The following is a 57,540-nucleotide window of genomic DNA, read 5'->3' as shown; positions in this document are numbered from 1 at the left end:
GGTCCTGTTCTTCCTGCTGCTTACGAATGAATACCAGCGCTTCTAAATCGTAATCAAATACCTGACCTTTTTTATCCGCCAGTTTCAGGAAGGCAGCATACAAATCGTCCAGAGAGTAATCATTTTCGCTATAACCCATGGCTTCCATACGGTGTTTCACTGCTGCGCGACCGGAGCGGGAGGTCAGGTTCAGTTGCACCTGACTGAAGCCAATAGATTCCGGCGTCATGATTTCATAGGTTTCGCGGTTTTTCAGCACGCCATCCTGATGAATACCGGAGGAGTGAGCGTAGGCATTAGAACCAACCACCGCCTTATTGGCCGGAACAGGCATATTACACAACTGGCTAACCAGCTGGCTGGTGCGATAAATTTCCTGATGGTTGATGTTGGTGTGTACGCCCATGATGTCCTGACGTACTTTAATCGCCATAATGACTTCTTCCAGTGCACAGTTACCCGCACGTTCACCAATACCATTGATGGTTCCTTCCACCTGACGGGCACCCGCCTGAACGGCAGTAATCGAGTTAGCTACCGACATGCCTAAATCATCGTGGCAGTGAACGGACAGGATTGCTTTATCAATATTAGGTACGCGCTGATACAGGGTTTCGATAATGTTGCCAAACTGGCGAGGTACGGTATAACCCACGGTGTCCGGAATATTAATGGTGGTAGCACCGGCGTTAATGGCGGCTTCTACCACGCGACACAGGTTATCAATTGGGGTACGGCCAGCATCTTCACAGGAGAATTCAACGTCATCGGTGTAGTTACGGGCTCTTTTAACGGAACGAACGGCCATTTCCATGACATCTTCAAAAGAGCGCTTCAGTTTGGATTCGATATGCAGGGTGGAGGTGGCTAAAAAGACGTGAATACGGAAAGCTTCGGCTACGCGCAATGCTTCTGCTGCAACATCGATATCTTTATCGACGCAGCGCGCTAATGCACACACCCGGCTATTTTTGATCTGTCGGGCAATGCTTTGCACCGATTCAAAATCACCAGGAGAAGAGACCGGAAAGCCAACTTCCATTACGTCTACGCCCATACGCTCTAACGCCATGGCGATTTGCATTTTTTCTTTTACGCTCAGGCTTGCCTGTAAAGCCTGTTCGCCGTCTCGCAGGGTGGTATCAAAGATAATTACTTGCTGGCTCATATTCCGTACCTTCTGTTTTGAAATCGTTTAATCGGGTTAAAACTTCCTGCGAGGCCAAAAAAAAACCCGCGCAGGTAGCGCGGGTTTCTTGTGTTTTTTCTGAATCTAATCAGTTCGTCTTCCACAAGCCAGCCGCGCAACAAGATGCGAGGAGGAGGAGGCTGAGAAAACGAATAGATGCAAACATGCGATTCAGTACTCTTTATAAAAAATTAAGTAGTGGGGTAAATTGATACTGGATTGCTGAGTTGTTGTCAACGGTTGTTTTGTGTTTTAACTAAAAAAATGTTCGATAGCGGTAAGCAAAAAAAACGATGTGATGATTAACAGATTCTTTTTCCCCTCTGATTACCCCTTTCTCTTTACAGCAACTACACTTACTAAAGTTGTGTGATTTATTGAACTTTCTTAGCGTTATTATGGGGATGTATGAGGAAATGGTTAGTTGCAGCGATGGGTCTGACGGTACTGGCAACCAGCGCTCTTGCTCAGGCGAATGACGTCGAAGATCAGATGAAGCTGATTGCCAAAAATTATCGTACCGTATTGAATACCAATTCACCCGATGAGTTTAAACAGGGTTTAGTCGCCATGAAGCAGGCGGCACAAAAAGCGCAGCAGGGTACACCTGATAAACTGGAAGGGCAGGAGAAAGACAGCGCCAGCATGAAAGATTTTCGCCACGGTCTGGACACATTAATCGGTGAGATTGATGGGGCTACCGCTTTAGCCGATTCCGGTAAGTTTGACCAAGCCAAACAGGCGGCAGAACAGTTCAAGCAAACCCGTGACCAATACCATAAGAAGTATAAGTAAATGATTCAACGTTGGGATTGGCTGGTCAGAACCACACACTGGTGTGTGGCGTTAGGTTTTTTGATCAATCGACTGCATATTACTGAGCCGGGAAAAACACTACATCAAATCGTGGGGTTGAGCGTTGCTACATTGGTAATTGTACGTTTGATATGGGGAATGACGGGCGCAAAAGGACCGGCTCGTCTTTCGGCTATTGTCCCAACCTGCACGGCAATACGTCAGCATCTGGAGGAGGTGCGTCAGCGCTCGGCTCACCGAACTCTGGGGCACAATCCTATTGGCGCTATCAGCATTTGGCTATTTTGGTTATTGCTACCATTAGTGGCGTTCACCGGATGGGCTCAGGGTACCGCTTTAATGGATCGCTGGCCGGTGGATGAATGGCACTACTGGCTGGTTAATTTAGTGACTATCTTGGTTATTTTACATATTTTGGCGGTAGTGACCCTTTCTGTTTGGCTTAAGCGCAATTTGATTGTTGCTATGTTACCGGGCAGACGTTAAACACGCCTCTGCGACACTTCCTTTTCTTCTATAAATATTCATCCTTTAGATCGCTGTTTCTAAGGGATTTTCAGCTTAAAGTTTGTAACCATTCACGCATATTTAGTTAATTCTCATTGACCCGCACTCGAGAAAATGTAGACTTCCCAACATAAAAATAGCGAACAGCTGTAAGCTGAAAATGAGAGTCATTTATGAACCAAACACTCAGGCAATTTCACCCGGTTGGGCGTGTGCAAGATCGTATCCAGCAAAACCCAGGCAGAATTGCATTCAGAGAGTGGGATCAACATCAGGAAAAGTCATTAAGCTGGCAGCAAATTGGTGAGCGTATTTCCCAAACCGCCAGAGCGTTATTAAGCACCGGTGTACAGGTTCAGGATCGTATTGCCATTTTTGCTAATAACAGTATTAACTGGGCGATTACTGATTTATCGATTCTTCATTTACGTGCTATTGCGGTCCCTATTTATTCGACTAATACACCGGTACAGTCTGCTTTTGTGATTAATGACGCACAGGTCAGAACGCTGTTTGTTGGCGCTCAGGCTCAAATGGATGCGGCATTAACTATTTGTGAGCTTTGCCCTCAGCTTGAAAGAATTATTGCGTTTGATAACAACATAGATTTACGCGGATGTGATATTGCCATTCATTTGGATGATTTTTGTCAACGAGCTGATGATAGCCACATGGCTGAATTTCAGGCACGCATTAGCGCTCGCGATATTGATGATTTGTTTACGCTGATCTACACCTCCGGCACTACCGGTGAGCCTAAAGGGGTGATGCTGGATTACCGAAATCTGGCGACTCAATTTTGCCTTCACGACGAGCGTTTAACCGTCAGTGCGGATGATATTTCTCTTAGTTTCTTGCCGTTATCTCATGTTTTTGAGCGTGCCTGGAGCCTGTATGTGATGCATGCAGGTGCTCAAAACGTCTATTTACGTGATACCGCTTTAGTACGTGAAGCCATGTCAGACGTGAAACCTACCGTGATGTGTGCGGTGCCGCGGTTTTATGAAAAAGTCTTCTCAGCGATTTATGACAAGGTCGCTCTGGCTCCATGGCATCGTCGTGCCTTATTCCATAGCGCACTGTGGTGTGGTAAGCGTAAATTTTGGTCTGCTCATCAGGGCAAAAAACTTAATCCATTGATGGCTGCGGCTCATCGTCTGGCCGATAAGTTGGTGTTGAAAAAATTACGTGGCGTATTGGGTGGAAATATTCGCTTTTTACCTGCGGCGGGTGCCAAGCTGGACGACAACATTATTCTGTTCTTCCATGCGGTAGGACTGCACATTACCTACGGTTACGGTATGACTGAAACCTGTGCCACAGTATCCTGTTGGGAAGAAACCGGTTTTCGTTTTGGCTCTATTGGTCGTCCATTACCGGGTGTTGACGTGCGCATTGGTGACGAAAATGAAATTCAGGTACGTGGCCCGATTGTTATGCGTGGTTACTATAATCGTCCGGAAGAGAGCGCCGCGGCATTCACGGCGGATGGCTGGTTAAAAACTGGTGACGCCGGTACGCTGGATGAGTCTGGCAATCTGTTTATTACCGAACGTATTAAAGATTTAATGAAGACTTCGTGCGGCAAATATATTGCCCCACAGGTGATTGAAGGAGCATTAGGTCAGGATCGCTTTATCGATCAGATCGCAGTAGTCGCCGATGCTCGTAAATTTGTTTCTGCACTGATTGTTCCCTGTTTTGTCAGTCTGGAAGAGTACGCCCGTTCCATGAATCTGATTTATAAAGATCGGATGGAACTATTGCGCAATAGCCATATTGTAGAGCTGTTTGAACAGCGTCTGAATGAGCTGCAAAAGGAGCTGGCGCGTTTTGAGCAGGTGAAGCGTTTTACGCTGTTGCCTGATGCTTTCAGTATGGAGTTAGGTGAACTGACTCCGACGCTTAAACTGCGGCGTAAGGTGATACTTAATCGTTATCAAAATGAGATTGAGTTGATGTATAGGGAATAGCGGTAGGTATTGCCGATTTATAAAGGCGCACGTAGTGCGCCTGACACTGCTGAAAAACCAGATAAATTGGCTTCAATGAATATTCCGGCTGTAAAAACGAAGTTGTTCATATTACCGTTGTGCTCGGCCGGAAGACCATCTGTACTTTAGTTCCGATAGCTCCGGGCCTAGTCCGCCCAGGGGCACTTCGTTGGCTTACGCCAAGTAGACCCCAACGGCGGCCTCTCCCTCCGATTGGCTGCCAGACATAAACCCATCAAACTTTGTTAGCAATCTGAGGCGTACGTTGTGCGCCTTTTTTTCTGGCTTTTGCTAAATGTGTGGTTTTTAAATCGGAATAGTCAGGTGGAGAATAACCGATTATTCTGCCGGTTATCGGCTTAATGGCTTGAAAAACTTTCTTTTTAATCATGAAAGAATGCTTTTGCCAGTATGGATAGACGGCGGTATGGTAATAAGCTAACCCTTGACTATCTTTTATGTGATGTCTTTTGATAGTGCGATGATCCGAGGGCAGTGATACACAAGCAGGTCAGACAAGATCAATAACATGGGGAAAACCCTGTATTCCGCCTTATGGCTTATTATCGCCTGAGTGCACAACAACAATAACCTGGAGGAAACCCATGGAAACGTTATCCGGAGCTGAGATCGTTGTCCGATCGTTGATTGATCAGGGGGTTAAGCATGTATTTGGTTATCCGGGTGGAGCCGTGCTGGATATCTATGATGCATTGCACACGGTAGGCGGTATTGACCATGTGTTAGTGCGCCATGAACAAGCGGCTGTACATATGGCTGATGGTTTTGCTCGGGCAACTGGCGAAGTGGGGGTGGTGCTGGTGACTTCGGGGCCGGGGGCAACCAATGCCATTACCGGTATTGCTACCGCCTATATGGATTCCATTCCGCTGGTGGTACTTTCCGGTCAGGTAGCGACTACCTTGATAGGTAACGACGCCTTTCAGGAATGCGATATGGTGGGAATTTCCCGCCCAGTGGTAAAACATAGCTTTTTAGTTAAGCATGTAGAAGATATCCCTATGGTGCTGAAAAAGGCATTCTACGTTGCCAGCACCGGTCGTCCGGGTCCGGTAGTGGTTGATTTACCCAAGGATATTCTCAACCCAGCGATTAAGATCCCCTATTCTTATCCCGATCAAATCTCGATGCGTTCCTATAATCCAACGGTGCATGGACATCGGGGACAAATTAAACGCGCTCTACAAATCCTGCTGGAGGCAAAAAATCCGGTGGTATATGTGGGCGGTGGCGCCATTACTTCTGGCTGTGATGCGGAATTAAAGACACTGGTAGAAACGTTGAATCTACCGGTAGCCAGTTCATTAATGGGGCTGGGTGCTTTTCCTTCAACGAATAAACATTTTGTTGGTATGTTGGGGATGCACGGCACCTATGAAGCCAATATGACTATGCACCACTCTGACCTGATCTTTGCGGTTGGTGTGCGTTTTGATGACCGTACTACCAACAATCTGGCGAAGTATTGCCCGGGGGCAACGGTATTGCATATTGATATTGATCCCACCTCAATTTCTAAAACAGTGAATGCCGATGTACCAATCGTTGGTGATGCTAAGCAGGTGCTGACTCAGATGCTGGAGCTGCTAAAACAGCGAGATCCTGAGCAAGGGTTTGAGAATCTGGATAGCTGGTGGCAGAGCATTGAAGAATGGCGCTGTAAAAAGTCGCTGGCTTACGATCACAGCGGTGATCGCATCAAGCCACAGGCAGTGATTGAAACCCTGTACCGTTTAACTCAGGGTAATGCTTATGTAGCTTCTGACGTGGGTCAGCATCAGATGTTTGCTGCGCTGTACTATCCGTTTGATAAGCCTCGCCGCTGGATTAACTCTGGTGGTCTTGGCACCATGGGCTTTGGTCTACCCGCTGCGCTGGGCGTTAAGCTGGCATTACCAAGAGAAACTGTGGTTTGCGTAACCGGGGATGGCAGTATTCAAATGAATATTCAGGAGCTATCTACCGCGCTGCAATATGATTTGCCTGTTGTGGTGCTTAACTTGAATAACAAATTCCTCGGCATGGTAAAACAGTGGCAGGACCTGATTTATGCAGGCCGTCATTCTCATTCCTATATGGACTCGCTGCCTGACTTTGTCAAACTGGCGGAAGCCTATGGTCATGTAGGGATCTCCATCAGTAAACCGGAAGAGCTGGAAAGCAAACTGGCGGAAGCACTGGCGATTAAAAATCGTCTGGTGTTTGTTGATGTTGCCGTTGATGAAAGAGAACACGTCTACCCGATGCAAATTCGCGGCGGTGCAATGGACGAAATGTGGCTAAGCAGAACGGAGAGGAGCTGATTATGCGCCGTATATTATCAGTACTACTGGAGAATGAATCCGGCGCTCTGTCGCGGGTGATTGGCCTGTTTTCTCAACGGGGATATAACATTGAAAGCCTGACCGTCGCGCCAACGGACGATCCGACTCTTTCGCGTATGACGATTCACACTAAAGGTGATGCGAAAGTATTGGAGCAGATAGAAAAACAGCTGCATAAGTTGGTTGATGTTCTGCGGGTATCCGAACTGACCGATGGTGACTGTGTTGAACGTGAAATCATGCTGGTGAAATTGCGTACTTCCGGTGACGGTAGGGAAGAGGTTAAGCGCTGTGCAGACATTTTCCGTGGGCAGATCGTGGATGTTACATCCTCGTTGTATACTGTTCAGCTGGTAGGCACCAGCAGTAAACTGGATGCGTTTTTAGCCGCTATTCGTGAAGCCGGTGAAATTGTTGAAGTTGCCCGTTCAGGAATCGTTGGTGTTGGACGCGGTGAGCGGATTATGCGTTAACCATTTTTCAGACAAAAACAGGGGCTCTGCCGGTGGCGTAGGGCTTTTTATTTTGTATTACACTGACTGAATGGATTAAGCAGTTGCTGAATCGTCATATCTTGGGTTAGATCTACATTACTTAAAGCCATTTATATTATTATGGTTATTATGCCACCAATGACGGGGCGAATTGATACTTAAGGGGTTAACGTGAAACTGGATGAAATTGCGCGTCTCGCTGGTGTTTCACGCACGACGGCCAGCTATGTCATTAATGGCAAAGCCAAGCAATATCGTGTGAGCGATAAAACAGTTGAGAAAGTCATGGCGGTAGTCCGGGAACATAATTATCAACCTAATGCGGTTGCTGCTGGCTTACGTGCCGGTCGTACACGTTCTATCGGGCTGGTTATTCCTGATTTAGAAAACACCAGCTATACAAGAATTGCTAACTATCTTGAACGTCAGGCGCGCCAGCGGGGCTATCAGTTGCTTATAGCCTGTTCTGAAGACCAGCCGGATAATGAAATGCGCTGCGTTGAGCACTTATTGCAACGCAAAGTGGATGCCCTGATTATCTCCACCGCGTTGCCGCCGGAGCATCCGTTCTATCAGCGTTGGGTAAACAGTTCTCTACCGATTATCGCTCTGGACCGTGCGTTGGATCGTGAGCATTTTATCAGCGTTGTTGGGGCTGACTACGAAGATGCAGAAATGCTGGCGTCAGAGTTACGTAATTTTAAAGCAGATAGCGTGGCCTATCTTGGTGCATTACCTGAATTATCCGTCAGCCAGTTGCGTGAGCAGGGGTTCCGTCAGGCGTGGAAAGGGGACAAGCGTCAGGTTAGCTATATTTATGCCAACAGTTATGAGCGTGAATCAGCAGCAGAAGTGTTTAAAAACTGGCTGGAATCGAATCCGATTCCTCAGGCAATTTATACCACATCATTCTCATTGCTACAGGGTGTGATGGATGTGATCTTGCAGAAGCAAGGGCGCCTGCCTGCCGATCTGGCGATTGCCACTTTTGGTGATAACGAACTGTTGGATTTCCTTGAGTGTCCGGTATTATCCGTTGCTCAACGTCACAGAGAAGTTGCAGAACGAGTATTGGAGTTAGTACTGGCAAGTATTGATGAAACTCAGAAACCAAAACCAGGACTGACACGCATTCGACGCAGCTTGTTCCGTCGCGGCAGTTTGAGCCGCGTATAGTTTGTAAAGTATTTAAGAGTATCACTTTGATAATCTGAGAAAACCATAAGGGGCCTGCAATTGGCCCCTTATTTTTGTTGTCAGTAAGCGGTATTGAGCTTACTCCAAAGCGTTACGTTATGTTACTATTACGCGCTAAAGTATCGGTAAGATTGACGAGTAAAATAGCCAACCACATCTATTCCCTTCCATTCACATCAGATCGTGTCAGATTTATGCTGTAGTGGTTATAGAAACATTTTTTTTATATTAACGGATTTTTTATTGATTGATTGCCAACGCTGTTAACCGCCAGCTACTCTGATATTGAATTAATTAAATAATTATTATTATTCATATTGTTAGTTTGATTTCTTTAAACTTAACACGCATTTATTCTATTTTCAGAAAGCTAAATAGCCCCTCTATTTAGTGTAAAGTCGCGGTTCTTCGTCTTGACAAGCTTTTAATACCCTCCGTAAACTCTATTCAAGTGGGAATTTGTGGGGTAAAGTGGTAAAACTTGTCGCGAAGGAGTGACCCGCCCATGTTTCGTGGAGCAACAACAATAAATCTTGATAGTAAGGGGCGATTAGCTATCCCCACTCGCTATCGGGATTCACTGCTGGATGAATGTGAAGGACAATTGGTATGTACCATTGACCTCCATCAGCCGTGCCTGTTGCTTTACCCCCTCCCTGAATGGGAAAAAATTGAACAGAAGCTATCCCGGCTATCCAGCATGAATCCGGCAGAGCGCAGAGTACAGCGCCTGTTATTAGGCCATGCCAGTGAATGTCAGTTGGATAGCGCTGGTCGTGTATTGATAGCGAATACATTGCGGCAACATGCGCTTTTAGTAAAAGAAGTGATGCTGGTCGGGCAGTTCAATAAATTTGAACTGTGGAGTGAAGAGGCCTGGTATCAACAAGTTAAGGAAGACATCGAGGCTGAGCAGTCTGCTAAGTCACCTCTCTCAGAGCGGTTACAGGATTTTTCATTATAAGCTATGTTGAATAATTATCAGCACACCACGGTGCTTTTGGATGAAGCAGTTAATGCCTTAAGCATTCGACAGGATGGTATCTATATTGACGGTACTTTTGGCCGTGGTGGACACTCGCGCCTGATCCTATCCCAGTTGGGACCTCAGGGGCGTCTGATTGCAATAGACCGCGACCCTCAGGCGATTGAAGCCGCATCTGCAATTTCAGACTCTCGTTTCTCCATTATTCATGGTCCTTTTTCCGAGCTGGCCAGCTATGTCCGCGACCTTGGCTTAGAAGGCAAGATAGACGGCATTCTGCTGGATTTAGGCGTCTCTTCCCCACAGTTGGATGATGCTGAACGCGGTTTCTCATTTATGCGTGATGGGCCACTGGATATGCGTATGGACCCGACACGTGGTCTGTCAGCGGCACAGTGGCTGCTAAAAGCGGAAGAAGAAGACATTGCCTGGGTACTAAAAACCTTTGGTGAAGAGCGGTTTGCCAAGCGTATTGCCCGGGGCATCGTTGAGCGTAATCGTACCGAGCCAATGACGCGCACTCATGAGTTGGCAGAAGTTATTGCAACGGCAACCCCGATTCGTGACAAACATAAGCATCCGGCGACTCGTAGCTTTCAGGCGATCAGAATTTATATCAACAGTGAACTGGAAGAGATTGAGCGCGCGCTGGATGGTTCTCTGGAAGCATTGACGGAAGGTGGACGCCTTTCCGTTATCAGTTTTCATTCACTGGAAGACCGTATTGTTAAACGTTTTATCCGCCAACATAGCAAAGGGCCACAGGTTCCGGCGGGAATTCCGTTGACTGAAGAGCAGTTAAGACAACATGGCGCAAGAAAATTAAAAGCGCTGGGAAAAATGATGCCGTCTGAGCAGGAAGTGGCCGATAACGCACGGGCGCGTAGCTCGGTGTTGCGTATTGCCCAAAGGACCGCTGAATGATATCGAATGAGCGCCACAGTTTAGCCAGCATCATCGGTGATGATTTGCTGCGTAACGCAAAGTTACCACTGTTGCTGACTGTGTTGGTTCTGGTATCAGCGATTGCGGTGGTGTTATCCAGCCACCGGACACGTTTGCTAACCGCAGAGCGTGAACAACTGATTTTAGAACGTGAAGCGCTGGAAATTGAGTGGCGTAACCTGATTCTGGAAGAAAATGCGCTGGCTGACCATAGCCGTATTGAACGTCTGGCTAATGAAAAGCTGCAAATGCTGCATGTAACACCGGATCAGGAACAAATAGTTATCCAGAAGCAATAAAAGTACTGGTAAAACAGTCGACGTGCGGAGCACGTTACAAATTAATGGATTGATGAACTTACCATGGCTAATGAAATGAGATGAAAGCAGCACGAACCAATAAGATTAAAGTAAAACGTCCTGAAAATGAGGCCGGCTTTGTAAGCTGGCGTTTTGGTTTGCTCTGTTTGTTCATTGTATTAGCCATGTTTGGGTTAATTGCTCGCGCTGCATGGTTACAGGTTATCGAGCCAGACAAACTGGTTAAAGAAGGGGATATGCGCTCTTTACGGGTGCAGGAAGTTCCCACCGTTCGCGGCATGATCTCCGATCGCTTTGGTCGTCCATTGGCGGTTAGCGTTCCGGTAAATGCAATTTGGGCCGATCCAAAAGAGCTGAATGAGCGCGGCGGTATTTCACAAGACATGCATTGGAAAGCGCTGGCTGATGTTGTCGGTTTGCCTCTGGATAAGCTGTCAGAGAAAATTAATGCTAATCCTAAAGGACGCTTTGTCTATTTAGCGCGCCAAATCAATTCAGAAACCGCGGAGTATGTTCGTAAGCTTAAACTTCCGGGTATCTACCTAAAGCGTGAATCTCGTCGTTTCTATCCTGCAGGCCCGGTAACTGCCCACATTGTGGGTTTTACCAATATTGATGATAACGGTCTGGAAGGTATTGAAAAAAGCTTTGAAGATAAGCTGGTGGGTAAATCTGGCGAGCGTACGGTACGTAAAGATCGTTATGGTCGGGTGATTGAAGATATCTCTTCCGTGGATAGCCAGGCTGCTCACAACCTGACGCTAAGTATTGATGAGCGTCTTCAGGCGTTGGTTTACCGCGAGTTGAGTAATGCGGTTGCCGCTAACAAAGCGGAATCGGGTACCGCGGTGCTGGTAGATGTGAACACCGGCGAAATTCTGGCCATGGTTAACAGCCCTTCCTATAACCCAAATAACCGGGTTGGCTCACCGGAAGATTTCTTCCGTAATCGGGCGATAACTGACATTTTTGAACCGGGCTCAACCGTTAAACCGATGGTGGTTATGACGGCGTTAGATCGCGGCATCATCAAAGAAAATTCAGTATTGAATACCAGACCGTATCGGGTAAATGGTCATGAGATAAAAGACGTTGCGCTTTATCCTGAACTGACCGTTACCGGTATTTTACAAAAATCCAGTAACGTCGGTGTTTCTCATCTGGCGTTGGATATGCCCGCCGATGCGTTAGTTGATACTTACTCGCGCTTTGGGCTGGGACAACCTACCAATTTGGGATTGGTCGGAGAAAGCAGTGGCTTGTTTTTACAAAAAAAACGGTGGTCTGACATAGAGAGGGCCACCTTCTCATTTGGCTACGGGCTAATGGTAACGCCATTACAGTTAGCGCGAGCTTATGCAACCATGGGAAGCTTTGGCGTTTATCGTCCGCTTTCTATTACCAAAATTGACCCGCCGGTACAGGGAAAACGCATTTTTCCGGAGAGTACCGTTCGTACCGTGGTTCATATGATGGAATCAGTAGCCTTACCCGGAGGCGGTGGTACTAAAGCCGCAGTGAAAGGTTATCGTATAGCAATCAAAACCGGTACCGCGAAGAAAGTGGGGCCTAACGGTGGTTATATTAATAAATATATCGCCTATACGGCCGGTCTGGCACCAGCCAGTAAGCCGCGTTATGCGCTGGTGGTGGTCATTAACGATCCTGGTGCTGGTCAGTATTATGGTGGTGCCGTTTCTGCGCCGGTTTTTGGCGCAATTATGGGCGGGGTTTTACGGACAATGAATATCGAGCCTGATGCATTGCCCGTAACGGATAAAAACGAATTAGTGATTAATCAGAAAGGAGCTTCCGGTGGCCGATCTTAATTTAAGCGATCTGCTCGCTCCGTGGAATATTCAGGTTCCTGAGCGCAAGTTAAAAGAGATGACGCTGGATAGTCGCGTGGCGGCCTCTGGCGATCTGTTTATTGCCATTGTGGGCCATAAAGTGGATGGGCGTCGCTATATTTCTCAGGCGATTGCTCAGGGCGTGGCGGCAGTCATTGCCGAAGCGGAAGGGGAAGCACCTAACGGCACGGTTGTGATGTCTCACGGTGTTCCCGTTATCTATATTGAACATCTGAATTTACATTTGTCGGCTATTGCGGGTCGTTTTTACCAGCAGCCGTCAGAAAAAATGCGTTTAGTTGGGGTAACCGGAACCAACGGTAAAACCACCACCACTCAACTGTTAGCGCAGTGGAGCCAGCTTCTGGGAGAAAGAAGCGCGGTGATGGGTACCGTAGGAAATGGTTTGTTAGGTCATGTGGTACCAACAGAGAATACCACCGGCTCGGCAGTTGACGTACAGCGTGAGCTGAATGAACTGGTGAAAAGCGGTGCGACCTTTACCGCAATGGAAGTCTCTTCCCACGGTTTAGTTCAGGAGCGGGTTGCTGCGCTGAATTTTGCCGCTGCGGCCTTTACTAACCTGAGTCGTGACCACCTTGATTACCATGGCAGCATGGAAGGGTACGAAGCGGCTAAATGGCGACTGTTCGAACGTCATCAGGTTGGTGAAGCTATCATCAATGTGGATGACGCGGTAGGTGCTCGTCGTATAGCGGCAATGCCAAATGCAATTGCAGTCACGATGGAAGATAACCTTCCTCAGGGCTGGCAGGGACGTTGGTTAAAAGCCAGTGAGATTTCTTATCACGATAATGGCGCGACGGTGAAGTTTGACTCCAGCTGGGGCGGTGGTGTGGTGGAAAGCCGCTTGCTGGGTGCATTTAACGTTAGCAATCTACTGGTTGCTTTGACCACGCTGTTGTCACTAGGTTATTCACTGAATCATCTGGTAGAATCTGCGCCGAATTTACAGCCTGTTTGTGGTCGTATGGAAGTGTTTACTGCACCAGGTCGACCGACGGTGGTGGTTGATTATGCCCATACGCCAGATGCGCTGGAAAAAGCTCTGGAAGCGGCAAGACTGCACTGTAAGGGTGAATTGTGGTGTGTGTTCGGCTGCGGCGGGGATCGTGACCGTGGTAAGCGCCCGCTAATGGGCGGTGTTGCTGAACAGTTTGCCGATCGCGTTATTGTTACTGATGATAACCCTCGTAGTGAAGATCCTCAGGCGATTGTAGCCGATATCCTGACCGGATTTACCGATACCAAACGTGCCAATGTGATTCACGGTCGGGCAGAGGCTGTAACCAGTGTGGTTATGCAGGCCGCTCCTGATGATGTGGTGGTGATTGCCGGTAAAGGCCATGAAGATTACCAACTGATTGGCAATCGTCGATTAGATTATTCTGACCGTACCACAGTAGCGAATTTACTGGGTATGGCGGCAGGGGTATTAGTATGATTCCCATTACCCTGAAACAGCTGGCCGAGGTGGTCGGTGGTAAACTTATCGCCTCTACGGCAGATATTACCGGGCAGCAAATTGTTGATGTTGTTACTGACACCCGTAAAATTGTCGCTGGCTGTTTGTTTATTGCCCTGAAGGGCGAGCGTTTTGATGCGCATGATTTTGCCGCAGAGGCAATCAATCAGGGGGCCAGTGCTTTATTAGTTAGTCAGCACTTACCGTTGGATGTGGCTCAGGTGATTGTCGCCGATACCCGTATTGCACTGGGTAAACTGGGTGGATGGGTAAGACAACAGGTACCTGCACGGATAGTCGCATTAACCGGTTCGTCCGGCAAAACCAGCGTGAAAGAGATGACCGCTACCATTTTGCAGCAATGTGGTGAAGTCCTGTATACCGCGGGCAATTTAAATAACGATATTGGCGTTCCACTAACGTTATTACGCCTGACGAAGCGTCATCAGTTTGCCGTGGTTGAATTAGGCGCTAACCATGCTGGTGAGATTGCCTATACGACTGCGTTGACGCATCCGGAAAGCGCTCTGGTAAATAACCTGGCGGCTGCGCATCTGGAAGGATTTGGTTCACTGGCTGGCGTCGCTAAAGCTAAAGGCGAAATCTTTCAGGGTTTGCCTTCCCACGGTGTCGCTATCATCAATATGGATAGTAATGATTTGTCCGGTTGGCAAAGCTTGCTGGCCGATAAAATCGTATGGCGTTTTTCTGCCAGCCACACAGAACAGGTTGAGTTTTATGCCACGGATGTGGCGGTAAAACCACAGGGTACTCGCTTTGTCTTGCATACGCCGGTAGGAAAAACGGAAGTTTTACTTCCTCTACCGGGTAAGCACAACATTGCCAATGCGCTGGCGGCTACGGCGTTAGCCATGTCGGTGGGTGCATCTTTAGAGAATGTTGCATCAGGATTGTCGCAACTTAAAGCGGTTCCAGGGCGTTTGTTTCCGGTTCAACTGTGCGCAGAAAAACTGCTGTTGGATGATACCTATAACGCTAACGTGGGGTCGATGACAGCAGCTGCTCAGGTACTTGCTTCTATGCCTGGTTATCGGGTGATGGTTGTTGGTGATATGGGTGAGTTAGGTGATGAGGCCGAACAGTGCCATCGTCAGGTTGGTGAAGCAGCCCGCGAAGCGGGTGTGGATAAAGTATTAAGCGTTGGTCATTTAAGTGAAATGATTAGTAACGCAAGTGGCAATGGCGAGCACTTTAGGGATAAAGAGGCAGTAGCCCAACGTCTGGGCGAGTTGCTATCTGAACATGCGATCATAACAATTTTAGTTAAAGGTTCACGTAGTGCCGCGATGGAGCAGGTAGTACGCAGAGTACAGGAGATAGCACAATGTTAGTATGGCTGGCGGAACATCTGGTCTCAATTTTTTCAGGCTTTAACGTCTTTTCTTATTTGACGTTTCGCGCCATCGTCAGCCTGCTGACCGCGCTGTTTATCTCTTTGTGGATGGGACCGCGTCTGATTGCTTTCTTACAGCGTTTGCAGATTGGTCAGGTGGTTCGTAACGACGGTCCTGAGTCTCACTTCAGTAAACGTGGTACGCCAACCATGGGCGGCATCATGATTCTGGCTTCTATTACCATTTCGGTACTGCTGTGGGCTAATCTGAGCAACCCTTATATCTGGTGTTCACTGTTTGTGCTGTTGGGTTATGGCGCCGTTGGCTTTGTAGATGACTACCGTAAAGTGGTGCGTAAAGACACCAAAGGATTAATTGCCCGTTGGAAGTATTTCTGGCAATCAGTTATTGCCCTGATTGTTGCATTTAGCATGTATGCCATCGGTAAAGACACACCAGCGACTCAGCTGGTGGTGCCGTTTTTTAAAGACGTCATGCCACAGTTAGGTGTGCTTTATATTCTGCTGGCCTACTTTGTTATTGTTGGTACCAGTAACGCAGTTAACCTGACCGATGGCCTGGATGGTCTGGCCATCATGCCAACCGTCTTTGTTGCCGCTGGTTTTGGTCTGGTTGCCTGGGCAACGGGTAACGTCAATTTCGCCAGCTATCTGCATATTCCTTATATCCGCCATGCCGGTGAGTTAGTGATTTTCTGTACTGCAATTGTCGGTGCAGGATTGGGATTCCTCTGGTTTAACACTTATCCAGCTCAGGTCTTTATGGGTGATGTTGGTTCACTGGCGTTGGGTGGTACTTTAGGTGTGATTGCCGTACTGCTGCGTCAGGAGTTTTTACTGGTGATTATGGGCGGGGTGTTTGTGGTTGAAACTCTGTCGGTAATTCTGCAGGTGGGATCGTTCAAACTTCGCGGCCAACGTATTTTCCGTATGGCACCGATTCACCACCACTATGAATTGAAAGGCTGGCCGGAGCCACGCGTGATCGTGCGCTTCTGGATTATCTCATTAATGCTGGTGCTGATTGGCTTGGCAACCTTGAAGGTGCGGTAATCATGACAATCGACTATCAGGATAAACAGGTTGTTATCATTGGATTAGGTTCCACAGGGTTGTCCTGTGTCGATTATTTTATTGCCCGGGGCGTTTCCCCTAAAGTTATTGATACGCGTGCAGCCCCTCCGGGGTTGGATAAACTGCCGGAAAGCGTAGAAAGCCATACCGGTGGTTTTAACCGCGACTGGATTCTGGCTGCAGATCTATTAGTGGTTAGCCCGGGTATTGCTCTGGCAACGCCAGTTTTACAAGAAGCGGCAGCCGCAGGCATCGAAATTGTTGGTGATATTGAGTTGTTCTGTCGTGAAGCCAAAGCGCCAATTGTGGCAATCACGGGCTCCAACGGAAAAAGTACCGTTACCACGCTGGTGGGTGAAATGGGAAAAGCCGCCGGTTGGAATGTTGCCATGGGCGGTAATCTGGGACAGACAGCGCTATCACTGCTGGATCCTGAATGCCAGCTGTATGTTATGGAGCTGTCCAGTTTTCAACTGGAAACTACATCCAGCCTTCATGCCGCCGCTGCAACCATTTTGAACGTTACTGAAGATCATATGGATCGCTATCCGCAGGGGATGGAGCAGTATCGTGAAGCTAAGTTGCGTATTTATAACAATGCCAGCGTTTGTGTGGTTAATGCCGATGATGCGCTGACCATGCCACTGCAAGGGGCAGATAGCCGCTGCGTGAGCTTTGGCGTCGATGTGGGTGATTATCACCTCAGCTATCAACAGGGTGAAACCTGGCTACGAGTCCACGGCGAGAAAGTACTGAATGCCGCAGAAATGAAAATTGTTGGTCAGCATAACTACCTGAACGCACTGGCTGCATTGGCGTTGGCTGACGCAGTTTCGCTACCGCGCGCTTCCAGTCTGCAGGCGCTGACTCAGTTCACCGGTTTGGCCCATCGCTTCCAACTGGTATGGGATAATAAAGGCGTTCGTTGGATTAATGATTCTAAAGCCACTAACGTGGGCAGTACTGAAGCGGCATTAAATGGTATTCGCGTTGATGGCGTTTTACATCTGCTGCTGGGCGGTGATGGCAAATCGGCTGATTTTTCACCGCTGTCGACCTATCTGAAAGGTGACAACATTCGTCTGTACTGTTTTGGTCGTGATAAGCAGCCGCTATACGATTTGCGCCCTGACGTGGCGGAAATGACCGATACCATGGAGCAGGCAATGGTTCATATTGCACAGCGCATCAAACCCGGGGATATGGTGTTACTGTCACCGGCCTGTGCCAGTCTGGATCAGTTTAAAAATTATGAACAGCGTGGGCTGGAGTTTGCCCGTCTGGCTCAGGAGCTTGGCTGATGAGCGTATTTAGTTTAGTTAGGCCTTTCCAGTCGTTTACCCAATGGGTAACTGGATCTCGTCAAAGCAGTGAGGCGGTCGATTATGACGTTATGTACGATCGCACCTTGCTGTGGATGGCGATTGGTTTAACTATTGTTGGTTTTGTCATGGTGACATCGGCATCAATGCCGGTTGCCCAACGATATACTGACGACCCGTTTTTATTTGCTAAACGTGATGCTATTTACATTCTGTTGGCTGTCGCTGCTGCACTGGTAACGCTGCGTATTCCGATGGAAATGTGGCAACGCTATAGCCCGATTATTCTGTTGATTGCCATCGTGATGTTGTTAATTGTGTTGGCGGTTGGTAGCTCGGTTAATGGTGCATCCCGCTGGATTGCTTTTGGTCCGGTTCGTATTCAGCCAGCAGAGCTTTCTAAACTGGCGCTGTTTTTCTATCTGGCCAGCTATCTGGTACGTAAGGTCGATGAGGTTCGTAATAACTTCTGGGGCTTTTGTAAGCCGATGGGCGTTATGGTGATTCTGGCCGTTTTACTGCTGGCTCAGCCCGATTTGGGAACCGTAGTGGTACTGTTTATTACTACGCTGGGCATGCTGTTTTTAGCCGGGGCTAAACTTTGGCAATTTTTGGCGATTATCGGGTCCGGTGTATTTGCCGTAGGCTTATTGATCGTTGCAGAGCCTTATCGTTTACGCCGGGTGACTTCATTCTGGGATCCATGGGCTGATCCATTTGGCGCGGGTTATCAGCTAACGCAATCGCTGATGGCATTTGGCCGTGGAGAGCTTTGGGGACAGGGTTTAGGTAACTCAATTCAGAAACTGGAATACCTGCCTGAGGCCCATACTGACTTTATTTTTGCCATTATCGGTGAAGAATTAGGCTATTTTGGTGTGGTTTTGATCCTCTTAATGGTATTCTTCGTCGCTTTTAGAGCAATGCTGATTGGTCGCCGCGCTTTAGAAGCCGGGCAGCGTTTCTCCGGTTTTCTCGCCTGTGAGATTGGTTTGTGGTTTAGCTTCCAGACGTTAGTTAACGTTGGTGCTGCAGCTGGTATTCTACCGACCAAAGGTTTGACTCTACCGCTAATCAGCTATGGTGGTTCCAGTTTACTGGTGATGTCTACCGCGCTGGTTTTACTACTTAGAATTGACTATGAAACGCGTCAGGCCAACTGTCAGGCGCATGTAAGAGGTACCCGATGAAGCAGAAGCGTTTAATGGTGATGGCAGGTGGAACCGGAGGACACGTCTTCCCGGGGCTGGCTGTTGCCCATGACCTGATGGCGCAAGGCTGGGAAGTTCGCTGGCTGGGAACTGCGGATAGAATGGAAGCCGATTTAGTGCCGAAACACGGAATAGAAATCGATTTTATTAACATTTCCGGACTTCGTGGCAAAGGTATCATTGCGTTATTATGTGCGCCATTCAGAATTTTCCGTGCTGTACGCCAGGCTAAAGCCATCATGCGTAATTATAAACCCGATGTGGTACTGGGTATGGGCGGTTATGTTTCTGGTCCGGGTGGTCTGGCCGCCTGGATGTGTGGCATTCCGGTGGTATTACACGAACAAAATGGCATTGCAGGATTAACTAATCGCTGGTTGGCCAAAATCGCTAAACGTGTGTTGCAGGCATTTCCCGGCGCGTTTCCTAATGCCGAGGTGGTAGGTAATCCGGTTCGTACCGATGTTCTGGCGCTGCCTCTGCCGGAAGTTCGTTTATCTGAGCGCAGTGGCGCTATCCGGGTGCTGGTTGTTGGTGGCAGTCAGGGTGCGCGAATACTCAATCAGACCGTTCCGCAAGCGGCTGAACGTTTGGGGAATAAAATCATTCTCTGGCATCAGGTTGGTAAAGGTGCACTGGAAAGCGTACAGCAGGATTATCAGCAACGCGGTCTGGACGGGCACAATATCACTGAATTTATTGACGACATGGCGTCAGCCTATGCGTGGGCCGATGTGGTGGTCTGTCGTTCTGGTGCTTTGACGGTAAGCGAAATTGCTGCCGCAGGTTTACCGGCTATTTTTGTGCCATTTATGCACAAGGATCGCCAGCAATACTGGAATGCGTTGCCGTTGGAAAAAGCAGGAGCGGCCAAAATTATTGAACAACCTCAGTTTAATGCAGATTCATTAACTGAAGCGTTGGAAGAATTGAATCGATCAAAACTACTGGCAATGGCGATGGAAGCCAGAGCGACAGCCATACCGGACGCAACTGAACGCGTTTCTGCGGTAGTTAAAAGCGTCGCCCTGTAGTTTTGAAGTGAACTTTAAATATGACAAGAGCAAACAGAAAACCGTGAATGAGCATGTAGATATACAACGATTGGCGAAACTTCGCACCATGGTGCCGGAAATGCGACGCGTCCGGCATATCCACTTTGTAGGTATTGGTGGAGCAGGCATGGGAGGCATCGCTGAAGTTCTGGCTAACGAAGGTTACCAGATCAGTGGTTCCGATTTGGCGCCAAATGCTGTCACGCAACAATTAATCGCGCTGGGTGCAGAAATTTACTTCAATCACCGGGCAGAAAACGTTAAGGGAGCCAGCGTAGTTGTCGTTTCAACCGCGGTTCCTGCGGATAATGCAGAGGTGGTTGCAGCACGTGAGGCACGTATTCCGGTTATCCGTCGTGCAGAAATGCTGGCAGAGCTGATGCGTTTTCGTCATGGCATTGCTATCGCCGGTACTCATGGCAAAACTACAACTACCGCATTAGTAACCGGTATCTATGCTGCGGCAGGATTAGATCCAACGTTTGTTAATGGTGGTCTGGTTAAAGCAGCAGGAACTCATGCCGCATTGGGCTGTAGCCGTTATCTGATTGCCGAAGCTGATGAGAGCGATGCGTCGTTCCTGCATTTACAGCCAATGGTTGCCATTGTGACGAATATTGAAGCCGACCATATGGATACTTATCAGGGCGACTTCGAAAACTTAAAGCAGACGTTTATTAATTTCCTGCACAATTTGCCGTTTTATGGTCGGGCAGTGATGTGTGTTGATGATCCCGTGGTACGCGAGCTTATCCCACAGGTTGGTCGTCAGGTGATTACTTACGGTTTCAGTGAAGATGCTGATGTCCGTATTAAAGATTATGAACAAATACGCTCTCAGGGTTTCTTTACCCTTTGTCGTCATGATAAGAGCGATTTAAAGGTAATGTTGAACGCACCGGGTCGTCATAACGCACTGAATGCGGCAGCGGCAGTAGCGACCGCGACGGAAGAGGGCATTGGTGACGATGCTATTGTTCAGGCGTTGGCTAACTTCCAGGGAACCGGTCGTCGTTTTGACTTTCTGGGTAAATTTGAACGTGAAGAGGGTGGCGACATTATGCTGGTTGATGATTATGGTCATCACCCAAGTGAAGTGGATGTCACCATTAAAGCAGCCAGAGCCGGTTGGGAAGAGCGTCGTTTAGTCATGATTTTCCAACCGCATCGCTATTCACGTACCCGTGACCTGTACGATGATTTTGCTAACGTATTGTCTCAGGTTGATGTGCTGTTTATGCTGGATGTTTATCCGGCGGGAGAAGCGCCAATTCCGGGAGCAGACAGCCGTTCACTCTGTCGTACTATTCGTGGACGCGGCAAATTAGATCCAATTTTTGTGTCAGATGTAGATGCGCTACCGGATATGTTGCAGCAGGTGTTGCAGAGTGGCGATCTGGTTCTGACTCAGGGGGCCGGTAATATTGGGCGCGTAGCCCGTCGGTTAGCTGAATTAAAATTACAAACAATAAATACAAACGAGGGAAATCATGACTGAGAAAGTGGCAGTCCTTCTTGGCGGGACATCAGCAGAGCGTGATGTATCACTGAACTCTGGTGCTGCTGTGTTAGCAGGCTTACGCGAGGCGGGCGTTGACGCTCATCCGATTGACCCAAAAACTTATCCTGTCGCCCAGTTAAAGGCTGATGGATTCGATAAAGTATTTATTGCGTTACATGGTCGTGGCGGTGAAGACGGTACCTTGCAAGGGCTACTGGAGTTCCTTGGTCTGCCTTATACCGGCAGTGGCGTAATGGCTTCTGCATTAACGATGGATAAATTGAGAACTAAATTGCTATGGCAAGGCTCTAACCTTCCGGTGTCACCTTATGTGGCTCTGAGCGCCGATCAACTGGCGCAGGTTGATAGCGATGCCATCATCAAACAGCTGGGATTACCGCTGATTGTGAAGCCAAGCAGTGAAGGTTCAAGCGTGGGTATGAGCAAGGTTAATACGGCAGCAGATTTATTGCCGGCGTTAAAAGAAGCCTTTAAGCATGATACCAGCGTACTGATTGAGAAGTGGTTGAGTGGCCCGGAATTTACCGTGGCGATTTTAGGGGATGAAGTACTGCCTTCTATCCGTATTCAACCAGCCGGTGTGTTTTATGACTATCAGGCAAAATATATCTCTGATGATACTCAATACTTCTGTCCAAGCGGCTTAAGTGATGAGCTGGAGAGCCAAATTCGGGCGTTAGCAGCCGCTGCTTATAAGGCTGTGGGTTGCCGGGGTTGGGGACGTGTCGATGTGATGCAGGATAGCGATGGTCAGTTTTATCTGCTGGAAGTCAATACAGCACCAGGTATGACTAACCATAGTCTGGTACCAATGGCGGCACGCCAGCATGGTTTAAGTTTTTCTCAGCTAGTCGTTAAGATTTTGGCGTTGGCTGATTGATATGTCCCAGGCAGCAAGAAACGTTCGTGATGAGCAGGAAAGAAAGAGCGCCGGACGTAGTAACGGAACTCAGCTCATTGGTCTAATCTTTCTGCTGATGGTGATAGGTACCGTGGTATGGGGATGCTGGGCAGTTATTCATTGGATGAATGACGCCGAACGCTTACCGCTTTCCCGCTTAGTGGTTACCGGTGAGCGGCATATTACGACCAACGATGATATTCGGCAGACCATTTTGTCGTCGGGTGCACCGGGTACCTTTATGTCTCAGGATGTGGATGTACTGCAACAGCAGATTCTGCACCTGAAATGGATTAAACAGGCCAGCGTACGTAAGCAATGGCCTGATGAGCTTAAGATTCATATTGTGGAGTATGTCCCTTACGCTCGCTGGAATGATCTCCAGCTGTTAGATAAAGATGGCAATGTATTCAGCATACCGGCAGAGAGAGTAAGCGATAAGAATCTCCCTCTGTTGTATGGTCCGGAAGATGGAGAAAAAGAGGTTCTGGAAGGATACAACAGCATGAACCAGGCGCTGGCCGCTGCAAAGTTTAAGCTGAAGACCGTGTCAATGAGTGAACGTCGCTCATGGCAGTTAGTGTTAGATAACGATGTGCGCATCGAGCTGGGAAGAGAAAACCGAACCAAGCGTTTAGATCGCTTTATCGCTCTTTATCCTACGCTGTTGCAGCAAGTACCTGCGGATAAGCGCATTGCCTCGCTGGATATGCGCTATGACACCGGTGCAGCGGTTGGTTGGGCACCCGCATTTATTGACAGTCAGGCAATTTTTTCTGATTGAGTGAAACAACAACTAGAGTCAGGCAATAAATAATGATCAAATCGACAGACAGAAAACTGGTGGTTGGACTGGAAATTGGCACAGCAAAAGTCGCTGCGCTGGTTGGAGAAGTACTGCCTGACGGTATGGTTAATATTATTGGCGTAGGAAGCTGCCCATCGCGCGGAATGGATAAAGGCGGAGTTAACGATTTAGAGTCAGTGGTTAAATCAGTACAACGAGCTATTGATCAGGCCGAACTGATGGCAGATTGTCAGATTGCTTCTGTTTATCTGGCGCTGTCAGGTAAACATATCAGCTGTCAGAACGAGATAGGTATGGTGCCTATCTCTGAAGAAGAAGTCACACAGGAAGATGTGGAGAGTGTGGTTCATACCGCTAAATCGGTGCGGGTTCGTGATGAGCACCGGATCCTGCATGTGATCCCTCAGGAATATGCTATCGACTATCAGGAAGGGATTAAAAATCCGGTAGGACTTTCCGGTGTGCGGATGCAGGCAAAAGTGCATCTGATTACTTGCCATAATGATATGGCTAAAAACATTGTTAAAGCGGTAGAACGCTGCGGACTTAAGGTAGATCAACTTATTTTTGCCGGTTTAGCCTCAAGCTATGCCGTTTTGACAGAAGATGAACGTGAACTGGGTGTCTGCGTCATTGATATTGGCGGCGGGACCATGGATATCGCTATTTATACTGGCGGTGCTCTGCGTCATACTAAAGTTATTCCTTACGCAGGTAATGTGGTTACCAGTGATATCGCTTATGCCTTCGGGACGCCTCCAACGGATGCCGAAGCAATAAAAGTGCGTCATGGATGTGCTTTGGGTTCTATCGTCAGCAAAGATGAGAACGTGGAAGTCCCTAGCGTTGGTGGCAGACCACCGCGTAGTTTACAGCGTCAGACGTTAGCTGATGTGATTGAGCCGCGTTATACCGAGCTGCTTAATCTGGTAAACGATGAAATTTTGCAGGTGCAGGAACAACTGCGTCAACAAGGGGTTAAGCATCACTTAGCCGCCGGTATCGTGTTAACAGGGGGAGCAGCTCAGATTGATGGTTTAGCTGAGTGTGCTCAAAGAGTGTTCCATACCCAGGTGCGTATTGGACAGCCACTGAATATCACTGGACTAACGGATTATGCGCAAGAGCCTTACTACTCAACGGCAGTAGGTCTGTTGCACTACGGTAAAGAGTCTCACCTCAGAGGCGAGACTGATGTAGAAAAAAGAACATCTATGCGTAGCTGGGCACAGCGTTTGACCGGTTGGTTACGTAAAGAATTTTAATCAGTAGTGCAATTAACGTATTTTAAGCGATAATTCATTGCGTAAGAGTTAAAACGGAGAGAGAAATTATGTTTGAACCAATGGAGCTAACCAACGATGCGGTGATTAAAGTCATCGGCGTTGGCGGCGGCGGCGGTAATGCTGTCGAACATATGGTGCGTGAGCACATTGAAGGCGTTGAATTCTTCGCCATCAATACCGATGCTCAAGCGTTGCGGAAAACGGCCGTTGGCCAAACTATCCAGATCGGCAGTGGCGTAACTAAAGGTTTAGGCGCAGGTGCTAACCCTGAAGTGGGTCGCAATTCTGCAGAAGAAGACCGTGAACAACTGCGTACTGCACTGGAAGGTGCGGACATGGTGTTTATTGCTGCCGGCATGGGTGGTGGTACCGGAACCGGTGCTGCGCCAGTGGTTGCTGAAGTAGCAAAAGACTTAGGTATTCTGACCGTTGCCGTGGTAACCAAACCGTTTAACTTCGAAGGTAAAAAGCGTATGACGTTTGCAGAGCAAGGCATTGCCGAACTCTCCAAGCATGTTGACTCGCTGATTACTATTCCTAATGACAAGCTACTGAAAGTATTAGGTCGCGGTATTTCACTGCTGGATGCTTTCGGTGCAGCCAATGATGTATTAAAAGGCGCGGTGCAGGGTATTGCAGAACTGATTACTCGTCCGGGCTTAATGAACGTTGACTTTGCGGACGTACGTACTGTGATGTCTGAAATGGGTTATGCCATGATGGGTTCTGGTATTGCTCGCGGTGAAGATCGTGCTGAAGAAGCGGCTGAAATGGCTATCTCCAGTCCGTTACTGGAAGATATCGATCTGTCTGGTGCCCGCGGTGTTCTGGTTAACATCACGGCTGGCTTTGACTTACGTTTGGATGAGTTCGAAACCGTTGGTAACACCATCCGTGCATTTGCATCGGATAATGCCACCGTGGTTATCGGTACTTCTCTGGACCCGGATATGAGCGATGAGCTGCGTGTAACTGTTGTTGCAACAGGTATCGGTATGGATAAGCGTCCTGAAATTACGCTGGTCTCTAAATCACCGGCCACTCAACCTGTCGATCATCGCTATGCTCAACATGGCTTAGCTCCTCTGCAACCGCAAGAGAGCAAACCTGCTGCAGCGAAAGTGGTAAATGACCAGGGCGTTCAGCCGAACAAAGAGCCTGATTATTTAGATATTCCAGCCTTCTTACGCAAACAAGCGGATTAATTAGGCTGTTAACGCTGAATGATTTGGATTCTCCGCTCTTTATGCTAAACTGGCGCGGAGACCGTGGTGTAAACTACGGTAAGTTGGATCAACAATGCGAGATAATACGATGATTAAACAGCGGACACTAAAACGCATCATTCAAGCTACAGGCGTCGGTCTTCATACCGGACGCAAGGTTAGCCTGACTCTGCGCCCGGCCGCAGCTAATACGGGTGTCATCTATCGTCGTACTGACTTGAATCCACCGGTTGATTTTCCGGCAGATGCAAAATCCGTGCGTGATACCATGCTGTGTACTTGCCTGGTTAATGAAGATGACGTACGTATTTCTACTGTGGAACACCTTAATGCTGCGTTAGCAGGATTAGGCATCGACAACATTATTATTGAAGTTGACGCACCAGAAATTCCAATTATGGATGGTAGTGCGGCACCTTTCGTCTACTTACTGTTAGACGGCGGAATTGAAGAACTAAACGCACCGAAGAAATTCCTGCGTATTACTCAGCCTGTTCGCGTCGAAGACGGCGACAAGTGGGCTGAACTGACACCTTTTAACGGTTTCAGCTTAGACTTTACTATCGATTTTAATCACCCGGCGATTGATTCCGGTTCACAACGCTATCGCATGAATTTCTCTGCTGATGCGTTTGTTCGTCAGATCAGTCGTGCACGTACCTTTGGGTTCATGCGTGATATCGAGTATTTACAGTCTAAGGGCCTGTGCCTGGGTGGCAGCTTCGATTGTGCTATCGTAGTAGATGATTACCGTGTGCTGAACGAAGATGGTTTGCGTTTTGAAGACGAATTTGTTCGTCATAAAATGTTGGATGCTATCGGTGATCTGTTTATGTGTGGTCACAACATTATTGGCGCATTTACTGCGTTCAAATCTGGTCACGCATTAAACAACAAGCTTCTGCAAGCTGTATTAGCGAAACAGGAAGCCTGGGAATACGTTACCTTTGAAGACGAAGCTGAAATGCCACTGGCATTCAAAACGTCGAGAACTGTACTGGCTTAATTGCCGGGTAATATTACGGTTTTTTAGTACGATTTAAATTATTACGGCTTGTTGCGCTGGTTACTCTCTCTCCAGCTAGTGCAGCAAGTCGTTCTAGTTTCTCTTTCAGCCTTTTTGGGCTCCTCGCTGCCAATTCCTTCAACTGTTTTGCACTCTGTTCACTAAGCTGGCGCATAGGCATATCATCTTTTGTGCTTTCCGGAATGTAGCGATGGACTAAATTTTCAGCAGTCTGCTTATTTGTGCTTAACTTTGGATTAATCTTTATGTCGATTGACACTAAAGATGGTAATATTTCACTCCTGAGTGTGCTTAATAATGTTTGTTGTTCATAACGTAAAAGTGTCAACCAACTGGCATTTGCCACCTCAAGGACTAAAATACCTTGACGGTAGTTAGCAACTCGACAGAATTCGTGCAGTTGTTTAGGTAACAGAGCCTTAACTGCCTTATTAAGTTTTATCAGCGCTATGGCCCGCTGCTGGACGTTTCGCAACAGGTCTGTATCATCAAATAGCGTATCTAATAATAATGGGCGACTATCGCGCATAAGCAGATTCCGGCAGGTAATAGTTAGTTGATAATGGGTATTTTAAATCGTTGGCGACAATTTGGTATGCGTTATTTTTGGCCGCACCTCTTATTGGGGGTTGTGGCAGCCAGCATTGGTGCGCCTGCAAGCCTGAACGGTTTACCTCAACAAGTTTCATTATCTGCGGCCTTTTCAAACGTCAATCCAATTAATCCGGCGGTTCCGGGCGTTGGGCAGTTGGCGTTATCCAGCGAAATTAACACGCGCCCGCTGCAAAATCTTAATCCGTGGCAGCATTTCGCGATTCGTAATTATCTTACCCGTCTTGCTGTTTCCTTCCCTCAGGATGAAGTACCCTCCGATGAGGTGAAGGTCAATGATGATAAGCTAACGCTTAGCCATCTTGCTCTTTTGGATTCATTATCGATACAAGCGGCTATTGAAGTAACGCTGCCTTCGACAGTATCGCGTCTAATTCCCCTTGAGTCGACTTTTATCCTTCACCCTGTCAGATTTTGGTTGAGCAAGGTGCAGGGTATCCGCGCAGGTCCTTCTTCATACGCATAATCATCCCGGTAATGAGGGTATCCTTGTTACTTTGGGCGCATTTTTTCTGATTTTTTTCTTTGAATTCATACTGCCGGACAAGGCAGTACTAAAGAGACATTTAGACCTATGTTAACTAAATTAATGACAAAAGTTTTCGGTAGCCGTAATGACCGGACACTGCGCCGTATGCGTAAAAGCGTTGAATCTATTAACCGCCTTGAACCAGAATATGAAGCATTATCTGATGATGAACTGAAGGCTAAAACTGAGGCCTTTCGTGAACGTCTGGCTAAGGGCGAGTCGCTGGAATCAATCATGCCAGAGGCATTTGCCGTAGTGCGTGAAGCCAGTAAGCGTGTATTTGGTATGCGTCACTTTGATGTACAGATGATCGGCGGTATGGTGTTGAACGATCGCTGTATTGCAGAGATGCGTACTGGTGAAGGTAAAACCTTAACCGCAACGCTGCCAGCCTATCTGAATGCCATCACTGGCCGAGGTGTACACGTAGTAACCGTGAACGACTACCTGGCACGACGCGATGCGGAAAATAACCGCCCACTGTTTGAATTCTTGGGCTTAACCGTAGGTATCAACCTGCCGGGTATGCCGCCTCCGGCAAAACGCGAAGCCTATGCGGCGGATATCACCTACGGTACCAACAACGAATTTGGCTTTGACTATCTGCGTGACAACATGGCATTCAGCCCTGAAGAACGCGTTCAGCGTAAGCTTTACTATGCGTTGGTGGATGAGGTTGACTCCATCTTAATCGATGAAGCACGTACCCCACTGATTATCTCTGGTCCTGCGGAAGACAGCTCAGAGCTATACAGAAAAGTTGATAAAATTATTCCTAAGCTGCTGCGTCAGGAAAAAGAAGATTCCGATACCTTTGAAGGTGAAGGTCACTTCTCCGTTGATGAGAAGAGTCGCCAGGTTAACCTTACTGAGCGTGGTCTGGTACTGATTGAGCAATTGTTGATGGAAGCAGGAATGATGGAAGAGGGCGAGTCGCTCTATTCTCCTGGTAACATCGTATTAATGCATCACGTAACCGCAGCACTGCGCGCCCACGCGCTGTTTACTCGCGATGTTGACTATATCGTTAAAGATGGTGAAGTCATTATTGTTGATGAGCACACCGGCCGTACCATGGAAGGCCGCCGCTGGTCAGATGGTTTACATCAGGCAGTAGAAGCAAAAGAAAGGGTTGAGATTCAGAATGAGAACCAAACTCTGGCTTCTATTACCTTCCAGAACTACTTCCGTCTGTATGAAAAACTGGCCGGTATGACCGGTACTGCGGATACTGAAGCATTCGAATTCCGTCAGATTTACCGTTTAGATACCATTGTTGTGCCAACCAACCGCCCCATGGTTCGTGATGATATGCCCGATCTGGTCTATATGACCGAGAAAGAGAAGATCGATGCCATCATTGAAGACATTAAAGATCGCAGCACCAAGGGGCAGCCAATTCTTGTGGGTACCATTTCCATCGAAAAATCGGAAGTGGTCTCTAATGAACTGAAAAAAGCCGGTATTGCTCATAAAGTTTTGAACGCCAAATTCCATGAAATGGAAGCAGAAATCGTGGCCAACGCAGGTCAGGAAGGTGCGGTAACTATCGCTACCAACATGGCGGGTCGTGGTACCGATATCGTGTTGGGTGGCAGCTGGCAGAGCGAACTTGCTGAGCTGGAAAATCCAACTGAAGAGCAGATTCAGGCGGTTAAAGCCGCATGGCAAGAGCGCCACGATCGCGTACTGGCTGCCGGCGGTTTGCATATTATCGGTACTGAGCGTCATGAATCTCGTCGTATTGATAATCAGCTGCGTGGTCGTTCTGGTCGTCAGGGTGACCCAGGTTCATCACGTTTTTATCTGTCGATGGAAGATGCCCTGATGCGCATCTTCGCTTCTGACCGCGTAGCCGGAATGATGCGTAAGCTGGGTATGAAACCGGGAGAAGCGATTGAACACCCATGGGTAACCAAAGCTATCGCTAACGCTCAGCGTAAAGTAGAAAGCCGCAACTTTGATATTCGTAAGCAACTGCTGGAATTTGATGACGTTGCTAACGATCAGCGCCGTGCTATTTATGCTCAGCGTAATGAACTGTTGGATATCAGCGACATCAGTGAAACTATCGACAGTATCCGTCAGGATGTGTTTACCACCGTGATTGATAACTATATTCCACCTCAATCTTTGGAAGAAATGTGGGATGTTCCGGGGCTGGAAGCGCGTCTGAAGAACGACTTCGATCTCGATCTGCCGATTGCTCAATGGCTGGATACCGAACATGAACTGCATGAAGAGACGCTGCGTGAACGTATTGTTGAAGAAGCCGCTAAAGTCTATCACCAGAAAGAAGAGGTTGTTGGTGATGAGATGATGCGTAACTTTGAGAAAGGCGTAATGCTGCAAACGCTGGACACCATGTGGAAAGAGCACCTGGCTGCTATGGATTATCTGCGTCAGGGTATTCATCTGCGTGGTTATGCACAGAAAGATCCTAAGCAGGAGTATAAGCGTGAGTCGTTCTCTATGTTCGCCAGCATGCTTGAAGCGTTGAAATATGAAGTTATCAGCGTACTGAGCAAAGTTCAGGTGCGTATGCCGGAAGAAGTTGAGGCGGTAGAGCAGCAGCGTCGTGAAGAGGCAGAACGCTTAGCTCGTCAGCAACAGTTTAGCCATCAGGAAGAGAATGCGTTGGAAGAAGAGCCTGCGCCTAATCAGCCGATGGTACGTGAAGAGCGTAAGATTGGTCGTAACGACCCGTGCCCTTGTGGTTCCGGTAAGAAATACAAGCAGTGTCATGGTAGTTTGCAGTAAGTTTGTTAAGAGATGAGAGCGCCGGTAGGCGCTCTCAGACTGATGACAAACCAGATGAATTAGCTTCAATAAACATTCCGGTCGTAAAAACTAAAGTGCTTATATTAACTTTGTGCTCGACCGGAAAACCGTCTGTACTTGGCCTCAGCGCATGTCGGGCCTGGTCTGCCTACGGGCACTTCGTTGGCTTACGCCAAGTCGACCCCCACGGCAGCCCCTCCCGACAATTAGCCATGTTAAGACATAAAACTACTTTGTCATTAATCGAGAGCGCCTGTTGGCGCTCTCCTTTTATCTACACAATAATAACTGACCTATGAGTATCCCTATGAAGCGAATCGAAATAGCTGTTGGAATAATAATTGATATTAAGCAGGCTATATTTGTTACCCAAAGGCTTAAAGATAGCCATCTTGCCGGTTATTGGGAATTTCCCGGTGGGAAAGTTGAAGCAGGGGAAGATGCAGAACAGGCGCTAAGACGTGAACTTCAGGAGGAGGTCGGTATTGAGATGACTCACTCCAGCCTGTTAACAACGTTGGAGTATGACTATCCCGACCGCCAGTTAACGTTGCATTTCTTTATTGTAGATAGTTGGGAAGGTCAGCCGGAAGGGCGTGAAGGTCAGATATCTCGCTGGATTGATGTTTCACAGCTGAATGTTGCTGAGTTTCCGCAAGCAAATCAGCCAGTGATTGCTGAACTGAAGCAGCGTTACCGCACGGCGTAATTGACTGGCTATGCGGTAGCTTTTAAAGGATGAGTTGGTGGAGATTACTTCTCCTCTTCGCTCCATTCATCGCTATCGGATTGATCGCCAGAGCTTGGAATTCGTTTCTCTTCATCGGCCCATTCACCTAAATCAATTAACTGGCAGCGCTTACTGCAAAATGGTCGGTAAGTGCTTTGTTCATTCCAGATAACGGGCTTTCCGCAGGTAGGGCAGTTTACCTGAAGGGGGGTGTCACTCATGAAATACTCCCAAATAACATAATCAATAGCAAAACCAAAAGGTTACCTACTTAGCGTCAATAATCTGGCATTGCTGATGTCAGTGACACCAGCAAATAATAGTTAACAGCAGGCAATCTCAAAATTAAACCTTTCCGGTGTATCACCAATATCGCTATCAAATGGCATAAATCGAATAGCGAAGCGAGATTTATGACCGGAAACTTGTGGATACAGTTGATAAGCTGAATCTACTCTAATACGCAAAATATCACAGTCTTCAGCATTATCCTGATAGAAACCATTCAGACTGGTTTGTTTTTGAAAGACACCGGACTGCCGAACTAAATCGAGGCAGGCATTAAGCGCATTACTGAGCGGTGTTGTGGTTTCAATCCATTGCGCTACCTGCTCATCCCGCTGTAATTTAGGATTATGTAACCACATATGCAATACGGGTAAATCAAAGCTACAACAGCCACCAGGAATACTTAAACGTTGACGAACCATACTAATCAGGCGGTCGTCTTTCAGTTCCTGCCCAAGGCGAGGTGCTGCCAGTAATGTATTAGCCAGCTCTTTTAAGCTATGGCGTAAAGTACTTAAACGTTCGCTATCAACACCTGGAACATCAATCCATTGCAATAGCTTATGCTGTTGACGATCTAACTCTTTAACCAGTTCAGTACGAACATCGCCACGATCCATGATGTCCAGCAGTTCACTGACCGTACGGAAAAAACTTAACGTGTTGGTTAAATTGGTCAGGGAACGGTTGTGTTGTAATTGTTGTAGCAGGAATTCAAGGCGTAACCAGGTACGGACTTTTTCATTAAGCGGATGTTCAAAAAGTATGTTCTGGGATAAATCACTCATATCGACAAATCCTGCTTGTTGAATTGGTTGGCTAAGGCTAAATACTTTTGGTGCAACAGGGCGATTTGCGGTATTAACGCTTCTGGTTCCCTGTCATTATTTAGCACATCATCTGCATGAGACAGACGCTCAGCGCGGGAAGTTTGGGCAGATAAGATTTGTTCTGCCAACTGTAAGCTGCTTCCATCGCGGGTCATTATTCTGTCTAATTGTGTCTCTCTGCTAACATCCACCACTAACACGCGGTTAGCTCGGGAACATAGATTATTCTCTATCAATAATGGGACAACCCAAAGCAGATAAGGTGCAGTTATATCTGCAAATTGACGTTGGGTTTCCTGTTGAATCAGTGGGTGGAGCAGATTATTTAACCACTGTTTATCAGCAGAATGACTAAAAATACGTTCGCGTAATTTTTTACGGTTTAAACTACCATCGGCCAGAAGTATTGAATGACCGAAATGATGTGCAATCTGTTGGAGAGCATCACGACCCGGTTCTACCACCTGGCGGGCAATGATATCAGCATCGATGACAGGAACGCCCAAACGGGAAAACTCATTGGATACGGTTGATTTTCCGCTACCAATTCCGCCGGTAAGTGCCACGATATAACTCATATAAAAGCCTGTAACAGTATTGATAGCTCAATAATAAAGGGATCTCACAGAAGTGCAAGCCATCCGGCAATAGCAAGGAAAGGACCAAAGGCAATTGTGTTGTTTTTAGTTTTCTTATTCTGATTAATCAGCAGAAAATAAATGAGTCCACTCAGGCTGGCAGTGAGCATTATTATTGGCAAAGCGTTTATTCCAACCCAGCCACCAAGTCCTGCCATGAGCTTTATATCGCCGCCACCCAACCCATGCTGACCTTTCCATAACCGAAATAGCGTTCCGGGTATCCAAAGAAATATGTATCCAATGAGTGTTCCTGTCACAGATTCTGATAACGACAATGGTGATAAACCAAACAGCGCAAAAATCAGTCCACTCCAGATTAGTGGCAGAGTAAATACATCCGGTAATAGTTGATGAGATATATCGATTAGCGATGCGGTTACCAGCCATAGGGTTACAGATAACAGAATGGTTATCCTGACAGGATCGGTATTTGAAGCGACAATGACCATGAACATTAATCCACAAATCAGCTCTGTTAAGAGATAACGGCAACAGATGGTTTTATAGCAACAGGGACATCGGTTTTTAATGCATAACCAGCAAGTCATTGAGGACAGCCATCGCTTTGAAAGTGGCTGGGCGCAGTTAGGGCATAGCGGACGAAAAAGCAAAGGCAAAGAAAATTTTGCTGACTCGATTGGTAAAAGGAGAGTGTTATTGGTTATCTGAAAATATTGTTGCTGCCAACGGGCAAATAAAATAGCAGGAATTTGATGGGCAATACGAGTGATGACATTACCGCTTACCAGACCAAATAATCCAAAACCAAGGATTACAAAGGCGTTATCCATATATTGCCTTAAATCTGCTTTCCGCAGATAAATTTATGGGATTATAGCTGAAATTTTTTGAAAATCTCAGACTTGTTCATTAATTATTCATGTGTATGATAACGTCACTGGAAATGGCCAACATTCAGCTTATAGCTAATTTGCGATACGTCGCCAAAAACCAGGAAAACTACAGATATGCGCATTGAAGAAGATTTGAAGCTGGGCTTCAAAGATGTCTTAATCCGTCCTAAGCGTTCCACGCTGAAAAGTCGTTCAGAAGTAGAACTTGAACGCACCTACACCTTTAAACATTCAGGCCATCAGTGGTCCGGTATTCCAATTATTGCTGCGAATATGGACACGGTGGGTACCTTTACTATGGCAGAAGCATTAGCCTCTTTCGATTTGCTAACTGCTGTGCATAAGCACTATACCGTTGAGCAATGGCGTGAGTTTGTTGCCCGCGTGCCTGAGTCTGTTCTGCGTCACGTCATGGTATCAACCGGAACATCAGAAGCGGACTTCACCAAACTGGGCCAAATTATGGCTCTTTCACCGGCATTGAAATTTATCTGTATCGATGTGGCAAATGGCTACTCTGAACATTTTGTTGCCTTCCTGCGTAAAGCACGTGAAGCCAATATGGATAAAGTGATTTGTGCCGGTAACGTGGTTACGGGTGAGATGGTAGAAGAGCTGATTCTTTCTGGTGCGGATATCGTTAAAGTAGGTATTGGCCCTGGCTCTGTTTGTACTACGCGAGTGAAGACTGGTGTTGGTTATCCTCAACTGTCTGCTGTAATCGAATGTGCGGATGCTGCGCATGGTCTTGGTGGTCAAATCGTCAGTGATGGCGGTTGTACCACTCCGGGTGATGTCGCCAAAGCTTTTGGTGGTGGTGCAGACTTTGTTATGTTGGGTGGAATGCTGGCAGCTCATGAAGAGTGCGAAGGCAAAATTATCGAAGAGAACGGCAATCAATATATGCAGTTCTACGGTATGAGTTCTGAATCAGCGATGAACCGTCACGTTGGTGGTGTTGCTGAATACCGCGCAGCGGAAGGAAAAACCGTGAAGCTGGCTTACCGTGGCTCAGTAGAAAACACCGCCAGAGATATTCTCGGTGGTTTGCGTTCAGCTTGTACCTATGTTGGTGCTGAACGTCTGAAAGAGCTAACCAAACGCACGACTTTTATCCGGGTTGCAGAGCAGGAAAACCGAGTCTTCGGACAAGGTTAAATCCGACTTGAGTTCTCAGAACATGAAATAAAGTGCGCCAGATGGCGCACTTTTAGTCATTAAGATAGCCAATTGTCAGGCCAAACCTAACGATTAAGCCGAACTCACTGCGTTAATGTCATGGGGATTACTACCAATTCGCCTGGCGGTAGAGATCTGGCGATTCGCCCAGAATACTGTCAGTAATCTTTGTAATCCGATAAAACCGAATAGCAGAATGCCGATAACAATCTTGGTCCACCAGGAGCTGAGTGTTCCGTCGAAATTAATGTAGGTCTGGATTAATCCCTGAATTAATACGCCAAACAGGGTACCAAATACCGTGCCAACTCCACCGCTTAGCAAAGTTCCTCCGATAACCACGGCGGCAATGGCATCTAATTCAACACCGATTCCGGCTAGTGCATAGCCCGCAGAGGTATAGAAAGAGAAGACAATACCAGCCAGAGTTGCCAGCCCGGTAGAGAGCATATAGATACCAATAGTGGTTTTACGGGTTGAGATCCCCATCAGTTCAGCAGAGGTAGCGTTACCTCCGATGGCATAAACGTTGTTGCCAAAGCGCGTTTTATGGGCGAGAACCATACCGAAAATGACGACCAGTAACATAATGACAGCTAACAGGCTAAAACGTCCTCCGCCCGGGATTTTCCATGCTACGGCGGATAATGTGCTGTATAACGGATGATCGATAGGAATCGATTGTTCTGAAACTAAAAAGCTCACGCCCCGCAGGAAGAACATGCCAGCCAGAGTAATAATAAAGGCAGGAATTTTTAAGGCATCGATTAACCACCCCATCAGGGCACCAAATGAGCAGCCCATCACCATAATAACTACAAAGGCGGTGAATGGGTCAAAGCCCCATTCACCAATGGCTTTAGCTAAAAATACCCCGGTAAAAGCAATTACCGAACCCACTGAAAGGTCGATACCTCCAGACAGAATGACAAATGTCATACCAACCGCAACAATGCACAGAAAGGCATTATCCGTCAGAATATTGCAAATAACCCGGGTGGATGCAAAACCGGGAAAACGGGCAAAACAGAACATATAGCCCATGACAAAAACGGCAATGGTAATCATCAGGGGAAGGTGGCGTTTAAACATGGCCGGTTCTCCTTTTAAACAGACGGATAAATGCCGGGGACTGCAAGACCAGAACCAGCAATACAACTAATGCTTTAACCACCAGATTCCATTGAGGCTGATAGCCGGAGAGTAAAATACCGGTATTCATGCCCTGAATAATTAAGGCTCCGATGAGAGAAAGCGCCAGACTAAAGCGTCCTCCCATTAGCGATGCACCGCCGATGACGACCGCAAGAATAGCATCCATCTCCAGCCATAAACCGGCGTTGTTGGCGTCGGCTCCCCTGATATCTGCAGCAACAATCACACCGGCGATCGCCGCACAAATACCGCTGAGAATATAAGTCGACATCACCACCATGCTGGTATTAACCCCGGCATTTTTGGCCGCCCGAATATTGATGCCTGCTGACTCAATAAATAACCCCAGTGCGGTTTTACGGGTAAGTAGCCAAAGCAGTACAAAGACGGCAACGACAATGGAAACCGGCGTCGGTAAGAACAGGAAAGTACCACTACCAATCCAGGCCAGAGCCGGATCGTTAAAGGTAACAATTTGTCCCTCGGTAATTAGCTGAGCGATGCCACGACCGGCAACCATTAGCATTAAGGTGGCAACGATTGGCTGTATTTTGAAGATAGCCACCAAAAATCCATTCCATACGCCACATAACGCGCCAGCACCCAGGGCTGCAAGCAATACGATATATAATGGAAAGCCGGCGGTTGTCATACTGGCGGCGGTTGCTCCGGCGATGGCCATAACAGCACCTACGGAAAGGTCGATACCTCCGGTGGCAATCACCAGTGTCATACCCAGAGCAAGAATAGCCACAGGGGCGCAGCGATTTAAAATATCGATAATACTGCCAAACAGGCGCCCATCCTGAATATGAATATCGAAAAAGTTATTAGCCACCAGCGCATTGACGATTAAAATAACGATCAGTGCGGCGACCTGAGCAATACCTTTGGGCAGGTTGAACCCTTTTCTGCTTGCTGGCGGAACCGGAGGTGCTGAGTGTGATGTCATGGATTCCTCCCTTAAGCCGCGATCGCGTTCATGATGGCGGGAACGGATAGCTGTTCCGCTGGAATTTCTGCAATTTGCTTTCCATCCCGTAAAATAATCACCCGGTCAGCGTAGCCTATAAGTTCTTCAAGCTCAGAAGAGATCACCAACAAGGCCAGGCCATCGGCACACAGGGTTTCAATCAGACGAATAATTTCGGCGTGAGCTCCAACATCGATACCACGAGTAGGTTCATCAAGGATCAGAAATTGTGGTTTGGTTACCAGCCAGCGTGACAGCAGGACTTTCTGCTGATTGCCTCCGGAAAGAAATTGAATCGGTTGTTCAGCACTTGGGGTTTTGATGCCTAACTGACGAATAAAACGTGCTGCAATATCATCTTGCTCTTTACGCGAAATAGGATGTAGCCAGCCGCGTTGGGTTTGCAGAGCCAGAATGATATTTTCTCTGACCGATGCAGCAGCAATGATACCTTCCGTTTTACGATCTTCCGGGCAGAAACCAAAACCTAATGATGATGCCTGACGGGCCGATTTTATTTTTACTTCCCGACCTTTCACCCAGGCTTTGCCACTGTCTGCGGGTTTAATACCAAAGATAACTTCAGCGGTTTCAGTTCTACCAGAGCCCAAGAGCCCAGCCAGAGCAACCACCTCACCAGGGCGAACCTGTAAATCAAAAGGAAGTATGGTGCCTTTTTTACCATAGTGCTCAAAAGAAACCGTTGGCTTGTCGCTTCTTAATGTGCGACCGGCACGGCGCAGGGCATTATCTTCTAACTCTCTGCCAAGCATCATTTTTACCAGTTCGATTTGTGGCAGCTCGGCGGTAACCCGGGTTCCTACTAATTCTCCGTTACGTAATACGGTAATTCGGTCGGTAATGGCGTACACCTGTTCAAGAAAGTGGGTAATGAAAATCAGGCTTACACCCCGGTTACGTAAATCACGCATAATGCTGAACAGTAGTTCTACTTCGCTGGTATCCAGGCTGGCGGTGGGTTCATCAAGAATTAACACTTTAGCGGAAAGGTCAACCGCTCGGGCAATGGCGACAATTTGCTGCATGGCGACCGAGTAATAGCCCAGTGGCTGGGTAACATCCAGCTCAAAGCCATAGCTGGCCATAATTTTCTGAGACTGGCGAATAATCTCTTTTCGGTTTACCAGCCCAAATTTTTTAGGCTCGCGACCAATAAACAGATTATCCGCTACTGACATATTAGGCAGCAGGTTAACTTCCTGATATACCGTACCAATACCAATAGATTGGGCATGAGCTGTACTGGTTGGATTAATCTCTTTTCCTTCCAGAAAGATAGTTCCACTATCTTTTGGGTAAACACCAGTTAACGCTTTAATCAGAGTGGATTTACCCGCGCCATTTTCCCCCAGTAACGCCATAATTTCGCCACGACGAAGCGTCAGTGAAACATCATGCAGTGCTCTGACGCCGGGAAACGATTTACTGATCCCTTTGATATCCAGAAGAGTATCGTCGGAGTGCTGTTGCTCTGTCATAGATTCCCCTGTTTTCACTGGTGATAACATTATTAATATTATTACTGACAGATAGGGTAGAAACCGCTGCTATGATCTGGCATAGCAGCGGATGAAACGGGTTAGTTAGTGTTAATAACCCATATTTTTCTTCAGTTCGATTTGTTGCTGAGCGCTGTCCGGGCCAAAGGCTTTAGACTCGGTCAGAATCACTTTAGGTGGAATGGTGCCATCTTTCTTATAGGCTTGAAGAGCGTCAAATGCAGGGCCTGCCATATTTGGTGTCAACTCAACGGTTAAGTTAGCTTCACCTGCTTGCATAGCTTTAAAGATGTCTGGTACAGCATCAATAGAGATGATCTTAATATCGCTGCCCGGTTTTAGGCCTGCTTCTTTAATTGCCTGAATTGCGCCAATGGCCATATCATCGTTATGTGCGTAGACCGCACAAATGTTTTTGCCGCGATCTTCGGCTTTAATAAAGCTTTCCATGACTTCTTTACCCTTACTGCGGGTAAAATCACCGGACTGAGTACGAACGATTTTTATTGAAGGAGTAGACGCAATAGCGTCAGCAAAGCCTTTTTTACGATCTAACGCTACGCTGGCACCAACGGTGCCCTGTAATTCAACAACGTTACAGGTTTTGCCCGCCATCTCTTTTACCAGCCAGTCGCCAGCAACTTTACCTTCGTAAACGTTATCAGCGGTAACCACTGACATATAAAGCGATTTATCTTTAGCGGTAATATTGCGATCTAACAGAAATACTGGGATTTTTGCATCTTTAGCTTCTTCCAGTACCGGCTCCCATCCGGTTTGTACTACCGGAGCAATAAAGATAGCGTCAACGCCCTGAGCAATAAAAGAACGTACTGCTTTAATCTGGTTTTCCTGCTTTTGCTGAGCATCAGCAATCTTTAGGGTAATACCGCGCTGTTTAGCCTGCTCTTTTGCGACAGACGTTTCTGCAGCTCGCCAGCCTGATTCAGAACCAATTTGTGAAAAGCCAACGGTAAGGGATTGTGCATAAGCTGCGCCGGAAAGAAGTGTTGCGATAGAACTTACGAGCAATAAGCGTTTTAGCATGTTACTTTCCTCTAATAAAATTTAGCGGGTTGGTAAAGCAGTAAAATGATTGCTACTACAATTTGGCAAAACTCACAGAATAAAAAGAGAGCAACTTCTCATATAGTTACAAATAGCAGAATAGTGAATATAAATAACCTAATATGCATGGTCTTCTGAATTATAGTTCTAAGCTTGTTTTTGTGATTAAAACTTTTTTATATTTTGTTTTTTAAGGCGTTTTTAATGAAATGCTAACTAAATATGAGACATGAGTTTTTATTTGACTGTATGTGTAGTCAATTATTATTGGCTATCTGCTGCTGGTATTTTAATGAAAAACAGAGGTTCTGATTTTGCATTATCCCATGACATTACCCAGCTGAAATATAGGGAGATAGATAGCAATAACTAATCCACCAACAATAATGCCAAGTACTAGCATTAATACAGGTTCTAAACGAGAGGATAGGTTCTCTGCCTGACTTTCAGATTCCGCTTCATAGATGCCAGCGAGTTTATCCAGCATCACATCTAACATTCCTGACTCTTCTCCAACACGTATAAGCTGATAACAAAGCGGTGGAAACAGAACTTGTTGGTGCAATGCTTTAAATAGCGGTGTTCCTTGTTCTACCCGTTTTATTGATGTCATTAGTGCATTCAGAAATTGAATATTTCCAGACGCGTTGGCTGCTGATTTCAGCCCTGATATTAAAGAAATACCTGCATGTTGTGTCATTGCCAGCGTGCGGAATATTTTTGCCAGTGCACTTATTTGCAGCAGTTTTCCACAGAGCGGCAAGTTTAATAATATTTTCTGTTCTTTCTCTTTCCAGCCGTCCTGTATTTTCAATTTTTTGATGTAATAGCCATACAGCAGAATAGGAAGAGAGCCGATAAATATTCCGTAATCAATAATGCCTTCTGATAGCGAGATAATCGATTGGGTGAACCAGGGAAGAGGCGCATTAAACGAGCGATAAATCTCGGCAAATGAGGGGAGAACAAAGATCAGCATTAGGAGCGTAACAAGGCTGGCAACCGCCAGAATAAACAGTGGATAACGTAGTGCTTTACGCACCTTTTTCTGCAGTTTTAATAGCTTATCTTGCTGTTCGGCGATTAAAAAACAGCATTCATCCAGTTTACCGGTAAGTTCTCCTGTGGCGATTAATTCTCTAAATAGTGGAGGAAAAGCGTAGGTATGTTCATTTAATGCCAGTGAGAACGACTTCCCTTGTGAGATAGCCATTTGCAGCTCTTTTAGCAGATAGCGCCATGCCGGATGAGGATGTTCAGCTGCAATTAACAACAGGCAGTTGGATAACGGTAATCCAGCCTGCAGCATGGTGGCTAATTGGCGAGTAATAATTGAGAGAGTAGTTAACTGCCAGCAATTTTTTCCTAACCTTACGCTGGCCTCTACTTTTATGGGAATAATTCCCTTAAATATTAACATTTGTCGTGCATTGATGATCGATGAAGCAGGAATTTCGCCACTTAGACCATCAATACTACGCCAGATGTAAAGCCGGGAGTTATTCATCATAAAATGTCCATTACGAATTAGCGGATTCAGAAGATGAGCCTAAGGTTCGGTAGAGTTCAGCTAAAGATGTTGTCCCTTGTTTTACTAACGCAATGCCTGCCTGTAAAAGTGAGGTCATACCATGGTGGCAGGCTAACTGGTGTAACTGGATGGCTGACAGGCCTTTAAGTAGCCCGTGGCGGATGTCCTCGTTGATAATCAACATTTCATAGAGTCCTGTTCGACCATAGAAACCCCCGACACAATGCTCACATCCCGTAGCATAAAAAGTACGACAACGGATAGTAGCTTGCTCAACATGAAGGTTATCGGGTTCAGGACGTTGTTGTTTGCAATGAGGGCATAAACAACGAATAAGGCGTTGGGCAACAATAAGTTTCAGGCTGGAAGCTAGCAGATAGTCAGGTATTCCCATCTGGCCCAGACGAGTTAAGGTTTCTGCTGCAGAGTTAGTATGCAGGGTTGCTAATACTAAATGGCCGGTTTGGGCTGCTTCTATTGCGATTTCTGCCGTTTCTTTATCGCGGATCTCCCCAACCATCAGGACATCAGGATCCTGACGGAGAAAAGCCTTTAATGCCGTATTGAAAGTGACACCAATCTTGCTGTTTACCTGAGTTTGGTTAATACCAGCAGTAGGAATTTCTACTGGGTCTTCCACACTGCAGATATTACGGCTGGTATCATTCAGCAAACGTAGTCCGCTATACAAGGTAATGGTTTTGCCGCTACCCGTTGGCCCGGTAACCAAAATCATTCCCTGAGGCTGATGAAGCATCTGAATATACAATTGCCGTTCTTTTTCAGACATACCAAGCGTATCAATCGACTGTTGATGTTGTTCCGATTCCATAACCCGTAGCACCACTTTTTCACCGTCAGAAACCGGTAGTGTAGAGATGCGCAGCGCACGCTCCTGCTGATTGTACTGAAAGGTGAGCTGCCCATCTTGTGGTAGTCGCCGTTCAGCAATATTTAACTGCGCCATAATTTTTAGTCGGGCAATGAGTTGAGGGGCCAGAACCACCGGTGGTGATGCGGTTTCTTGCAAAGCGCCATCAATACGCAGACGAATACGAAAATGACTGGCATAGGGTTCAAAGTGAATATCTGAAGCCCGGCGTTTTAGCGCCTGACGGATAACCTGATTGATAAACTGTACCACTGGTTCATCATCATGTTCCTGAGTTGTTGGGGTCTCCACAGGTTGTTGCTGTCCGGCGACTTCCAGTAACGCTTTATTTGGTCGATGATGGCTCAGGTCGCTGAGATATTGTTCAACTTTGATGCGTGGCCAGTATTCAATCTTAACCTGCCTCCCACAGGTAAAGGTTAGGGAGGCTGTGACTTGATGAAGGGGTTGTCCTTGTATAGCGGCGATAGTCAAATATTGTGGGTTTAACGCCACCGGAACGACCTGATGGCGTAAACATTCAGCAATGACCTCTTCACTTATCTGTTGAGTCATTAAGCCGATATCACTCATGGATTGCTCACATCATCAAAACGGAAGATATCATTACAGGCTTGAATCATATTGTCGTTTTGCTTATCACTAGAGCACTTGCGCTGCCATTGCAGGCCACCAGAGGCATTATCGAGGGTTGGCGTAAGGTCAACGCTGAGTCCCAGCAGGGCATTTTTTCCGGTAAGTGATATTACGCCATTAGCCACGGTAATTCTGGAGACATAGCGCGTCTCTTTGGTCGCAGCGATACCTGCATTCCCGTTATTGCACTGGCTAAGTTCACCGCTCTCCAGCGCGCAGAGCTCAACTGCAGTTTTGTAAGGCACCATTGCCTGTAGCATATCGGTGAGGGCCGCTTTTTGAATATATCCCTGATAGGCAGGTAATCCAATGGCGGTCAGAATGGCAATAATCGCAATAGCGATCATCAGTTCGAATAGGGTAAAACCAGCCTGTTGATTCATTTCTAACTCCTGAATAATTAAAAGTGTGAACATCATATTCAGGTGTGAAAGGAAGAAAATGGCGAAGCTGGCGTTCAGGAAACTGCTTTCAGATAATGTTGTGATAACGTATTTATTGCATTAAATAGTGGGAGACACTTTGCACATTTGGCAGGGTAAGTGTGTAACGTAAAGAGAAATCAGTACGCAGAAATAGCCGGTATATTTATAATCAGATGATAACTGCAGGGTAATTGAGGCATTAAATGAAGTTAGAACAAGGATGGATCGTTGGCGTTAAGCGTGTACCCTCTCCTCATTTTGATGAAAGACCGGAAGGGGAGATACCCTCACTGCTGGTGATTCACAATATTAGCCTGCCTCCCGGCGAGTTTGGTGGCCCTTATATTGACCAACTGTTTACCGGTACGTTAAATCCGCAAGAACACCCCTATTTTGCTGACATTCAACATCTGAGAGTTTCTGCTCATTGTCTTATCCGGCGTGACGGTCAGATTGTTCAGTATGTCCCTTTTGATAAACGCGCCTGGCATGCTGGTGTCTCTCTGTTTGACGGACGGGAACGTTGCAATGACTTCTCTATTGGCATCGAACTGGAAGGAACCGACACCACGGATTTCACCCCGCCACAATATCAAAGCCTGCAACAGCTAACCCAACAGCTGATCCAGCATTACGCAATCACACCAGAAAGAATCACCGGGCACAGCGACATCGCCCCCGGCCGTAAAACCGACCCCGGCCCACACTTCGACTGGCAACGTTATAAAAGACAGATCAAAACCAATAACTAAATTCGAACTAATGGATTCCAAACCGTTATTTTGTGATCTTGGTTTTGGTCTTTTGGGTGTTAACAATGGTTATCGGAGGGAGAGGCCGCCGTGGGGGTCGTAGCAGCTTTAGCTGCCGGAGCGCCCCTAGGCGGACTAGGCCCGACGCGCGCTAAAGCCAAGTACAAATGGTCTTCCGGCCGAGCACAAAAGTAATATAAGCAACATTGCCTTTACGGCCGGAATATCCTCAAAACTCCATTCCAAAACATCAGATACAAAAATCCCCGCCAACTTCAGCAGGGACTTTCTATCAAAACAACAACGCTTACTTCACCGTCTTCCGGGTAATCAAATAGCCAATTCCTAAAATAATGAGCCAAACCGGAATCAACTGTACTGAAATGCGAATTCCTGGCGTCATATACATAATGACCAGTACACCAGCAAGGAACAGCAAACACAGATAGTTACTGAATGGGTAGAGAATTGCCTTAAACTTAGGCGTCACGCCTTCACGATTTTTAGCAGCGCGGAACTTCAGGTGCGACAGGCTAATCATCGCCCAGTTAATCACAATACTGGAAACCACCAGTGACATCAGGATACTGATGGCTTCTTTAGGAATTAAATAGTTAACAATAATACCGATAGCTGCCACCGTACTGGAAAATATAATGGCATTCACCGGCACGCCGCGACTGCTGGTTTTCGCCAGTGCCTGAGGGGCGTTTTTCTGCAGTGCCAGACCGTAAAGCATACGGCTATTACTGTATACACAACTGTTATATACCGATAGTGCGGCAGTCAAAACGACGATATTCAGGGCTGTAGCCACCATACTGCTATTCAGGTGATGGAAAATCATCACGAATGGGCTACCGCCTTCTACCACTTTGGTCCACGGATAGAGCGAAAGCAGAACGACCAGTGAACCAATATAGAAAATCAGAATACGGTAAAGTACCTGATTGATCGCTTTTGGTATGGTTTTTTCTGGATTATCGGCTTCAGCCGCAGTAATACCAATCAACTCCAGACCGCCGAAAGAGAACATAATAATGGCGGTAGCCATGACCAAACCTTCAAAGCCAAAAGGCATAAACCCGCCCTGCGACCAGAGATTACTGATGCCAGCTTCCGGACCACCCGTACCCGTTGCCAATAACCAGATACCAAATGCAATCATACCAATGATGGCGGCAACCTTGATAATGGCAAACCAGAACTCCATCTCTCCGTAAACTTTAACGGTGGAGAGGTTAATCAGATTGATTAATACAAAGAAGAAAGCCGCAGAAGCCCAGGTAGGTATATCCGGCCACCAGTATTGAACATAAATACCCACGGCGGTTAGCTCCGCCATGCTGACCAGTACGAACAGCATCCAGTAGTTCCAGCCAGACAGGAAACCAGCAAACGGCCCCCAGTATTTATAGGAGAAATGGCTGAAAGTTCCGGCTACCGGCTCTTCAGTAATCATTTCACCCAACTGGCGCATAATCAGAAAAGCAATGATACCGCCGATAGCATAACCTAATATAACGGACGGCCCGGCCATATTGATGGTCTGGGCGCTGCCTAAAAACAGGCCAGTACCGACGGCACCACCTAAGGCAATTAACTGAATATGGCGATTTTTAAGACCGCGTTTGAGCTGATCACTCATTATTATTCTTTCCTCACAGGCTTTTTTGTATTCATTTAGCGGTTTGTTCTTATTGGGTTTTCAGAATGATGCTTCAGTATCAGAGAATCGATAACAATCATTCTGTATAAAAATATTTACAGTCGCCAATAAAAAGTTTTTAGATACCGTCTATCAGTGCGGCAAGAATAGTGGTAAACAAAAATGTTTGCATTATTTTTCTTCCTTTAGTGTTTTATTCTGTTCTTTTCTGTGTAATAAATTGAAAACGATAACTGTAAAACTATTTATTTTTCAATAAATTAATTTTTTGGTTTCTACCAGAATAGCGGGGTGGTTGATGTTGCTATAATGGTAAACAGACCATTTAATCCCCTCCGTTAGCAACAGGTGTTATATAAAAGTGTTTTTACTGGTTTTTGTCTTTTATAACACCCGATAAAGATAATGCGTTTTAGTGTTTACCAATGACACCGACAAAGGTTTCCTTCTATTTACTGATGCTATAGCCGGGCAGTTGCACAGATTTTCAGTAAATTTTTTGGAAGGCAATTGGCAAATCCCTCCCTGCATACTCTTCATTTAAATTGAATTTAATTTCTTATTATTTGGTTTTTTATTCACAGATTGGTTTGCTGATCCGCTTCAGTTTTACTTTTTATTCGTTTCAAAAACGTTAAATCTATGTGGGTGTTGCTGAATCGTTAATACCTCCGTAGAGGTACGCCAGTTAACGATATCCTGTATAAATCACAGCGATAGGTAAGGTTTTATGATTTAGGTCAAAGGCCATATGGACACAAGGTGAATAATTTGTTACTTTATCGTCACACTTTTGATATTGGTATTACCAATTGACTTCGGGGCATTTTGAGAAGCATTATGGTTTATAGCAAGGTTCGCCAACCCAAGTTATCCGACGTGATCGAGCAGCAGCTCGAGGCGCTGATTCTTGAAGGAACCCTCCGTCCCGGGGAGAAACTTCTTCCTGAACGTGAGTTAGCTAAACAATTCGATGTTTCCCGCCCGTCATTAAGAGAAGCCATCCAGCGTTTGGAAGCGAAAGGATTATTGTTACGTCGCCAGGGAGGCGGTACTTTTGTACAAACCAACCTGTGGCAAAGTTTAAGAGATCCTTTAAGCGAGCTGTTGGCCGATCATCCTGAATCCCAGTTTGACCTGTTAGAAACACGGCATGCCTTAGAAGGTATTGCGGCCTACTACGCAGCTTTACGCGGTACTGATGAAGATTTCCAACGTATTCGCGAATATCACCAACAAATCGAAGTCGCGCAGGCTTCCGGTGATAAGCAAAACGAAGCTGAAGCCGTAATGCAGTATCAGACAGCGGTAACCGAAGCCAGCCATAATGTGGTACTGCTTCACCTGCTGCGCTGCATGACGCCGCTGTTAGAACAAAATGTCCGCCAGAATTTCGATTTACTCTATTCCCGCCGTGAAATGCTGGAAAGAGTGAGTAATCACAGGGCTAGCATATTCGAAGCTATTGTTGCACGTGAACCAGAAAAAGCGCGTGAAGCATCGCATCGACATTTAGCCTTTATTGAGGAAGTGCTGCTCGACCTCGACAGAGAACACACTCGCCGCGAGCGATCGCTGCGGTTGTTACAGCAGCATAGGGATTAGAGCTTTCGGCTCACCACAACACCGAGCCTGTCTTAATAACGTCTGCGTCCCTCTGGTGTAAGACGCTATTAGGACAGGCTTTGAATAACTAACGTAAAGATAGAATAAGGAAACAACCATGTCGGAAATTGTAAATCAAGACGTGGATCCGATTGAAACCCGCGATTGGTTGCAGGCGATCGAATCGGTCATCCGTGAAGAAGGCGTTGAGCGTGCTCAATACCTGATTGATCAGGTTATGGCGTCTGCACGTAAGGCCGGCGTCAATTTACCTTCAGGTGAAGGGTTCGTCAGTGATTACATTAATACTATCCCACTGTCTGAAGAACCTACCTATCCAGGTAACCTTGATTTAGAACGTCGTATCCGTTCTATTATTCGTTGGAATGCGGTAATGACCGTGCTGCGCGCTTCCAAGAAAGATCTGGAACTGGGTGGCCATATGGCATCATTCCAGTCTTCAGCGACTATTTATGATGTGTGTTTTAACCACTTCTTCCGTGCTCGTAACGCTAAAGATGGCGGCGATCTGGTGTTCTTCCAGGGTCATATCTCTCCGGGAATCTATGCGCGTGCTTTCCTTGAAGGCCGTCTGACCGAAGAGCAAATGAATAACTTCCGTCAGGAAGTTCACGGTAAAGGTCTTTCTTCTTATCCTCACCCTAAACTGATGCCGGAATTCTGGCAGTTCCCAACCGTTTCTATGGGGCTGGGTCCAATCAGCGCCATTTATCAGGCTCGTTTCCTGAAATACCTGCATAACCGTGGCCTGAAAGATACTTCTGCACAAACCGTTTACGCCTTCCTGGGCGATGGTGAAATGGATGAGCCAGAATCTAAAGGCGCTATCACCATTGCCACCCGCGATAAGCTGGACAATCTGGTATTCATCATTAACTGTAACTTACAGCGTCTTGATGGCCCGGTTACTGGTAACGGTAAAATTGTTAACGAACTGGAAGGCATCTTTAAAGGCGCTGGCTGGGACGTGATTAAAGTGATGTGGGGCAACCGTTGGGATGACCTGCTGCGTAAAGACACCACCGGTAAACTGATTCAGTTAATGAATGAAACCGTTGATGGTGACTATCAAACATTCAAATCCAGAAACGGTGCTTACGTTCGTGAACACTTCTTCGGCAGATACCCGGAAACCGCAGCGCTGGTCAAAGATATGACCGACGATGAAATCTGGGCTCTGAACCGTGGTGGTCACGATCCAAGAAAAGTGTATGCAGCACTGAAGAAAGCACAAGAAACTCAGGGCAAACCAACCGTGATTTTAGCTCACACCATTAAAGGTTATGGTATGGGTGAAACTGCGGAAGGTAAAAATATCGCTCACCAGGTTAAGAAAATGAACATGGAAGGCGTTCGCCAATTCCGCGATCGTTTCAATGTGCCTGTTGCTGATGCCGATATCGAAAACCTGCCGCTGCTGACGCTGGATAAAGATTCTGAAGAGTACAAATACCTGCACGAGCGCCGTAATGCGTTAGAAGGTTATCTGCCAAGCCGTTTGACTGAGTTTACTCAGCCGCTGACGATTCCTGCATTAAGTGAATTCAGCCAACTGCTGGAAGAGCAGAATAAAGAAATCTCTACCACTATCGCCTTCGTTCGTGCGCTGAACGTTATGCTGAAAGATGCTTCAATCGGTCCACGTTTAGTGCCGATTCTGGCTGATGAAGCACGTACTTTCGGTATGGAAGGTCTGTTCCGTCAAATCGGTATTTATAGTCCTAAAGGCCAGCAATACGTTCCTCAGGACCGTGAGCAAGTGGCTTACTATAAAGAAGATGAGAAAGGTCAGATTCTGCAGGAAGGTATTAACGAACTGGGTGCGGGTGCATCATGGCTGGCTGCGGCAACATCTTATAGCACCAACGATTACCCAATGATTCCATTCTACATCTACTACTCTATGTTCGGTTTCCAACGTATTGGTGACCTGTGCTGGATGGCAGGGGATCAGCAAGCACGTGGTTTCTTAGTGGGTGGTACCTCTGGCCGTACTACGCTGAACGGTGAAGGTCTGCAACACGAAGATGGTCATAGCCACATTCAGGCGCTGACTATTCCAAACTGTATCTCTTATGACCCAACTTACGCTTATGAAGTGGCTGTTATCATGCATGACGGTTTACAGCGTATGTATGGTAATCAGGAGAACGTTTACTACTACATCACTACCCTGAACGAAAACTATCACATGCCAGCAATGCCGGCAGGTGTGGAAGAGGGTATCCGTAAAGGTATCTATAAACTGGAAACCGTAGCGGGCAATGGTAAAGGTAAAGTTCAACTGATGGGTTCAGGTTCTATTCTGCCTCACGTACGTGAAGCGGCTCAGATTCTGGCTAAAGACTATGGCATCAGCTCTGATGTTTACAGCGTAACGTCATTCACCGAACTGGCTCGTGATGGTCAGGATTGTGAGCGTTGGAACATGCTGCATCCGTTAGAGACTCCACGTGTGCCTTATGTTGCTCAAGTAATGAATGATGCGCCAGCTGTAGCTTCAACTGACTATATGAAACTGTTTGCTGAACAAATTCGTAACTTTATTCCAGCCAGCGAGTTCCGCGTACTGGGTACTGATGGCTTCGGTCGTTCAGACAGCCGCGAAAACCTGCGTCACCACTTCGAAGTTGATGCTTCCTACGTTGTGGTTGCTGCACTGGGTGAACTGGCAAAACGCGGCGACGTGCCGGCCAGCGCTGTGGCTGAAGCGATTACCAAATTTGGTATCGATGCAGACAAAGTTAACCCACGTCTGGCATAAGAGGTAAAGATTAAATGACTATTGAAATCAAAGTGCCGGACATCGGCGCTGACGAAGTAGAAGTAACCGAACTGCTGGTGAAAGTAGGTGACACCGTTGAGGCTGAGCAATCACTCATCACCGTTGAAGGTGATAAAGCTTCAATGGAAGTTCCTTCACCACAGGGTGGTGTCGTTAAAGAAATTAAAGTACAGGTGGGCAGTAAAGTGTCTACTGGTACGCTGATTATGATCTTTGATGGTGCTGATGCAGCTCCAGCTCCGAAAGCAGAAGCTCCAGCTGCTGCTCCGGCAGCCAGTGCTCCTGCGGCTTCAGCCGCTAAAGATGTTCAGGTTCCTGACATCGGCGGTGATGAAGTAGAAGTAACCGAAGTGTTGGTGAAAGTGGGTGATAAAGTTGAAGCTGAACAATCACTGATTACTGTTGAAGGCGATAAAGCTTCAATGGAAGTTCCTGCTCCGTTCGCGGGTGTGGTTAAAGAGATTAAAGTACAGGTGGGCAGTAAAGTGTCTACCGGTACCTTGATTATGGTGTTTGAAGTAGCGGGCGCAGCGCCTGCGGCGGCAAGTGCACCAGCGGCATCTGCAGCACCAGCGGCAACCGGTGGCGTATCTGCGAAAGACGTTCAGGTTCCGGATATCGGCGGTGACGAAGTAGAAGTGACCGAAGTGCTGGTGAAAGTAGGCGACAAAATTGAAGCTGAACAATCACTGATTACCGTTGAAGGTGATAAAGCCTCAATGGAAGTTCCGGCACCGTTTGCGGGTACCGTTAAAGAGATCAAAGTTCAGGTAGGCAGCAAAGTGTCTACTGGTTCACTGATTATGGTGTTTGAAGTAGCGGGCGCCGCGCCTGCGGCGGCAAGTGCACCAGCTCCGGCCGCTGCTGCGCCAGCCCCTGCTGTTGCAGCGGCTAAACCAGCGGCTCCGGCTGCTTCCGGCAGCAATGAGTTCGCAGAGAACGATGCTTATATCCATGCGACTCCGGTGATTCGTCGTCTGGCTCGTGAGTTTGGCGTTAACCTGGCGAAAGTGAAAGGTACAGGTCGTAAAGGCCGTATCCTGAAAGAAGACGTTCAGGCCTACGTGAAAGATGCCGTGAAACGCGTTGAATCCGGTGCGGTTGCTGCTTCTGGTGGCTCTCTGCCGGGTCTGTTACTGTGGCCGAAAGTAGATTTCAGCAAGTTTGGTGATATTGAAGAAGTTGAACTGGGGCGTATCCAGAAGATCTCTGGTGCTAACCTGCATCGTAACTGGGTAATGATCCCTCATGTTACACAGTTCGATGAAACTGATATTACTGATGTTGAAGCTTTCCGTAAGCAGCAAAACGTTGAAGCCGAGAAGAAAAAGCTGGATGTGAAAATCACTCCGCTGGTCTTCATCCTGAAGGCCGTTGCCAAAGCGCTGGAAGAAATGCCTCGCTTTAACAGCTCATTGTCGGAAGATGGTCAGAAGCTGACGCTGAAGAAATACATCAACATTGGTGTTGCTGTTGATACACCTAATGGCCTGGTGGTTCCGGTGTTCCGTGATGTGAATAAGAAAGGCATCGTTGAGCTGTCTCGTGAACTGGCTGAAATCTCCAAGAAAGCGCGTGCCGGTAAGCTGACAGCGTCCGACATGCAGGGTGGTTGCTTCACGATTTCCAGCCTGGGTGGTATCGGTGGTACTGCGTTTACCCCAATCGTTAACGCACCAGAAGTGGCTATCTTAGGCGTATCTAAATCGTCAATGAAGCCGGTTTGGAATGGTAAAGAGTTTGCACCACGTCTGATGCTGCCACTGTCTCTCTCCTACGATCACCGCGTGATCGACGGTGCTGATGGTGCGCGTTTCATCAGTTTCATTAACGATGCGATGTCTGACATCCGCCGTTTAGTGATGTAATTAAAAGGCCGGCCACTGGCCGGCCTTTTAATTCTTGTTTTTGTACGGAATTATTGGGAACTCTTGTTTGCAGAATTGTTATGTTTCTGTAAACTGAAGTGGTCACACAGGTTCCGGCAATGCACGCTATGATGAAACAGAACCAACGCCGGTCGGCCGGGAAAAAATTTAAGAGGTCATAGATGAGTACTGATATTAAAACTCAGGTTGTGGTACTTGGAGCAGGTCCCGCAGGTTATTCAGCAGCTTTCCGCTGCGCGGATTTAGGTCTGGACACCATTATCGTTGAACGTTATTCCACTCTGGGTGGCGTATGTTTGAACGTAGGTTGTATCCCTTCAAAAGCGCTGCTTCACGTTGCTAAAGTAATTGAAGAAGCGAAAGCACTTGCCGTACACGGTATCGTTTTTGGCGAGCCAAAAACCGATATTGATAAAGTTAGAGTCTGGAAAGAAAAAGTTATCGACCAACTGACAGGCGGTCTGGCGGGTATGGCCAAGATGCGTAAAGTTCAGGTGGTTAATGGTTATGGTAAGTTTGTTGGCCCGAATACCATTGCGGTTGAAGGTGAAAATGGCGTAACTAACATTAATTTTGATAACGCTATTATTGCTGCGGGTTCTCGTCCTATCCAGTTACCATTTATTCCTCATGAAGATCCACGCGTTTGGGACTCTACTGATGCGTTAGCGCTGAAGTCTGTGCCTAAGCGTCTGCTGGTTATGGGTGGTGGTATCATCGGCCTGGAAATGGGTACGGTTTATCACGCTCTGGGTTCTCAGATCGACGTAGTAGAAATGTTTGATCAAGTGATTCCTGCCGCAGATAAAGACGTAGTTAAAGTGTTTACCAAACGTATCAGTAAGCAGTTTAACCTGATGCTGGAAACCAAAGTAACTGCGGTTGAAGCGAAAGAAGATGGTATCTATGTAACGATGGAAGGCAAAAAAGCACCTGCCGAACCACAGTGTTATGATGCCGTTCTGGTTGCCATTGGTCGTGTACCAAATGGAAAACTGCTGGAAGCGGGCAAAGCAGGTATTGAGGTTGACGATCGTGGTTTTATCCATGTTGATAAGCAAATGCGTACTAACGTTCCTCATATCTTTGCTATCGGTGATATCGTTGGTCAGCCAATGCTGGCACACAAAGGTGTTCATGAAGGCCATGTGGCTGCAGAGGTTATCTCTGGTAAGAAACACTACTTCGATCCAAAAGTTATTCCATCTATTGCCTATACCGAGCCGGAAGTGGCATGGGTTGGTCTGACAGAGAAAGAAGCAAAAGAGAAAGGGATTAACTATGAAGTTTCTACTTTCCCTTGGGCGGCCTCCGGTCGTGCAATTGCTTCCGACTGTGCAGACGGTATGACCAAGCTGATTTTCGATAAAGATTCTCACCGTATCATCGGTGGTGCCATTGTTGGTACCAACGGTGGTGAACTGTTAGGTGAAATTGGTTTAGCGATTGAAATGGGCTGTGATGCTGAAGATATTGCATTAACTATTCATGCTCACCCAGCATTGCATGAATCAGTTGGTCTGGCTGCGGAAGTGTATGAAGGTACAGTGACCGACTTACCTAATCCAAAAGCCAAGAAAAAGTAATTAACTGGCTATTTAGCTATATAAAAAACCGCTTCGGCGGTTTTTTTATTTGCCGTTAATGCGGGGGCTTTACGAGATATCAATGAGTTAAGTTACCCACAATGAGACCAACGCCCCCCATTAAACCCTATCACATGGTCAAGTTATGGACATGCCCCTCAGTGGGTTTAGGGTTATTGCTTCATAAAGATGGTCAGGTGCAAAGTGCGCATAAATCATCGTTTGATGTATGTTTGAGTGACCAAGTATTCTTTGAAGCGTAATAATGTTTCCTCCATTGATCATGAAGTGTGTTGCAAAGGTATGCCTGAGAACGTGAACAGCTTGGCCCTTCGGCATGTCGGGTTTGATTGCTTTTATCATCATCCTTAGAATGTTGTAATTAGCACTTTCAAATAACCGGCCTGACTCTTTAGTTTTAATATAATCTTTAACTTCTTGTGATATGGGTACCGTTCTCTTTTTGCCGTTTTTTGTTTCATAGAATGTCACTTTATTATCAATGATGTGCTCAGCCTTTACGCTGAATGCCTCCTTCCAACGAACCCCCGTGCACAAAGAAAGAAGAGCTATCCGCCGCTCATCACCGTTTATATCTAGTGATTTCAGAAGGGCCGAGATTTCATCATCAGACAAGAAAACCATTTCAGGGATATCCTCTTTTAAGGGTTTTATTTGTCTTGCGGGGTTTTCGCTATGATAGAGATCGGCGCTAATCAGTGCGCTGAACATTCCCGCCAAATATGTCATCATTCTATTTGCTGTTGATGCTTTTATATCTGATTGCAGCAGTGTTGATAGGTACTTCAGCAAAAACGGTTTCGTTAACATATACGCTCTGGGATAACCCATATCCCGGTCGTTCTTTTTTAACTTACCGTATGTTTTATCACCGTGCTCTTGAGTACGGCCTATTAGCTCCCACCATATTTCTATTAACTCAGCCAGTGGGCGCTTATCTGCCGGTTTTTCTAGCCACTCTTTATTATGATAATTCGTTAGAATATATCTCTCGAATGTGCGTGCTTCTGCTTTATTGTCAAACTTCCGCCTGATGCGTTTTCCCTCTGCACCCTGCGGTCTTACGTCCACTTCATAACGACCATCTTCAAGCTTTTTAATAGACATAAAGCCCTCCGATGTGTTCTGTCTGATATGTTGTACTTGCTATAAAAGCGTTATAAACCGTAAGCCAGTTTTCCGGCTTTAAAGGTATAACGTTATTATTTCTGGCCCACAGCGAGAGAGAGCCGGATCTATTTGTCCGGCCTCATATGCAACTTGTCCGATTGCTAGCCATAGTATGTATTTCCTGTATCTATCCTTATCCAATAAAATCAGTTTTTCTATTACTGTTGGATCGTATATTTCCCCCTCTGTTTCATAGCCTTTAATAACATTCAGCGCTATGTCTGTTGATAAAGAAAATAACTCCTGTGTCATTCCTTCAGCCAGTCGAATTGCCAGTAGCTTCTCAGCATAATTAGTCGATTTTAAAATCATAAACTCTCTCTATTTATAAATTACAATTTGCTTATAAAACCAATAGTTATAAGCAGTTCTGTGTAACTTCTTAATAGTAGAGACTCTTGTCTGCAATTGCTGTATCGATATTATTTATTGGCTAGCCGATTTTCTTAGAATTAGAATCTGACTCCGTGAGTGTTTCATCTGGTTCTACTTGCCCAGATTCAGGGGCCGTTTCACCTAGTAACAGCCACATGGTGTATTTCTTATATTCTTCAGTGCTTATAACTCTTTCAACTATGGCTATTCCTGCACCTTGCTGGCCAGTTTCATATTTCTTAATTGTGCCTAGCGCTAATCCAGTTATTTCAGAGAATTTTTTCTGAGTGACGCCCGTGGATTTTCTCAACGTTAGTAACTTTTTTGCGTAATCAGTTGACAAGGTTCTTATCAAAGCACTATTCTCTATCTAAAGGTGCTTGATTAAGCACCGACAAATAAACCCTAAGACGCCCTGACGCGACCTAGGAACCAAGACGAGAGGATAACAAATGTTAGAGATTGCAGATAGCACATCATCAAATCTGGTGACCGTTGAATTTTTTGCGAGCTATATCGGCAAGACACCTAGCGCCGTGCGCAAGATGGTTCAGGCGGGAAAACTGCCTGTTATCCGCATGAAGAATCCAGAGAAGCCAAGCGGTGAAGGTGAGATTTATATTCATAAGGGCGAGTGGGACGATTTTGCCGCCCATCTGGCCGAAGTTGCCGAGCCTGAGTGGCACGCATGGAAAGATCGTTTATTCACATCACCTAAGCAAAGAAACCGTAAGCCCGCTACCGGCGCTAAGAATTCAAAGGCCCAACAGCCACGGGCCTGACAGAAATCTGAGGGCGGTGTTTTCGGTGGAGTTCTTATAAAAAAAGTGAACAGAAACCGGATGCATCGCAATCAGTATCAACGGCTCAGTGAGGTAACGACAATGCCAGAATCAGAGACTAGACATCAAGAATATGATTCAGAGGTAATAGTTATAACCTCTGAATATCAAGGCCACAAACTGAGTAGTACCTGTTTTTTGAAATCAGGCTCAATCAATGAGCCTGGATACCTTCAGGTGCTTTCTCGCCATGCTCAATTACATCGACATAGCATTGAAGCTGCTCTATTAGCCGCTTCATCTGATGAATATTCAGCTTAGTAAATACTTCATCAGCGGCAGGTAAGTCGCTCTGTGTATAGGTGAAGTTAATAGAAATGGTATCGGGGTATGCGGGGGCTGGTTCAAGTATTGTCCATCCTTCAACCGTAATGTAAGGGTTCATTGTTGTTCCTTGTGGTTGGTCGTCTTTGGCGATTCGATCTTACCATGAGTCAATTATTTGGCATCGTCAAAATGCCAGCATTCAATTTAATTCAAAAGGATAAGTACATGTCATTTAAATACCCATTAAGCGCAGTAGTTAAGGTTGGTCTCAGTGGTGAAGCAGGTCAGGTGAAAGGCCGAGCTGATTACGTTAGCGCCGGTAATCAGTATTACGTTCACTATCTTGCGGCTGACGGTCGCGCTGTTAACGCTTGGTTTGATGAAGATGAAATCCAACCAGCATCTGAAATGCCAAAAGCATAATTCCAATTACAAAGCCCATTACGTTAGTGGGCTTGATAATTAGAGTATTACTGGTATCCCGCCAAAATTATTGACAAAGAATGGAGTGCAAGCCCAATGAGCGAATGCAGATCACTATCCGGTATGTTGCGACAAGGTCAAGAGGTGACACACTGCCATCATTCACGTGGCTGGATTGAAACCCCGGACGGTCGTCATTTTCAGCCAAAAGCCAGCGAAGTGAAATTTTTACCGGGTTTGGCTAAGCCGTGGCTCTCCGGTGTTAAATGTTCGCGTCGGTGGTGGGCTCGGTTAATGGGTATTACTGCGTAGTTCTTGTAAACAGTAAGGGGGATATATGACTTATAAACGCAACTACATTCTAAATGTCATTATCCCTTCAATTGAGCGAGAAGGACTGACAATTAAAACTAAGTACGGTGAGGTAACAATTAATTCAACCCGCGAGGTAGTCGTTAATTTCCTTGCTGCTTTGAGCGAAGAGTTAAGTAAACAGGAAAAAAGGCCAGCGCCTGATATTCCGTTTTAATCATAATTAATTTTATTAAATAAATTC

54 protein-coding genes and 1 pseudogene (1 of these 55 cut by a window edge) are annotated in these 57,540 nt (G+C 46.7%); 35 read left to right on the top strand and 20 right to left on the bottom strand.

The annotated features are described in order from the left end of the window. Nucleotides 1-1,168: the 5' portion of a 2-isopropylmalate synthase gene (leuA, locus tag EKN56_RS13985; protein ID WP_130592344.1), read on the bottom strand. It extends 386 nt beyond the left edge of the window; 1,168 of the gene's 1,554 nt are visible here — the first part of the coding sequence; its start codon is at nt 1,166-1,168; its stop codon lies off the left edge, out of view. 429 nt (nt 1,169-1,597) lie between these two features. Here leuA and cybC point away from each other — a divergent pair, with 429 nt between their 5' ends. From cybC to EKN56_RS13970, 3 genes are all read left to right on the top strand, one after another. Next, on the top strand, nt 1,598-1,984 hold the full coding sequence (cybC, locus tag EKN56_RS13980; protein ID WP_130592343.1) for a cytochrome b562: 387 nt from the start codon (nt 1,598-1,600) through the stop codon (nt 1,982-1,984). After that, nucleotides 1,985-2,491, top strand: coding sequence for a cytochrome b/b6 domain-containing protein (locus EKN56_RS13975; RefSeq protein ID WP_130592342.1), 507 nt, complete (start codon nt 1,985-1,987; stop codon nt 2,489-2,491). A 194-nt stretch (nt 2,492-2,685) separates the two neighbouring features. Beyond that, nucleotides 2,686-4,485 carry an AMP-dependent synthetase/ligase gene (locus EKN56_RS13970; RefSeq protein WP_130592341.1) on the top strand — a complete coding sequence of 600 codons (1,800 nt, stop codon included), beginning with the start codon at nt 2,686-2,688 and terminating at the stop codon, nt 4,483-4,485. Between the two features lie 256 nt (nt 4,486-4,741). Here EKN56_RS13970 and EKN56_RS20960 read toward each other — a convergent pair whose 3' ends face one another. Further along, the gene (locus EKN56_RS20960) at nt 4,742-4,897 is read right to left on the bottom strand and encodes a hypothetical protein (RefSeq protein WP_168189656.1); all 156 of its coding nucleotides are present in this window, start codon (nt 4,895-4,897) and stop codon (nt 4,742-4,744) included. Nucleotides 4,898-5,111: 214 nt separating this feature from the next. Between EKN56_RS20960 and ilvI the strand changes: the two genes are divergently transcribed. The 19 genes from ilvI (at nt 5,112) to lpxC (ending at nt 26,914) form a co-directional block, all read left to right on the top strand. Then, nucleotides 5,112-6,830: an acetolactate synthase 3 large subunit gene (ilvI, locus tag EKN56_RS13965; protein WP_130592340.1), complete on the top strand. Its 1,719-nt coding sequence runs from the start codon at nt 5,112-5,114 to the stop codon at nt 6,828-6,830. Next, a complete protein-coding gene (ilvN, locus tag EKN56_RS13960; protein ID WP_130593715.1) occupies nt 6,830-7,324 on the top strand; it encodes an acetolactate synthase small subunit in 495 nt (164 codons plus the stop codon). Before ilvI ends, ilvN begins: the two co-directional genes overlap by 1 nt. Nucleotides 7,325-7,516: 192 nt before the next feature. Beyond that, the gene (cra, locus tag EKN56_RS13955) at nt 7,517-8,521 is read left to right on the top strand and encodes a catabolite repressor/activator (RefSeq protein WP_130592339.1); all 1,005 of its coding nucleotides are present in this window, start codon (nt 7,517-7,519) and stop codon (nt 8,519-8,521) included. A gap of 526 nt (nt 8,522-9,047) precedes the next feature. Next, complete coding sequence (gene mraZ, locus EKN56_RS13950; RefSeq protein ID WP_130592338.1) at nt 9,048-9,506, top strand: division/cell wall cluster transcriptional repressor MraZ; 459 nt, start codon at nt 9,048-9,050, stop codon at nt 9,504-9,506. Between the two features lie 3 nt (nt 9,507-9,509). Further along, entirely contained in the window at nt 9,510-10,451 is a 942-nt protein-coding gene (rsmH, locus tag EKN56_RS13945; protein WP_130592337.1) for a 16S rRNA (cytosine(1402)-N(4))-methyltransferase RsmH, read from the top strand. Further along, the gene (gene ftsL / locus EKN56_RS13940) at nt 10,448-10,771 is read left to right on the top strand and encodes a cell division protein FtsL (protein ID WP_130592336.1); all 324 of its coding nucleotides are present in this window, start codon (nt 10,448-10,450) and stop codon (nt 10,769-10,771) included. Before rsmH ends, ftsL begins: the two co-directional genes overlap by 4 nt. A gap of 80 nt (nt 10,772-10,851) precedes the next feature. Further along, complete coding sequence (gene ftsI, locus EKN56_RS13935) at nt 10,852-12,621, top strand: peptidoglycan glycosyltransferase FtsI (protein ID WP_130592335.1); 1,770 nt, start codon at nt 10,852-10,854, stop codon at nt 12,619-12,621. Then, complete coding sequence (gene murE / locus EKN56_RS13930; RefSeq protein WP_130592334.1) at nt 12,608-14,107, top strand: UDP-N-acetylmuramoyl-L-alanyl-D-glutamate--2,6-diaminopimelate ligase; 1,500 nt, start codon at nt 12,608-12,610, stop codon at nt 14,105-14,107. The genes ftsI and murE overlap by 14 nt, the downstream gene beginning before the upstream one ends. Continuing rightward, on the top strand, nt 14,104-15,480 hold the full coding sequence (gene murF / locus EKN56_RS13925; protein ID WP_130592333.1) for a UDP-N-acetylmuramoyl-tripeptide--D-alanyl-D-alanine ligase: 1,377 nt from the start codon (nt 14,104-14,106) through the stop codon (nt 15,478-15,480). Before murE ends, murF begins: the two co-directional genes overlap by 4 nt. Next, entirely contained in the window at nt 15,474-16,556 is a 1,083-nt protein-coding gene (gene mraY / locus EKN56_RS13920) for a phospho-N-acetylmuramoyl-pentapeptide-transferase (protein ID WP_130592332.1), read from the top strand. Before murF ends, mraY begins: the two co-directional genes overlap by 7 nt. A 2-nt stretch (nt 16,557-16,558) precedes the next feature. After that, nucleotides 16,559-17,878, top strand: coding sequence for a UDP-N-acetylmuramoyl-L-alanine--D-glutamate ligase (murD, locus tag EKN56_RS13915; protein ID WP_130592331.1), 1,320 nt, complete (start codon nt 16,559-16,561; stop codon nt 17,876-17,878). Then, entirely contained in the window at nt 17,878-19,089 is a 1,212-nt protein-coding gene (ftsW, locus tag EKN56_RS13910; protein WP_130592330.1) for a cell division protein FtsW, read from the top strand. The genes murD and ftsW overlap by 1 nt, the downstream gene beginning before the upstream one ends. Continuing rightward, nucleotides 19,086-20,144: an undecaprenyldiphospho-muramoylpentapeptide beta-N-acetylglucosaminyltransferase gene (murG, locus tag EKN56_RS13905; protein ID WP_130592329.1), complete on the top strand. Its 1,059-nt coding sequence runs from the start codon at nt 19,086-19,088 to the stop codon at nt 20,142-20,144. The genes ftsW and murG overlap by 4 nt, the downstream gene beginning before the upstream one ends. Nucleotides 20,145-20,232: 88 nt before the next feature. Beyond that, entirely contained in the window at nt 20,233-21,663 is a 1,431-nt protein-coding gene (gene murC, locus EKN56_RS13900) for a UDP-N-acetylmuramate--L-alanine ligase (protein WP_221931543.1), read from the top strand. Continuing rightward, on the top strand, nt 21,656-22,567 hold the full coding sequence (locus EKN56_RS13895) for a D-alanine--D-alanine ligase (RefSeq protein WP_130592328.1): 912 nt from the start codon (nt 21,656-21,658) through the stop codon (nt 22,565-22,567). The genes murC and EKN56_RS13895 overlap by 8 nt, the downstream gene beginning before the upstream one ends. A 1-nt stretch (nt 22,568) precedes the next feature. Continuing rightward, the gene (gene ftsQ, locus EKN56_RS13890; protein WP_130592327.1) at nt 22,569-23,372 is read left to right on the top strand and encodes a cell division protein FtsQ; all 804 of its coding nucleotides are present in this window, start codon (nt 22,569-22,571) and stop codon (nt 23,370-23,372) included. A 32-nt stretch (nt 23,373-23,404) separates the two neighbouring features. Next, nucleotides 23,405-24,661, top strand: coding sequence for a cell division protein FtsA (gene ftsA, locus EKN56_RS13885; protein WP_108900158.1), 1,257 nt, complete (start codon nt 23,405-23,407; stop codon nt 24,659-24,661). Between the two features lie 68 nt (nt 24,662-24,729). After that, on the top strand, nt 24,730-25,887 hold the full coding sequence (ftsZ, locus tag EKN56_RS13880) for a cell division protein FtsZ (RefSeq protein WP_130592326.1): 1,158 nt from the start codon (nt 24,730-24,732) through the stop codon (nt 25,885-25,887). Nucleotides 25,888-25,996: 109 nt separating this feature from the next. Beyond that, nucleotides 25,997-26,914, top strand: coding sequence for a UDP-3-O-acyl-N-acetylglucosamine deacetylase (lpxC, locus tag EKN56_RS13875; protein WP_168189713.1), 918 nt, complete (start codon nt 25,997-25,999; stop codon nt 26,912-26,914). 13 nt (nt 26,915-26,927) lie between these two features. Here lpxC and EKN56_RS13870 read toward each other — a convergent pair whose 3' ends face one another. Then, nucleotides 26,928-27,464, bottom strand: a complete 537-nt coding sequence (locus EKN56_RS13870; protein ID WP_130592324.1) for a DUF721 domain-containing protein — start codon at nt 27,462-27,464, stop codon at nt 26,928-26,930. 33 nt (nt 27,465-27,497) lie between these two features. Between EKN56_RS13870 and secM the strand changes: the two genes are divergently transcribed. The 3 genes from secM to mutT all read left to right on the top strand — a co-directional run bounded on the left by secM (nt 27,498) and on the right by mutT (nt 31,566). Further along, the gene (secM, locus tag EKN56_RS13865) at nt 27,498-28,013 is read left to right on the top strand and encodes a secA translation cis-regulator SecM (protein ID WP_185955844.1); all 516 of its coding nucleotides are present in this window, start codon (nt 27,498-27,500) and stop codon (nt 28,011-28,013) included. 108 nt (nt 28,014-28,121) lie between these two features. Beyond that, nucleotides 28,122-30,836: a preprotein translocase subunit SecA gene (secA, locus tag EKN56_RS13860; protein WP_130592323.1), complete on the top strand. Its 2,715-nt coding sequence runs from the start codon at nt 28,122-28,124 to the stop codon at nt 30,834-30,836. A gap of 328 nt (nt 30,837-31,164) precedes the next feature. Beyond that, a complete protein-coding gene (mutT, locus tag EKN56_RS13855) occupies nt 31,165-31,566 on the top strand; it encodes an 8-oxo-dGTP diphosphatase MutT (RefSeq protein ID WP_130592322.1) in 402 nt (133 codons plus the stop codon). A gap of 44 nt (nt 31,567-31,610) precedes the next feature. Here the strand turns inward: mutT and yacG are convergent, their stop codons facing one another. The 5 genes and pseudogenes from yacG to EKN56_RS21640 form a co-directional block, all read right to left on the bottom strand. After that, nucleotides 31,611-31,808 carry a DNA gyrase inhibitor YacG gene (gene yacG / locus EKN56_RS13850; RefSeq protein WP_130592321.1) on the bottom strand — a complete coding sequence of 66 codons (198 nt, stop codon included), beginning with the start codon at nt 31,806-31,808 and terminating at the stop codon, nt 31,611-31,613. Between the two features lie 102 nt (nt 31,809-31,910). Further along, a complete protein-coding gene (gene zapD / locus EKN56_RS13845) occupies nt 31,911-32,663 on the bottom strand; it encodes a cell division protein ZapD (RefSeq protein WP_130592320.1) in 753 nt (250 codons plus the stop codon). Continuing rightward, on the bottom strand, nt 32,660-33,283 hold the full coding sequence (gene coaE / locus EKN56_RS13840; protein WP_130592319.1) for a dephospho-CoA kinase: 624 nt from the start codon (nt 33,281-33,283) through the stop codon (nt 32,660-32,662). Before coaE ends, zapD begins: the two co-directional genes overlap by 4 nt. A gap of 44 nt (nt 33,284-33,327) precedes the next feature. Then, nucleotides 33,328-33,795, bottom strand: coding sequence for a prepilin peptidase (locus tag EKN56_RS21285; RefSeq protein ID WP_246019831.1), 468 nt, complete (start codon nt 33,793-33,795; stop codon nt 33,328-33,330). A 45-nt stretch (nt 33,796-33,840) separates the two neighbouring features. Continuing rightward, nucleotides 33,841-34,137: pseudogene (locus EKN56_RS21640) on the bottom strand (hypothetical protein); the annotation flags it as partial. Nucleotides 34,138-34,314: 177 nt separating this feature from the next. On the opposite strand from EKN56_RS21640, the gene EKN56_RS13830 reads away from it, so the two are divergent. Continuing rightward, complete coding sequence (locus EKN56_RS13830) at nt 34,315-35,358, top strand: GMP reductase (RefSeq protein WP_130592317.1); 1,044 nt, start codon at nt 34,315-34,317, stop codon at nt 35,356-35,358. Between the two features lie 93 nt (nt 35,359-35,451). Here EKN56_RS13830 and yjfF read toward each other — a convergent pair whose 3' ends face one another. The 7 genes from yjfF to ppdD form a co-directional block, all read right to left on the bottom strand. Next, nucleotides 35,452-36,471, bottom strand: coding sequence for a galactofuranose ABC transporter, permease protein YjfF (yjfF, locus tag EKN56_RS13825; protein ID WP_130592316.1), 1,020 nt, complete (start codon nt 36,469-36,471; stop codon nt 35,452-35,454). After that, nucleotides 36,464-37,486, bottom strand: coding sequence for a galactofuranose ABC transporter, ATP-binding protein YtfT (gene ytfT / locus EKN56_RS13820; protein ID WP_130592315.1), 1,023 nt, complete (start codon nt 37,484-37,486; stop codon nt 36,464-36,466). The genes yjfF and ytfT overlap by 8 nt, the downstream gene beginning before the upstream one ends. An 11-nt stretch (nt 37,487-37,497) precedes the next feature. Continuing rightward, nucleotides 37,498-39,006, bottom strand: a complete 1,509-nt coding sequence (ytfR, locus tag EKN56_RS13815) for a galactofuranose ABC transporter, ATP-binding protein YtfR (RefSeq protein WP_130592314.1) — start codon at nt 39,004-39,006, stop codon at nt 37,498-37,500. Nucleotides 39,007-39,117: 111 nt separating this feature from the next. Next, nucleotides 39,118-40,074, bottom strand: a complete 957-nt coding sequence (ytfQ, locus tag EKN56_RS13810; protein ID WP_130592313.1) for a galactofuranose ABC transporter, galactofuranose-binding protein YtfQ — start codon at nt 40,072-40,074, stop codon at nt 39,118-39,120. Nucleotides 40,075-40,414: 340 nt separating this feature from the next. Beyond that, complete coding sequence (gene hofC, locus EKN56_RS13805; RefSeq protein WP_130592312.1) at nt 40,415-41,605, bottom strand: protein transport protein HofC; 1,191 nt, start codon at nt 41,603-41,605, stop codon at nt 40,415-40,417. A 10-nt stretch (nt 41,606-41,615) separates the two neighbouring features. After that, a complete protein-coding gene (gspE, locus tag EKN56_RS13800) occupies nt 41,616-43,073 on the bottom strand; it encodes a type II secretion system protein GspE (protein ID WP_130593712.1) in 1,458 nt (485 codons plus the stop codon). A gap of 14 nt (nt 43,074-43,087) precedes the next feature. Beyond that, a complete protein-coding gene (gene ppdD, locus EKN56_RS13795) occupies nt 43,088-43,537 on the bottom strand; it encodes a prepilin peptidase-dependent pilin (RefSeq protein ID WP_130592311.1) in 450 nt (149 codons plus the stop codon). 245 nt (nt 43,538-43,782) lie between these two features. Here ppdD and ampD point away from each other — a divergent pair, with 245 nt between their 5' ends. Then, nucleotides 43,783-44,331, top strand: a complete 549-nt coding sequence (gene ampD / locus EKN56_RS13790; RefSeq protein WP_130592310.1) for a 1,6-anhydro-N-acetylmuramyl-L-alanine amidase AmpD — start codon at nt 43,783-43,785, stop codon at nt 44,329-44,331. Nucleotides 44,332-44,638: 307 nt separating this feature from the next. On the opposite strand, the gene EKN56_RS13785 is transcribed toward ampD, so the two are convergent. Beyond that, the gene (locus EKN56_RS13785; protein ID WP_130592309.1) at nt 44,639-45,979 is read right to left on the bottom strand and encodes an amino acid permease; all 1,341 of its coding nucleotides are present in this window, start codon (nt 45,977-45,979) and stop codon (nt 44,639-44,641) included. A gap of 861 nt (nt 45,980-46,840) precedes the next feature. Between EKN56_RS13785 and pdhR the strand changes: the two genes are divergently transcribed. The 4 genes from pdhR (at nt 46,841) to lpdA (ending at nt 53,886) form a co-directional block, all read left to right on the top strand. Beyond that, nucleotides 46,841-47,605 (top strand): pyruvate dehydrogenase complex transcriptional repressor PdhR, encoded by a 765-nt coding sequence (gene pdhR / locus EKN56_RS13780; RefSeq protein ID WP_130592308.1) that lies wholly within the window; start codon nt 46,841-46,843, stop codon nt 47,603-47,605. 118 nt (nt 47,606-47,723) lie between these two features. After that, the gene (aceE, locus tag EKN56_RS13775; protein ID WP_130592307.1) at nt 47,724-50,390 is read left to right on the top strand and encodes a pyruvate dehydrogenase (acetyl-transferring), homodimeric type; all 2,667 of its coding nucleotides are present in this window, start codon (nt 47,724-47,726) and stop codon (nt 50,388-50,390) included. 14 nt (nt 50,391-50,404) lie between these two features. Further along, the gene (aceF, locus tag EKN56_RS13770) at nt 50,405-52,279 is read left to right on the top strand and encodes a pyruvate dehydrogenase complex dihydrolipoyllysine-residue acetyltransferase (protein ID WP_130592306.1); all 1,875 of its coding nucleotides are present in this window, start codon (nt 50,405-50,407) and stop codon (nt 52,277-52,279) included. A 182-nt stretch (nt 52,280-52,461) separates the two neighbouring features. After that, entirely contained in the window at nt 52,462-53,886 is a 1,425-nt protein-coding gene (gene lpdA, locus EKN56_RS13765; protein ID WP_130592305.1) for a dihydrolipoyl dehydrogenase, read from the top strand. Nucleotides 53,887-54,024: 138 nt separating this feature from the next. Here lpdA and EKN56_RS13760 read toward each other — a convergent pair whose 3' ends face one another. The 3 genes from EKN56_RS13760 to EKN56_RS13750 all read right to left on the bottom strand — a co-directional run bounded on the left by EKN56_RS13760 (nt 54,025) and on the right by EKN56_RS13750 (nt 55,807). Next, nucleotides 54,025-55,014, bottom strand: coding sequence for a phage integrase (locus tag EKN56_RS13760; RefSeq protein ID WP_130592304.1), 990 nt, complete (start codon nt 55,012-55,014; stop codon nt 54,025-54,027). Nucleotides 55,015-55,092: 78 nt separating this feature from the next. Further along, nucleotides 55,093-55,389 carry a transcriptional regulator gene (locus EKN56_RS13755; protein ID WP_130592303.1) on the bottom strand — a complete coding sequence of 99 codons (297 nt, stop codon included), beginning with the start codon at nt 55,387-55,389 and terminating at the stop codon, nt 55,093-55,095. Nucleotides 55,390-55,510: 121 nt separating this feature from the next. Then, a complete protein-coding gene (locus tag EKN56_RS13750) occupies nt 55,511-55,807 on the bottom strand; it encodes a helix-turn-helix domain-containing protein (protein WP_246019828.1) in 297 nt (98 codons plus the stop codon). Nucleotides 55,808-55,904: 97 nt separating this feature from the next. Between EKN56_RS13750 and EKN56_RS13745 the strand changes: the two genes are divergently transcribed. Further along, nucleotides 55,905-56,234, top strand: coding sequence for a Cox family DNA-binding protein (locus tag EKN56_RS13745; RefSeq protein ID WP_130592302.1), 330 nt, complete (start codon nt 55,905-55,907; stop codon nt 56,232-56,234). Nucleotides 56,235-56,448: 214 nt separating this feature from the next. Here the strand turns inward: EKN56_RS13745 and EKN56_RS13740 are convergent, their stop codons facing one another. Further along, nucleotides 56,449-56,679 (bottom strand): hypothetical protein, encoded by a 231-nt coding sequence (locus tag EKN56_RS13740; protein ID WP_130592301.1) that lies wholly within the window; start codon nt 56,677-56,679, stop codon nt 56,449-56,451. 107 nt (nt 56,680-56,786) lie between these two features. Between EKN56_RS13740 and EKN56_RS13735 the strand changes: the two genes are divergently transcribed. From EKN56_RS13735 to EKN56_RS13725, 3 genes are all read left to right on the top strand, one after another. Then, nucleotides 56,787-56,984: a hypothetical protein gene (locus EKN56_RS13735; protein WP_130592300.1), complete on the top strand. Its 198-nt coding sequence runs from the start codon at nt 56,787-56,789 to the stop codon at nt 56,982-56,984. A gap of 96 nt (nt 56,985-57,080) precedes the next feature. Further along, nucleotides 57,081-57,296, top strand: coding sequence for a phage filamentation protein Fil family protein (locus EKN56_RS13730; protein WP_130592299.1), 216 nt, complete (start codon nt 57,081-57,083; stop codon nt 57,294-57,296). A 25-nt stretch (nt 57,297-57,321) separates the two neighbouring features. Beyond that, nucleotides 57,322-57,513, top strand: coding sequence for a hypothetical protein (locus EKN56_RS13725; protein ID WP_130592298.1), 192 nt, complete (start codon nt 57,322-57,324; stop codon nt 57,511-57,513). Nucleotides 57,514-57,540: the final 27 nt, after the last annotated feature.

Source organism: Limnobaculum zhutongyuii (genome assembly GCF_004295645.1).
In the GTDB taxonomy this organism is placed as follows: domain Bacteria; phylum Pseudomonadota; class Gammaproteobacteria; order Enterobacterales; family Enterobacteriaceae; genus Limnobaculum; species Limnobaculum zhutongyuii.
This window is presented reverse-complemented; position numbering and strand designations above follow the sequence as displayed.

Excerpts from the sequence above, each read along its gene's own strand:
- cybC (WP_130592343.1), top strand. The coding sequence starts at position 1,598 with ATGAGGAAATGGTTAGTTGCAGCGATGGGTCTGACGGTACTGGCAACC.
- EKN56_RS13975 (WP_130592342.1), top strand. The coding sequence starts at position 1,985 with ATGATTCAACGTTGGGATTGGCTGGTCAGAACCACACACTGGTGTGTG.
- EKN56_RS13970 (WP_130592341.1), top strand. The coding sequence starts at position 2,686 with ATGAACCAAACACTCAGGCAATTTCACCCGGTTGGGCGTGTGCAAGAT.
- EKN56_RS20960 (WP_168189656.1), bottom strand. The coding sequence starts at position 4,897 with ATGATTAAAAAGAAAGTTTTTCAAGCCATTAAGCCGATAACCGGCAGA.
- ilvI (WP_130592340.1), top strand. The coding sequence starts at position 5,112 with ATGGAAACGTTATCCGGAGCTGAGATCGTTGTCCGATCGTTGATTGAT.
- mraZ (WP_130592338.1), top strand. The coding sequence starts at position 9,048 with ATGTTTCGTGGAGCAACAACAATAAATCTTGATAGTAAGGGGCGATTA.
- rsmH (WP_130592337.1), top strand. The coding sequence starts at position 9,510 with ATGTTGAATAATTATCAGCACACCACGGTGCTTTTGGATGAAGCAGTT.
- ftsL (WP_130592336.1), top strand. The coding sequence starts at position 10,448 with ATGATATCGAATGAGCGCCACAGTTTAGCCAGCATCATCGGTGATGAT.
- ftsI (WP_130592335.1), top strand. The coding sequence starts at position 10,852 with ATGAAAGCAGCACGAACCAATAAGATTAAAGTAAAACGTCCTGAAAAT.
- murF (WP_130592333.1), top strand. The coding sequence starts at position 14,104 with ATGATTCCCATTACCCTGAAACAGCTGGCCGAGGTGGTCGGTGGTAAA.
- mraY (WP_130592332.1), top strand. The coding sequence starts at position 15,474 with ATGTTAGTATGGCTGGCGGAACATCTGGTCTCAATTTTTTCAGGCTTT.
- murD (WP_130592331.1), top strand. The coding sequence starts at position 16,559 with ATGACAATCGACTATCAGGATAAACAGGTTGTTATCATTGGATTAGGT.
- ftsW (WP_130592330.1), top strand. The coding sequence starts at position 17,878 with ATGAGCGTATTTAGTTTAGTTAGGCCTTTCCAGTCGTTTACCCAATGG.
- murG (WP_130592329.1), top strand. The coding sequence starts at position 19,086 with ATGAAGCAGAAGCGTTTAATGGTGATGGCAGGTGGAACCGGAGGACAC.
- murC (WP_221931543.1), top strand. The coding sequence starts at position 20,233 with ATGGTGCCGGAAATGCGACGCGTCCGGCATATCCACTTTGTAGGTATT.
- EKN56_RS13895 (WP_130592328.1), top strand. The coding sequence starts at position 21,656 with ATGACTGAGAAAGTGGCAGTCCTTCTTGGCGGGACATCAGCAGAGCGT.
- ftsQ (WP_130592327.1), top strand. The coding sequence starts at position 22,569 with ATGTCCCAGGCAGCAAGAAACGTTCGTGATGAGCAGGAAAGAAAGAGC.
- ftsA (WP_108900158.1), top strand. The coding sequence starts at position 23,405 with ATGATCAAATCGACAGACAGAAAACTGGTGGTTGGACTGGAAATTGGC.
- ftsZ (WP_130592326.1), top strand. The coding sequence starts at position 24,730 with ATGTTTGAACCAATGGAGCTAACCAACGATGCGGTGATTAAAGTCATC.
- lpxC (WP_168189713.1), top strand. The coding sequence starts at position 25,997 with ATGATTAAACAGCGGACACTAAAACGCATCATTCAAGCTACAGGCGTC.
- EKN56_RS13870 (WP_130592324.1), bottom strand. The coding sequence starts at position 27,464 with ATGCGCGATAGTCGCCCATTATTATTAGATACGCTATTTGATGATACA.
- secM (WP_185955844.1), top strand. The coding sequence starts at position 27,498 with ATGGGTATTTTAAATCGTTGGCGACAATTTGGTATGCGTTATTTTTGG.
- secA (WP_130592323.1), top strand. The coding sequence starts at position 28,122 with ATGTTAACTAAATTAATGACAAAAGTTTTCGGTAGCCGTAATGACCGG.
- mutT (WP_130592322.1), top strand. The coding sequence starts at position 31,165 with ATGAAGCGAATCGAAATAGCTGTTGGAATAATAATTGATATTAAGCAG.
- yacG (WP_130592321.1), bottom strand. The coding sequence starts at position 31,808 with ATGAGTGACACCCCCCTTCAGGTAAACTGCCCTACCTGCGGAAAGCCC.
- zapD (WP_130592320.1), bottom strand. The coding sequence starts at position 32,663 with ATGAGTGATTTATCCCAGAACATACTTTTTGAACATCCGCTTAATGAA.
- coaE (WP_130592319.1), bottom strand. The coding sequence starts at position 33,283 with ATGAGTTATATCGTGGCACTTACCGGCGGAATTGGTAGCGGAAAATCA.
- EKN56_RS21285 (WP_246019831.1), bottom strand. The coding sequence starts at position 33,795 with ATGGTCATTGTCGCTTCAAATACCGATCCTGTCAGGATAACCATTCTG.
- EKN56_RS13830 (WP_130592317.1), top strand. The coding sequence starts at position 34,315 with ATGCGCATTGAAGAAGATTTGAAGCTGGGCTTCAAAGATGTCTTAATC.
- yjfF (WP_130592316.1), bottom strand. The coding sequence starts at position 36,471 with ATGTTTAAACGCCACCTTCCCCTGATGATTACCATTGCCGTTTTTGTC.
- ytfT (WP_130592315.1), bottom strand. The coding sequence starts at position 37,486 with ATGACATCACACTCAGCACCTCCGGTTCCGCCAGCAAGCAGAAAAGGG.
- ytfR (WP_130592314.1), bottom strand. The coding sequence starts at position 39,006 with ATGACAGAGCAACAGCACTCCGACGATACTCTTCTGGATATCAAAGGG.
- ytfQ (WP_130592313.1), bottom strand. The coding sequence starts at position 40,074 with ATGCTAAAACGCTTATTGCTCGTAAGTTCTATCGCAACACTTCTTTCC.
- hofC (WP_130592312.1), bottom strand. The coding sequence starts at position 41,605 with ATGATGAATAACTCCCGGCTTTACATCTGGCGTAGTATTGATGGTCTA.
- gspE (WP_130593712.1), bottom strand. The coding sequence starts at position 43,073 with ATGACTCAACAGATAAGTGAAGAGGTCATTGCTGAATGTTTACGCCAT.
- ppdD (WP_130592311.1), bottom strand. The coding sequence starts at position 43,537 with ATGAATCAACAGGCTGGTTTTACCCTATTCGAACTGATGATCGCTATT.
- ampD (WP_130592310.1), top strand. The coding sequence starts at position 43,783 with ATGAAGTTAGAACAAGGATGGATCGTTGGCGTTAAGCGTGTACCCTCT.
- EKN56_RS13785 (WP_130592309.1), bottom strand. The coding sequence starts at position 45,979 with ATGAGTGATCAGCTCAAACGCGGTCTTAAAAATCGCCATATTCAGTTA.
- pdhR (WP_130592308.1), top strand. The coding sequence starts at position 46,841 with ATGGTTTATAGCAAGGTTCGCCAACCCAAGTTATCCGACGTGATCGAG.
- aceE (WP_130592307.1), top strand. The coding sequence starts at position 47,724 with ATGTCGGAAATTGTAAATCAAGACGTGGATCCGATTGAAACCCGCGAT.
- aceF (WP_130592306.1), top strand. The coding sequence starts at position 50,405 with ATGACTATTGAAATCAAAGTGCCGGACATCGGCGCTGACGAAGTAGAA.
- lpdA (WP_130592305.1), top strand. The coding sequence starts at position 52,462 with ATGAGTACTGATATTAAAACTCAGGTTGTGGTACTTGGAGCAGGTCCC.
- EKN56_RS13760 (WP_130592304.1), bottom strand. The coding sequence starts at position 55,014 with ATGTCTATTAAAAAGCTTGAAGATGGTCGTTATGAAGTGGACGTAAGA.
- EKN56_RS13755 (WP_130592303.1), bottom strand. The coding sequence starts at position 55,389 with ATGATTTTAAAATCGACTAATTATGCTGAGAAGCTACTGGCAATTCGA.
- EKN56_RS13745 (WP_130592302.1), top strand. The coding sequence starts at position 55,905 with ATGTTAGAGATTGCAGATAGCACATCATCAAATCTGGTGACCGTTGAA.
- EKN56_RS13740 (WP_130592301.1), bottom strand. The coding sequence starts at position 56,679 with ATGAACCCTTACATTACGGTTGAAGGATGGACAATACTTGAACCAGCC.
- EKN56_RS13735 (WP_130592300.1), top strand. The coding sequence starts at position 56,787 with ATGTCATTTAAATACCCATTAAGCGCAGTAGTTAAGGTTGGTCTCAGT.
- EKN56_RS13730 (WP_130592299.1), top strand. The coding sequence starts at position 57,081 with ATGAGCGAATGCAGATCACTATCCGGTATGTTGCGACAAGGTCAAGAG.
- EKN56_RS13725 (WP_130592298.1), top strand. The coding sequence starts at position 57,322 with ATGACTTATAAACGCAACTACATTCTAAATGTCATTATCCCTTCAATT.